At 62.8% G+C, this 54364-nt stretch carries 58 protein-coding genes, 2 tRNA genes and 1 pseudogene (1 of these 61 only partly in view); 33 read left to right on the top strand and 28 right to left on the bottom strand.

The window, feature by feature from the left end; genetic code table 11:
* Nucleotides 1-84: 84 nt before the first annotated feature.
* The 4 genes from dauA to H4I92_RS01125 all read left to right on the top strand — a co-directional run bounded on the left by dauA (nt 85) and on the right by H4I92_RS01125 (nt 4116).
* Entirely contained in the window at nt 85-1830 is a 1746-nt protein-coding gene (gene dauA, locus H4I92_RS01110; protein ID WP_077528808.1) for a C4-dicarboxylic acid transporter DauA, read from the top strand.
* A 93-nt stretch (nt 1831-1923) separates the two neighbouring features.
* The gene (locus tag H4I92_RS01115) at nt 1924-2592 is read left to right on the top strand and encodes an META domain-containing protein (protein WP_077528809.1); all 669 of its coding nucleotides are present in this window, start codon (nt 1924-1926) and stop codon (nt 2590-2592) included.
* Nucleotides 2589-3026, top strand: coding sequence for a DUF488 domain-containing protein (locus tag H4I92_RS01120; RefSeq protein ID WP_077528810.1), 438 nt, complete (start codon nt 2589-2591; stop codon nt 3024-3026). Before H4I92_RS01115 ends, H4I92_RS01120 begins: the two co-directional genes overlap by 4 nt.
* 7 nt (nt 3027-3033) lie before the next feature.
* On the top strand, nt 3034-4116 hold the full coding sequence (locus H4I92_RS01125; protein ID WP_077528811.1) for a hypothetical protein: 1083 nt from the start codon (nt 3034-3036) through the stop codon (nt 4114-4116).
* Here H4I92_RS01125 and H4I92_RS01130 read toward each other — a convergent pair.
* The 8 genes from H4I92_RS01130 to H4I92_RS01165 all read right to left on the bottom strand — a co-directional run bounded on the left by H4I92_RS01130 (nt 4113) and on the right by H4I92_RS01165 (nt 11794).
* On the bottom strand, nt 4113-4721 hold the full coding sequence (locus H4I92_RS01130; RefSeq protein WP_077528812.1) for an ABC-type transport auxiliary lipoprotein family protein: 609 nt from the start codon (nt 4719-4721) through the stop codon (nt 4113-4115). The two genes, H4I92_RS01125 and H4I92_RS01130, sit on opposite strands and share 4 nt — an antisense overlap.
* Nucleotides 4718-5659 (bottom strand): MlaD family protein, encoded by a 942-nt coding sequence (locus H4I92_RS01135; protein WP_077528813.1) that lies wholly within the window; start codon nt 5657-5659, stop codon nt 4718-4720. Before H4I92_RS01135 ends, H4I92_RS01130 begins: the two co-directional genes overlap by 4 nt.
* On the bottom strand, nt 5660-6451 hold the full coding sequence (locus H4I92_RS01140) for an ABC transporter ATP-binding protein (RefSeq protein WP_077529076.1): 792 nt from the start codon (nt 6449-6451) through the stop codon (nt 5660-5662). It lies immediately after the preceding gene.
* Entirely contained in the window at nt 6451-7572 is a 1122-nt protein-coding gene (locus H4I92_RS01145; RefSeq protein WP_077528814.1) for an ABC transporter permease, read from the bottom strand. Before H4I92_RS01145 ends, H4I92_RS01140 begins: the two co-directional genes overlap by 1 nt.
* A gap of 23 nt (nt 7573-7595) precedes the next feature.
* Complete coding sequence (locus H4I92_RS01150) at nt 7596-8396, bottom strand: dienelactone hydrolase family protein (protein ID WP_077528815.1); 801 nt, start codon at nt 8394-8396, stop codon at nt 7596-7598.
* A 135-nt stretch (nt 8397-8531) separates the two neighbouring features.
* Nucleotides 8532-10181 carry a fatty acid--CoA ligase gene (locus H4I92_RS01155; RefSeq protein WP_077528816.1) on the bottom strand — a complete coding sequence of 550 codons (1650 nt, stop codon included), beginning with the start codon at nt 10179-10181 and terminating at the stop codon, nt 8532-8534.
* A gap of 99 nt (nt 10182-10280) precedes the next feature.
* Nucleotides 10281-11078: an undecaprenyl-diphosphate phosphatase gene (locus H4I92_RS01160; RefSeq protein ID WP_077529077.1), complete on the bottom strand. Its 798-nt coding sequence runs from the start codon at nt 11076-11078 to the stop codon at nt 10281-10283.
* A 485-nt stretch (nt 11079-11563) separates the two neighbouring features.
* Complete coding sequence (locus H4I92_RS01165; RefSeq protein WP_077528818.1) at nt 11564-11794, bottom strand: hypothetical protein; 231 nt, start codon at nt 11792-11794, stop codon at nt 11564-11566.
* Between the two features lie 573 nt (nt 11795-12367).
* Between H4I92_RS01165 and H4I92_RS01170 the strand changes: the two genes are divergently transcribed.
* From H4I92_RS01170 to H4I92_RS17115, 13 genes and pseudogenes are all read left to right on the top strand, one after another.
* Nucleotides 12368-12526 (top strand): hypothetical protein, encoded by a 159-nt coding sequence (locus tag H4I92_RS01170; RefSeq protein WP_218668101.1) that lies wholly within the window; start codon nt 12368-12370, stop codon nt 12524-12526.
* On the top strand, nt 12526-12819 hold the full coding sequence (locus H4I92_RS01175; RefSeq protein WP_077528821.1) for a hypothetical protein: 294 nt from the start codon (nt 12526-12528) through the stop codon (nt 12817-12819). Before H4I92_RS01170 ends, H4I92_RS01175 begins: the two co-directional genes overlap by 1 nt.
* Nucleotides 12816-13184 carry a hypothetical protein gene (locus tag H4I92_RS01180; RefSeq protein ID WP_077528822.1) on the top strand — a complete coding sequence of 123 codons (369 nt, stop codon included), beginning with the start codon at nt 12816-12818 and terminating at the stop codon, nt 13182-13184. The genes H4I92_RS01175 and H4I92_RS01180 overlap by 4 nt, the downstream gene beginning before the upstream one ends.
* A 148-nt stretch (nt 13185-13332) precedes the next feature.
* Complete coding sequence (locus H4I92_RS01185) at nt 13333-13599, top strand: hypothetical protein (protein ID WP_077528823.1); 267 nt, start codon at nt 13333-13335, stop codon at nt 13597-13599.
* Between the two features lie 285 nt (nt 13600-13884).
* Entirely contained in the window at nt 13885-14223 is a 339-nt protein-coding gene (locus H4I92_RS01190; protein WP_077528824.1) for a hypothetical protein, read from the top strand.
* 39 nt (nt 14224-14262) lie between these two features.
* A complete protein-coding gene (locus tag H4I92_RS01195; RefSeq protein WP_143512566.1) occupies nt 14263-14559 on the top strand; it encodes a hypothetical protein in 297 nt (98 codons plus the stop codon).
* A 12-nt stretch (nt 14560-14571) separates the two neighbouring features.
* Nucleotides 14572-14796 carry a hypothetical protein gene (locus H4I92_RS01200; protein WP_077528826.1) on the top strand — a complete coding sequence of 75 codons (225 nt, stop codon included), beginning with the start codon at nt 14572-14574 and terminating at the stop codon, nt 14794-14796.
* 160 nt (nt 14797-14956) lie between these two features.
* A complete protein-coding gene (locus H4I92_RS01205) occupies nt 14957-16363 on the top strand; it encodes a hypothetical protein (protein ID WP_179105584.1) in 1407 nt (468 codons plus the stop codon).
* 7 nt (nt 16364-16370) lie between these two features.
* Complete coding sequence (locus tag H4I92_RS01210; protein WP_077528828.1) at nt 16371-16682, top strand: hypothetical protein; 312 nt, start codon at nt 16371-16373, stop codon at nt 16680-16682.
* On the top strand, nt 16682-17824 hold the full coding sequence (locus H4I92_RS01215) for a zonular occludens toxin family protein (protein ID WP_077528829.1): 1143 nt from the start codon (nt 16682-16684) through the stop codon (nt 17822-17824). Before H4I92_RS01210 ends, H4I92_RS01215 begins: the two co-directional genes overlap by 1 nt.
* Before the next feature lie 9 nt (nt 17825-17833).
* Nucleotides 17834-18382, top strand: coding sequence for an acyltransferase family protein (locus H4I92_RS01220; protein ID WP_077528830.1), 549 nt, complete (start codon nt 17834-17836; stop codon nt 18380-18382).
* 146 nt (nt 18383-18528) lie between these two features.
* Nucleotides 18529-19770 carry a hypothetical protein gene (locus H4I92_RS01225; protein ID WP_077528831.1) on the top strand — a complete coding sequence of 414 codons (1242 nt, stop codon included), beginning with the start codon at nt 18529-18531 and terminating at the stop codon, nt 19768-19770.
* Between the two features lie 23 nt (nt 19771-19793).
* Nucleotides 19794-20660, top strand: a pseudogene (locus H4I92_RS17115) (phage integrase); the annotation flags it as partial.
* Nucleotides 20661-20791: 131 nt separating this feature from the next.
* On the opposite strand, the gene H4I92_RS01235 reads toward H4I92_RS17115, so the two are convergent.
* The 11 genes from H4I92_RS01235 to H4I92_RS01285 form a co-directional block, all read right to left on the bottom strand.
* Nucleotides 20792-20868, bottom strand: a tRNA-Met gene (locus H4I92_RS01235).
* Nucleotides 20869-20970: 102 nt separating this feature from the next.
* Complete coding sequence (locus H4I92_RS01240; RefSeq protein WP_077528832.1) at nt 20971-22326, bottom strand: alanine/glycine:cation symporter family protein; 1356 nt, start codon at nt 22324-22326, stop codon at nt 20971-20973.
* Between the two features lie 41 nt (nt 22327-22367).
* On the bottom strand, nt 22368-23483 hold the full coding sequence (gene ald / locus H4I92_RS01245) for an alanine dehydrogenase (RefSeq protein WP_077528833.1): 1116 nt from the start codon (nt 23481-23483) through the stop codon (nt 22368-22370).
* Nucleotides 23484-23666: 183 nt separating this feature from the next.
* Entirely contained in the window at nt 23667-24758 is a 1092-nt protein-coding gene (ychF, locus tag H4I92_RS01250) for a redox-regulated ATPase YchF (RefSeq protein ID WP_077528834.1), read from the bottom strand.
* 38 nt (nt 24759-24796) lie between these two features.
* Nucleotides 24797-25387 carry an aminoacyl-tRNA hydrolase gene (gene pth / locus H4I92_RS01255; RefSeq protein ID WP_077528835.1) on the bottom strand — a complete coding sequence of 197 codons (591 nt, stop codon included), beginning with the start codon at nt 25385-25387 and terminating at the stop codon, nt 24797-24799.
* 21 nt (nt 25388-25408) lie between these two features.
* Nucleotides 25409-26065 (bottom strand): 50S ribosomal protein L25/general stress protein Ctc, encoded by a 657-nt coding sequence (locus H4I92_RS01260; RefSeq protein ID WP_077528836.1) that lies wholly within the window; start codon nt 26063-26065, stop codon nt 25409-25411.
* Nucleotides 26066-26179: 114 nt separating this feature from the next.
* Nucleotides 26180-27136, bottom strand: coding sequence for a ribose-phosphate pyrophosphokinase (locus tag H4I92_RS01265; protein WP_077528837.1), 957 nt, complete (start codon nt 27134-27136; stop codon nt 26180-26182).
* A gap of 55 nt (nt 27137-27191) precedes the next feature.
* Nucleotides 27192-27266 (bottom strand) — tRNA-Gln (locus H4I92_RS01270).
* A gap of 19 nt (nt 27267-27285) precedes the next feature.
* Nucleotides 27286-28134, bottom strand: coding sequence for a 4-(cytidine 5'-diphospho)-2-C-methyl-D-erythritol kinase (gene ispE / locus H4I92_RS01275; RefSeq protein WP_077528838.1), 849 nt, complete (start codon nt 28132-28134; stop codon nt 27286-27288).
* Entirely contained in the window at nt 28131-28766 is a 636-nt protein-coding gene (lolB, locus tag H4I92_RS01280; protein ID WP_077528839.1) for a lipoprotein insertase outer membrane protein LolB, read from the bottom strand. Before lolB ends, ispE begins: the two co-directional genes overlap by 4 nt.
* Nucleotides 28763-30583, bottom strand: a complete 1821-nt coding sequence (locus H4I92_RS01285; RefSeq protein WP_179105585.1) for a tetratricopeptide repeat protein — start codon at nt 30581-30583, stop codon at nt 28763-28765. The genes lolB and H4I92_RS01285 overlap by 4 nt, the downstream gene beginning before the upstream one ends.
* A 144-nt stretch (nt 30584-30727) precedes the next feature.
* On the opposite strand from H4I92_RS01285, the gene hemA reads away from it, so the two are divergent.
* From hemA to H4I92_RS01305, 4 genes are read left to right on the top strand one after another with little or no spacing between them, the layout of a single operon-like run.
* Nucleotides 30728-32077, top strand: a complete 1350-nt coding sequence (gene hemA, locus H4I92_RS01290; RefSeq protein ID WP_077528841.1) for a glutamyl-tRNA reductase — start codon at nt 30728-30730, stop codon at nt 32075-32077.
* Nucleotides 32074-33165 (top strand): peptide chain release factor 1, encoded by a 1092-nt coding sequence (gene prfA, locus H4I92_RS01295; protein ID WP_077528842.1) that lies wholly within the window; start codon nt 32074-32076, stop codon nt 33163-33165. Before hemA ends, prfA begins: the two co-directional genes overlap by 4 nt.
* A complete protein-coding gene (prmC, locus tag H4I92_RS01300; RefSeq protein WP_077528843.1) occupies nt 33162-34010 on the top strand; it encodes a peptide chain release factor N(5)-glutamine methyltransferase in 849 nt (282 codons plus the stop codon). Before prfA ends, prmC begins: the two co-directional genes overlap by 4 nt.
* 4 nt (nt 34011-34014) lie before the next feature.
* Entirely contained in the window at nt 34015-34767 is a 753-nt protein-coding gene (locus tag H4I92_RS01305; RefSeq protein WP_077528844.1) for a HesA/MoeB/ThiF family protein, read from the top strand.
* 12 nt (nt 34768-34779) lie between these two features.
* Here the strand turns inward: H4I92_RS01305 and phrB are convergent, their stop codons facing one another.
* Nucleotides 34780-36171, bottom strand: coding sequence for a deoxyribodipyrimidine photo-lyase (gene phrB / locus H4I92_RS01310; protein WP_077528845.1), 1392 nt, complete (start codon nt 36169-36171; stop codon nt 34780-34782).
* Nucleotides 36172-36267: 96 nt separating this feature from the next.
* Here phrB and H4I92_RS01315 point away from each other — a divergent pair, with 96 nt between their 5' ends.
* From H4I92_RS01315 to H4I92_RS01335, 5 genes are read left to right on the top strand one after another with little or no spacing between them, the layout of a single operon-like run.
* On the top strand, nt 36268-37098 hold the full coding sequence (locus H4I92_RS01315; protein ID WP_077528846.1) for a hypothetical protein: 831 nt from the start codon (nt 36268-36270) through the stop codon (nt 37096-37098).
* A gap of 9 nt (nt 37099-37107) precedes the next feature.
* Nucleotides 37108-37938, top strand: a complete 831-nt coding sequence (locus tag H4I92_RS01320; RefSeq protein WP_218668102.1) for a mechanosensitive ion channel family protein — start codon at nt 37108-37110, stop codon at nt 37936-37938.
* A complete protein-coding gene (locus tag H4I92_RS01325; RefSeq protein WP_077528847.1) occupies nt 37935-38393 on the top strand; it encodes an ATP-dependent zinc protease family protein in 459 nt (152 codons plus the stop codon). Before H4I92_RS01320 ends, H4I92_RS01325 begins: the two co-directional genes overlap by 4 nt.
* 3 nt (nt 38394-38396) lie before the next feature.
* Nucleotides 38397-39305 carry a 30S ribosomal protein S6--L-glutamate ligase gene (rimK, locus tag H4I92_RS01330; protein WP_077528848.1) on the top strand — a complete coding sequence of 303 codons (909 nt, stop codon included), beginning with the start codon at nt 38397-38399 and terminating at the stop codon, nt 39303-39305.
* Nucleotides 39306-39307: 2 nt separating this feature from the next.
* Nucleotides 39308-40402 carry a succinylglutamate desuccinylase/aspartoacylase family protein gene (locus H4I92_RS01335; protein ID WP_077528849.1) on the top strand — a complete coding sequence of 365 codons (1095 nt, stop codon included), beginning with the start codon at nt 39308-39310 and terminating at the stop codon, nt 40400-40402.
* Between the two features lie 15 nt (nt 40403-40417).
* Here the strand turns inward: H4I92_RS01335 and H4I92_RS01340 are convergent, their stop codons facing one another.
* The 6 genes from H4I92_RS01340 to minC form a co-directional block, all read right to left on the bottom strand.
* The gene (locus tag H4I92_RS01340; RefSeq protein ID WP_077528850.1) at nt 40418-41803 is read right to left on the bottom strand and encodes a PhoH family protein; all 1386 of its coding nucleotides are present in this window, start codon (nt 41801-41803) and stop codon (nt 40418-40420) included.
* 33 nt (nt 41804-41836) lie between these two features.
* Nucleotides 41837-42346, bottom strand: a complete 510-nt coding sequence (locus H4I92_RS01345; RefSeq protein ID WP_077528851.1) for a CBS domain-containing protein — start codon at nt 42344-42346, stop codon at nt 41837-41839.
* Between the two features lie 3 nt (nt 42347-42349).
* Complete coding sequence (locus H4I92_RS01350; protein ID WP_179105586.1) at nt 42350-43051, bottom strand: START domain-containing protein; 702 nt, start codon at nt 43049-43051, stop codon at nt 42350-42352.
* A gap of 102 nt (nt 43052-43153) precedes the next feature.
* The gene (gene minE, locus H4I92_RS01355) at nt 43154-43420 is read right to left on the bottom strand and encodes a cell division topological specificity factor MinE (RefSeq protein ID WP_077528853.1); all 267 of its coding nucleotides are present in this window, start codon (nt 43418-43420) and stop codon (nt 43154-43156) included.
* Between the two features lies 1 nt (nt 43421).
* Nucleotides 43422-44231, bottom strand: a complete 810-nt coding sequence (gene minD / locus H4I92_RS01360) for a septum site-determining protein MinD (protein WP_077528854.1) — start codon at nt 44229-44231, stop codon at nt 43422-43424.
* A gap of 33 nt (nt 44232-44264) precedes the next feature.
* Complete coding sequence (gene minC, locus H4I92_RS01365) at nt 44265-45020, bottom strand: septum site-determining protein MinC (RefSeq protein WP_077528855.1); 756 nt, start codon at nt 45018-45020, stop codon at nt 44265-44267.
* A 100-nt stretch (nt 45021-45120) separates the two neighbouring features.
* Between minC and dinB the strand changes: the two genes are divergently transcribed.
* A complete protein-coding gene (dinB, locus tag H4I92_RS01370; protein WP_143512567.1) occupies nt 45121-46320 on the top strand; it encodes a DNA polymerase IV in 1200 nt (399 codons plus the stop codon).
* Here dinB and H4I92_RS01375 read toward each other — a convergent pair.
* On the bottom strand, nt 46219-46794 hold the full coding sequence (locus H4I92_RS01375; protein WP_077528856.1) for a phosphatase PAP2 family protein: 576 nt from the start codon (nt 46792-46794) through the stop codon (nt 46219-46221). The genes dinB and H4I92_RS01375 overlap by 102 nt on opposite strands.
* A complete protein-coding gene (locus tag H4I92_RS01380) occupies nt 46754-47944 on the bottom strand; it encodes a glycosyltransferase family 4 protein (protein ID WP_077528857.1) in 1191 nt (396 codons plus the stop codon). Before H4I92_RS01380 ends, H4I92_RS01375 begins: the two co-directional genes overlap by 41 nt.
* Before the next feature lie 155 nt (nt 47945-48099).
* On the opposite strand from H4I92_RS01380, the gene H4I92_RS01385 reads away from it, so the two are divergent.
* The 6 genes from H4I92_RS01385 to glpK form a co-directional block, all read left to right on the top strand.
* Nucleotides 48100-49134, top strand: a complete 1035-nt coding sequence (locus tag H4I92_RS01385) for an NADP(H)-dependent aldo-keto reductase (protein ID WP_077528858.1) — start codon at nt 48100-48102, stop codon at nt 49132-49134.
* A 7-nt stretch (nt 49135-49141) separates the two neighbouring features.
* Complete coding sequence (locus H4I92_RS01390) at nt 49142-51334, top strand: acetyl-CoA hydrolase/transferase C-terminal domain-containing protein (RefSeq protein WP_077528859.1); 2193 nt, start codon at nt 49142-49144, stop codon at nt 51332-51334.
* 25 nt (nt 51335-51359) lie between these two features.
* A complete protein-coding gene (locus H4I92_RS01395; RefSeq protein WP_077528860.1) occupies nt 51360-51818 on the top strand; it encodes an FKBP-type peptidyl-prolyl cis-trans isomerase in 459 nt (152 codons plus the stop codon).
* Nucleotides 51819-51923: 105 nt separating this feature from the next.
* On the top strand, nt 51924-52694 hold the full coding sequence (locus H4I92_RS01400; RefSeq protein WP_179105587.1) for a response regulator: 771 nt from the start codon (nt 51924-51926) through the stop codon (nt 52692-52694).
* Nucleotides 52695-52700: 6 nt separating this feature from the next.
* Nucleotides 52701-54293 carry a HAMP domain-containing histidine kinase gene (locus H4I92_RS01405; RefSeq protein WP_077528861.1) on the top strand — a complete coding sequence of 531 codons (1593 nt, stop codon included), beginning with the start codon at nt 52701-52703 and terminating at the stop codon, nt 54291-54293.
* Nucleotides 54290-54364, top strand: partial view of a glycerol kinase GlpK gene (gene glpK, locus H4I92_RS01410; protein ID WP_077528862.1) — the 5' portion only. 1407 nt of this gene lie beyond the right edge of the window; 75 of the gene's 1482 nt are visible here — the first part of the coding sequence; its start codon is at nt 54290-54292; its stop codon lies off the right edge, out of view. The genes H4I92_RS01405 and glpK overlap by 4 nt, the downstream gene beginning before the upstream one ends.

The raw sequence follows: 54364 nt of genomic DNA on the forward strand, positions 1-54364 counted from the left end.
CCCGCCTCTCCAATGATAGTATGCGTATCATATGTTAATGGCATTAACATTCAGTGAAATCACCAGAGGCGGGTCCGTTTTCCCATGACTGTTCGATCGTTGCTGAGGCATGTTCCCGGCATCGCCACTGGCCTGCGTGCCGCCTGGGCACAGGGTTATGGCCTTGCCGATCTGCGCCACGATGTGATGGCGGGGCTGACCATTGGCACCGTGGCCGTGCCACTGTCCATGGCACTGGCGATTGCCACGGGCGTGGCGCCCCAGCATGGTCTCTATACGGCGATTGTCGCCGGCGCGCTGATCGCTTTGACCGGCGGTTCACGCTTCAATGTGTCCGGCCCTACTGCCGCCTTTGTGGTGATTCTCTTCCCCATTGTTCAGCAGCATGGGCTGGGTGGGCTTCTGATCGCAACGATGATGGCTGGCGCTATGCTGGTGGCACTGGGCATGGCGCGGCTTGGGCGGTTGATCGAGTTTGTTCCCTATCCGGTGATTCTGGGGTTTACCGCGGGTATTGCCGTGGTCATTGCGGTGCTGCAGGTGCCGGACTTTCTGGGTCTCAGCGTGGGGATGGGGGAGCATTTTCTGGCCAACCTGGGGCGGATACTGTCGGCACTGCCACGCCTTGACCCGGTTGAGCTGGGGATTGGTGTTCTGACGCTTGCGGTGCTGCTGCTGTGGCCACGCCTGAAACTGCCGGTGCCCGCGCCCCTGGTGGGGTTGGTTGTGGGGGCGGCTGCGGCCTATGCGGTTAATCACTGGTTCGCTGCTGGCACAGCGGTGGATACCATTGCCTCACGTTTCACCTGGGAGTCCGGTGGCGAGAGCGGCACCGGGATCCCTCCCATTGCGCCTGCTCTGGTGGCGCCGTGGTCCCTTCCTGGTCCTGACGGCCAGCCGCTGACGGTGGACTTCCAGCTGATCCAGGCGTTGATCGGGCCGGCGCTTGCCATTGCCATGCTTGGCGCCATTGAGTCCCTGCTGTGCTCGGTGGTGGCGGATGGCATGACCCGCACCCGGCATGACCCCAATGCGGAGCTGATCGGCCAGGGGCTGGGGAATATCGCGGCGCCGCTTTTCGGCGGTATTACCGCCACGGCGGCCATAGCCCGTACCGCCACCAATATCCGCAGTGGTGCCCGCTCGCCAATCGCGGCGTTGGTCCATGCAATGGTGGTGCTGCTTGCGGTTGTGGCACTGGCCGGCGTGCTGGGGATGGTGCCCATGGCCGCTTTGGCGGCGCTGCTGTTTGTGGTGGCCTGGAACATGAGTGAGGCGCGGCTGTTCGTGCGCACGCTGCGTTCCGCGCCGGCAGGGGATGTGACCATCCTGCTGGTGTGTTTCACCCTGACCGTGGTATTCGACATGGTGCTGGCCGTGGCTGTTGGCGTGGGCCTGGCCGCCGCGCTGTTCATCCGCCGTATGGCGCTGCTCACGGAGGTGGAGCAGGTTAGTGCCGATGACCATTCCCTGGTGGAGGGGCTGCCTCCGGAGGTGACGGTCTATGATGTGGATGGGCCCATGTTCTTCGGTGCCGCCGAGAAGGCCGTGACGTCCTTGCGTCTGGTGGATCCGAAGATCCGTATTGTGATCCTGGATATGCACGATGTGCCCAGCATGGATGGAACGGCTATCGTGGCACTGGAGACGTTGATCCGGGAAATGCACGAGGACGGTGTCTCCCTGATTCTGGCCGGGCTGCCCGCGCGCATCATCCTGAAGCTGCGCCGCGCGGGGCTGCGCAGCGTGCAGGGGCGGCTCGGCTACTGTTCCGGGGTGCCCGCTGCGCGTGCACTGGCTCTGCGCTGGCTTGACACCAATAAAAACTGATTCCCGCCTGCTGAGGCACAGGTAATCCCACAATTGGCGGCCAAGCCTTTATACTGTTTTCACATTTCGATGTGCGGTTACCGGAGTCCGTGAATGCGAGTGCGCTTAGCGACCCTTGCCCTGTTGTCCTCGGTGCTGGTTCTGCCGGCCTGTCAGTTGATGCCGGAGGGGGCTGAGCCGGCGGATCACCAGCTGCGCTGTGGGGATCGTACCCTCGGTTACAGCCTGGCCGGGGACCGGGTGCAACTGCACCTGGAGGATGGTAAGCGCGAGCTCAGGCGTGAGGAGAGTGCCACGGGGGCCCTGTATCGGAGCCGTTCTGGTGACACTGAGTTCTGGAGCAAGGGCGAGCGGGTGACAGTGACCCTGGCCGGGGAGCGCCTCCCCGAATGCCGGCACACGGACCGGGCGAGTCTGGAGCCTCCCCGCTGGCAGGTGGTTGCGGTGGAGGACAATCCAGTGCCGGAGCAGGCGCGGCCGGTCAGCCTGAATTTCATGCCGGAAGGCCGTCTTGCGGGGCGCTCGGGCTGTAACCACTTCATGGCGGCCTGGGAACGTGTCGGGAATCGCCTGATCATCGAGCGGGCGGCAATCACCCGGATGGCCTGCCCGCCTTCCGTTATGAACTTCGAGGAAGCGTTTCTTGCGTCTCTGAGCAGGGTTGAGAATGCTCGTATGGAAGAGGATGGAACCCTGGTGCTTGTCGGCCGTGAGGATAACGGGTTGATCAGGGCCAAGGCGGCCGCGGAGGAAGCCGAATGACGGATCGGATCAGGACCCGGCGTATCCATGATGCCGTGTCCGATGACGATGGTTACCGCGTGCTGGTGGACCGGGTCTGGCCCCGGGGCATCAGCAAGCAGGCGGCGGCACTGGATGAATGGTGCCGCGAGCTGGCGCCTTCCACGGAACTGCGTAAATGGTTCGCGCATGATCCGGAACGCTGGCAGGGCTTCCGGGAAGCCTACCGGGATGAGCTGGCCCATTGCCCAGAGGCGCTCTCCCGGCTTATTGAACAGATGGAGAAGGGCCGCGTGACCCTCCTGTATTCCGCCCGCGACCGCGAGCACAACCAGGCGGTGGTACTGGCGGAGGTTCTGGCACAGGAGTGGGCGGAGACCATGAGCCCCAATGAATCCAGTTCACCGGTGTGTTACGCGGACCAGGTCCGCGACACCGGTGCCAATCGAGGTTGAATCGTTGTTGACAGCAGATACGAGTCGGGCACTGGCGCTGGCGGCGCTGGTGCTGGTGAGCCTGACGGGATGCAGTCTCCGCGCACCGGATGTGGAACCGGAGATTGTGCGGGTGGATCAGGCGGCACAACAGAGCGAGCAGTCCCGTGAATCCGAGGGTAAGGCCGCCCGCGAGCCGGCCTCCGAGGAAAAGGAGGACAGCACGGAAGGCGGTGAGCAGGATGCAAAGCCTTCCTTTGCTGAGAAACGCGAGCAGTTTTCCGGCCCAGCGACGCTCGAGGAGCCGGAGGCTCTGGGTCAGGCACTGGCGGTGTTCTATCGCATGCGTTCACGGGCCTTCATGGCGCCCGTGGCCAGTCATGTTCAGGGTGCCGTGAATCTTGGGGGCTCAGGTGGTGATCGCGAGACGCGGCGTTGCCCTGCCGGGGGTGTTTTCCACCTGGAGTGGCAGGGAGCGGACGGTGAGCGCTCGGACTCCCGGGACCTGCTGTACCGGTTTGATGAGTGTCGTGGTCACTTCGGGAATGGCCCCATGCTCTCGCTCAACGGTCATTACCGGCGTGACTTCCAGCCGCTGGTGGGGCGTGAGCAGGTGACCGAGTCCTTTGATGTTCATGGCTACCAGGGAGAAGGCAGCGACCGCCAGCCGATCGCTCTGCGCGGTAAGCAGCGGATCCGGCGCCCGGCCGAGGGTGGTGTGGTGCGCAGCACTGAGCACATGGAGATGATGCGGGGCGGGACCTATACGGCTCTCGAGGGGGTGCGTGATGAGATCACCCCGGAGGAAGGTGAGGGCGACAGCGACTTTGCCTCCTTCAATACCCGCTTCGTGACCATGATCGAGGGCCGCCTGTTCAGTTCCGAGCTTGGGGGCTGGGTGGATATTGCCACCGGCATGGGCCTGGTGGAACAACAGGAACCCTGCTCTGCCAGTGGCGTTCTGGCATTCAGCGCCGGGCGTAATGGTGAAGTGCGCTTCGGGCCCCATACCGGTACCCATCACCGGGTGGCGTTGGAACTGGAAAGCGGCGAGGTGGCCCGGTATGAGCGCTGCTCCAGCTTCGGGGAGGCGTTCGGCTTCGGGCGCTAGCGTTCCTTCGCCATCCAGTCCAGAAGCTGTTCGGCCATGCGGTCGGTAGCCGTGCCCATGGCTCGGGCTGCGGCCGTAGGGCTGTTTTCAGCCAGCGGTTCGGCTACCTCGAATCGGCGAGTGGCTCTGGCACCCTCTTCCCGTCTGTCGAGTAGTTGCGCATCGAACCGGATTACGGCTTTCGGTGTTGGCCCGGTCTGATCCACGAGGAAGGCGCGCAGATGGCCGTTCAGGGTCAGATCCGCGTTCAGGTTGTCATCACGGATGCCCAGTGCGTGGAAGGCGCCGGTGTTGTGGAAGGCGTCCAACAGCTGGTCGCGCCAGAGTTCCGGAGCCGGGGCGGTCCAGCGGATGCCGGACCAGGCGCTCAGGCGCTGCCCCTCGCGGAGTACGACCACCCGGTTGCTGCTGGTCAGGTCGTCCGCCCTGGGTGCCTGGATCTCCAGTGTCGTTGCTCCTGACACCGTGCCCTGTTCGCCTAGGCTGGAGGGCGGCAGCCGGTAGAGTTCGTAGCGATTGGGTTCCGGCAGTATGCTGCAGGCCCCCACCAGGGTGAGAGCGAGCAGCGTCAGAAGCCGTGCGGGCAGGCGGGCGGTGTGCCTCATGGCTGGTATTCCTCGAGTTTGTCCCGGTTGAAGAGAGTGCCGGCCGCGTCGGATTCCAGCCGCTGGCTGAGATTACGCAGCGTGCGCAGGGTGCGGCGCATCTCTTCCAGGGTCGGACCAACCTCGGCCGAGCCCTGCATGGCTTTTTCCAGGGCGTCCCTGTTGCCGCTGACCAGTGCTTCCACCTCCGTGACCGCCCGGCGCGTGGCCCGCGCGGCTTCGGCGGTATCCGCCAGTGCCTGGGGTGCGTCCTTTTCCAGGATCTTGCGGGTATCGGTGATCAGCGCCCGTGCTTCGCGCAGGGTGGTACCGGCCTGCTCGCCGGTCCGGTTCCAGGTCTCCAGGGTACTGCTGATCCGCTCCTGCTGGTTGTTCAGGTTGTGGGTCAGTTCCGCCATCCCGTTCAGGGTCTGGTCGATGTTCTCCAGGTTCCGTCTGGAGAGCAGGGACTCCATGCGTTTCACCAGCTGGTTGATGTTGGCAAGAATGTCACCGCTCTGTTCGCGCAGCTGGGAGAAGGGTGAGGGACGGGCAGGAATCTCTGGCGTGGTTCCGGGTTTCGACAGCAGCGCCAGGCTGCCCGGTGTGCCGCCACTGAGCCGGATATGGGCGGTTCCGGAGAGCAGGCCCGTGGGCTGGATCTGGGCATGGGTATTCTGTTTGACGGGCGTGCTCGGGTCCACCGCGATGCGTGAAAGCACCCGGCGGGGGTCGCGCGGGTCGAGCTCGAGCTCAGTGACCTGACCCACCGTGATGCCGTTGTATTTGACGTTGCTGCCAACGGTCAGTCCCGAGACGGCTTCATTGAAGATGATCCGGTACTCGGCCTGTTTCTGCTGCAGGCCGCCTTCCGACAGCCACCATCCGAACAGCAGCACGCCGGCCAGCATCAGGATGGCAAAGAGCCCGACCAGGATGTGATGGGCGCGGGTCTCCATTCAGGCGTTCTCCAGGTTGGTGGATGATTGGCGCAGGGCCGCCCGGCCACGGGCACCGTGGAAGTAGGCCCGGATCCAGTCGTCGTTCGTGTCGGCAACTTCATCAAGGGTGCCGATGGTCATGACGTGGCCCTGGCCGAGCACGGCTACCCGGTCACATACGCGGTGGAGTGTGTCCAGATCATGGGTCACCAGGAACACGGTCAGGCCCAGGGCATCGCGCAGGGTCAGGATCAGTTCGTCGAAGGCGGCGGCGCTGATGGGATCAAGGCCGGCCGTGGGCTCATCGAGAAAGAGCAGGTCCGGATCCAGAGCCAGCGCCCGTGCCAGGGCGGCGCGTTTGACCATGCCGCCGGAGAGGGCTTCCGGGTAGAGTCTGGCGGTCTTGGCCTCCAGGCCGGTGAGCCGGATCCGGGTGAGTGCCAGTGCTTCGGCGTCGGCTTTTCCGAGGCCCGCCTTTTCCCGCAGGGGCAGCACGATGTTCTCGCACAGGGTAAGCGAGGAATAGAGGGCACCACGCTGGAACAGCACCCCGGTGCGCCGGGTCAGGCGTGGATCCGGAGCGCCCTGGTGATCCAGGGGGGCGCCCTCCAGGCTGATGCGGCCGGCGCTGGGCTCGTGCAGGCCGATGATGCTGCGCAGCAGCACCGACTTGCCGGAGCCGGAGCCGCCGACCACGCCCAGGATTTCGCCCCTGTTCAGGCTCAGGTCCAGGTTCTCATGGACCCTGTGCTCCCCGAAGCGGTTGCTCAGGCCGCTGACCTCGATGAGGGCGCCGTGCGATGTACCCATCACCATCCGATCTCCATGAAGTACATGGCCGCCAGGGCATCCAGAAGGATCACCACAAAAATCGACTGTACCACGCTGGAGGTGGTGTGTACCCCGACCGAGCGGGCGCTGCCGCCGGCCTTGAAGCCTTCCAGGCAGCCGATGACGGCGATCAGGAAGGCGAAGAAGGGAGCTTTGACCAGGCCGGCCAGGAAGTGGTTGAGCGGCACTTCACTGATGACGGTGATGAAGCGTGTCATCGGGATATCCACCACGGTCAGGGCAATGAGGCCACCGCCGCCAAGGCCGGCGATTACGGCAATGAAGCTGAGCATGGGCAGCACCAGCACCACGGCCAGCACCCGTGGCAGGACCTCCAGCTCTATCGGATCCAGGCCCTGGGCGCGTAGGGCGTCAAGCTCTTCGTTGGCGTTCATGGCGCCAATGTGGGCGGTGAAGGCGCTGGCGGTGCGCCCGGCCATGACGATGGCGGTGATCAGAACACCGAATTCCCGCAGAAAGGAGTAGGCGACCAGGTTGATGGTGTAGACGCTGGCGCCGAACTGGCCCAGCACCGTGGCGCCCAGGTAGGCGATGACGGCGCCCACGGCAAAGGTGAGCAGGGCGACGATCGGCACCGCGTTGAGGCCGGTGGTCTCCATGTGGTGCAGCAGTGCGGTGAACCGCCAGCGCCGGGGCGAGATCAGGCAGCGGCCGGCGCAGGCAATCACGGCCCCCATGAACCCGATCAGAAGCCGTGCCTTGCCGGCCGCATCGGTCAGCGCCTTGCCCATGCGGGCGAGAGGCTCCAGCAGGCCCCAGCGGGTTTCCGGTGGCAGCGCGCCACAGTCGGCCATGGCATCCGCCACGGTGATCAGCAGGGCCCGGCGTGCTTCCGGGAGTTGCGGGCTGTTTTCGGCGATTCGGCGCAGGCGTTCCCCGCCTACCAGTTCCGCCAGAAGGGTGGCGCCCGCTGTATCCAGGCGCTGGATGCCATCAAGGATCAGGTGGGTCGGGGCATTGGCGCGGGCCCTGGTGCTGCGGCGAAGGGCGCTGTAATGAGCCAGTGTCCAGTCGCCTGTGGCCCTGAGGGTCTGCCCGTCGTCCCCGCGCTGGAGCTGCCCCGGCTCAGCGCCCGCCATGAGCGCTCCGGGGCTGTGCCCGGTCAGTCGAAGATCTCGTCATAGAAACGCAGGGTCCCTTCCCAGGCCGTTTCCGCCGCGTGTTCGTCATAGCCCACGGGCATGTCGAATTTCCTGGCGTACTGGTCCGCTTTCGGGTTCATGAAGGAGTGCTGGACACCCGGGAAGCTGCGCAGAACGTAGTCCACATTGGCGGTGTGCATCTCCTGCACGAAACCTGAAACCTGCTCGGCGGGGACCATCTGGTCGGCACCGCCAGTGTAGGCGCGCACGGCTGCGTCCACCTCACCGGATTCCGCCTCGATGGGGCTGCCCAGGCTGCCGTGGAAGCTCACCACACCCTCCAGGTCCATGCCCAGGCGGGCCATGTTCAGCACCACGGCGCCGCCGAAGCAGTAGCCCTGGGCGGCAATCTGGTCAGGGTCGACGGTATCGTGTTCCTGCAGCTGCTGCATGGCGGTCCGGAAGCGGGCCTGCATCAGGTCCATGTTGCTGCTGGCCTGTTCCATGAATTCTTTGGCCTTTTCAGGATGGTCGGCGTGTTTGCCCTCGCCATACATATCCAGCGCCAGAGCGGTATAGCCTTCTTCCGCCAGCTTTTCCGCCTGGTTGCGGCTGAATTCACCGTGGCCCCACCACTCATGAACCACCAGAACCCCGGGGCGTTCCCCGCTGACGCTGTCATCCCAGGCCATGTAGCCTGTGTGGGTCTGACCCTGGACGCTGTACTCGATCTCCTGGGTCTGGATGGCCGCTGTTGCCGGCGTGGCGATGAAGGCGGTGAGAAGAAGCGGAATACCCGCACGGGTCAATGTGCCTGTCATGATCAACTCCCCTGTTTTGGGCTTGTTTCCGAGACCATACGTCAGATGAGGGGGGTTCGACCAGTCTGACCTCTGGGGTAGGGGCTGTCGTCCTCCTGCTGCTGCAGGAGGACGACATGCCGGGGCAGTGTCGGCTCAGCCGTTGCTGAGCTGGTCCCGGATCAGTTTCTTGTTCACCTTGCCGACGCTGGTCTTGGGGATGTCCTCAACGAAGTCGACCCCTTGTGGGATGGCCCATTTGTTGATGGTGCCGTTGTCCACGAAGCCCTGAAGATGGCTCTTGATGGTCTCGGCATCGGCGCTCTCACCGGGGTTCAGGACCACAAGGGCGTGCGGGCGCTCGCCCCACTTGTCGTCCGGAAGGCCGACGACCGCGGCGGCGGCCACGGCAGGGTGCTGGCTGATCAGGTTCTCCAGGTCCAGCGAAGAGATCCACTCGCCGCCGGTCTTGATCACGTCCTTGATGCGGTCCTTGATCACCAGGGTGTTGTCCGGCTCGATGCTGGCAACATCGCCGGTGTGCAGCCAGCCGCCGGCCCACAGTTCCTCGCCTTTTTCGGGATTCTTGAGGTAGCTGGCGGTCAGCCAGGGTGCCCGGGCCACGACTTCGCCCTGGGCCACGCCGTCCTTCGGCAGCGGGTTGCCGTCCTCGTCGTGGATCTCGATCTCCGCCATGGGGACCGGTACGCCGGTCTTGATGCGCTTGGCGGTCTGCTGTTCGGGCGGCAGCTCCAGATCCTCGGGCTTGAGGTGGGTGGCGGTGAGCAGTGGGCCGGTCTCGGACATGCCGTAGCCGGTGTACATGCTGATGCCCATCTTCGCCGCTGCATCGCACAGGCCCTTGGGCAGGGCGCTGCCGCCGATCAGCACGTGCCAGTTGCTCAGGTCCGCGCTCTTGATGCCCTCGGTGGCCATCAGCATCTGCATGATGGTGGGCACACAGTGGGAGAAGGTCACGTTGTGGGTCTTGAGCAGTTCCACCAGCAGTTCCGGCTCATAGCGGCCCGGGTAGACCTGCTTTACGCCCATCATGGTGGCGGCGTAAGGCACGCCCCAGGCATGGACGTGGAACATGGGCGTGATCGGCATGTAGACGTCGCTTGAGCGCAGCAGCGGCTGCTCGTCGAAGTGCGAGAGCGTCCCGGTGGCGACCAGCGTATGCAGCACCAGCTGCCGGTGCGTGAAGAACACGCCCTTGGGATTGCCCGTGGTGCCGGTGGTGTAGAAGGTGGTGGCAATGGCGTTCTCGTCGAAGTCCGGAAACTCGAAGCAGGGCCTGGCCTTGCTCAACAGGGCTTCGTATTCTCCGTGGGTTTCCAGCTGGGTCTTCTTCGGGGCGTCGTTGTCCGTGAGCTGGATGGTGCCCTTGACGGTTTCGAGCTGGCCGCTGACTTCCTCGACCAGCGGCAGGAAGTCATCGTGGATCAGAACCAGGTCGTCTTCGGCATGGTTCATGGTGTAGAGGATCTGCTCCGGCGACAGACGCACATTCACCGTGTGCAGTACGGCACCGATCATGGGAATGGCGAAGAAGCATTCCAGGTAGCGCGGGGTGTCCCAGTCCAGTACCGCCACCGTGTCGCCTGGTTTGACGCCGGCATCCGTGAGCACATGGGCGAGGCGGTGGATGCGCTCGACCAGGTCGGTGTAGGTGTAGCGGCTGCGGTTGGCGTAGATGATCTCCTGGTCCGGGTTGTAGCGCGGACCGGAAAGCAGGAGCTGTTTGATCAGCAGCGGGTAACTGTGTGCGTTCTCGGCGGCGGGCAGGGTTTTGGGCTGTGCCATTTGGGCGCCTCTCTAGCTTGTTGTTGGATGTGCACCCAACAAGCCTAATACAAAACGCCGTGTATTCACTCCCAATGTAGGGATTTTAATTGCAGTCCGTCACCAGAGAACGAGAACCAGAAGGGCTCCAAGGGCGAGCCGGTAGATGACGTAGGGCATGAACCCGATCCGTTCCAGGAAGCGCAGGAACAGGTGGATGCACAGCAGGGCGCTGATGAAGGAAAGCACGGTGCCCCAGGCGATGGCGTGCCAGTCCGTGGGGCCGCCTTCGGTCATGAGCTCCAGGGTCTTGAAGGCACCGGCGGCGGCGATCAGGGGCATGGACAGCCAGAAGGAGAAGCGTGCGGCGTCGTCCTGGCGCAGGCCCAGAAAGAGGGCGGCGGTAATGGTGATGCCCGAGCGGGACGTACCCGGGATCAGGGCCAGCATCTGGGCGAGGCCGATGAGCAGGGCGTCTTTCAGGCTCAATGCGCTCAGCGTGCGCTGTCGGGTGCCAGCGGCATCCGACCACCACAGGAGCAGGCCAAAGCCAATGGTGGTGGCGGCAATGACCCAGCCCGAGCGCAGGTGGTCGGCCACAATATCATTGAACAGAAGTCCCGCCAGACCGGCAGGGATGGTGCCGAGGATGACGGCCCAGGCAAGGCGGCTGTCCTCGGTGACGGTGAACTGGGCGGTGTCCCGGAACCAGGCTCTGCCCATGCGGACAACGTCCTGGCGGAAGTAGGTGAGCACAGCACAGAGTGAGCCCACGTGCACGGCCACATCGAAGGCGAGGCCCTGATCCTGCCAGTTGAGCAGAGCGGACGGGAGGATAAGATGGGCGGAGCTGCTGATCGGAAGGAATTCCGTCAGACCCTGGATAATGGCCAGTACGATGATATGCCAGAGTTCCATGGCATGATTACCCATAAAAAAGCCGCAGCGTCCACTGCGGCTTTCTGAATACTGGTAGCAAGGGGCGGATTCGAACCGCCGACCCCGGCATTATGAGTGGCCGGAACTAGCTATCAGGATTCGTAAATAACTGAATTCACGGTTTGCCGCAGCCCGTGAAGCGAGGTTGAACGATAGTGTCCGGTGTTTTGGTAGTCAAGTAGTCAACGGGGGCAAAGCGGGCTTATTGCCAGTTTCCGGATTACGTTTCCGGGCTGGTTTGACCAGCTTCCGGGATCACTTCCCCAGTCATCAGCCAGTAGGAATACTGCGGATATATCTCCTTGAGCACTTCCAGTTCTTGGGTGCTCATTCTGATTCCTTTGTATAGAACACTCTTCCATCGGGAGAACCCGATAGAGCTTGATCGAACTAGCGTGTCGATGCCTGCTGATTTAATCAGCATTTTTGCTCGATCTTCTATCGATTCCATATCGGTATACGCATTACGTTTCCGGGCTGGTTTGGCCTGCTTCTGGTATGACCTCACCTGTCATCAGCCAATAGATGTGGTTGGGATAAACCTCCTTCAGCACTTCCATTTCTTCGGTGCTTAGACGTACGTCTTTATACAGGATGTTTTTCCACCTTGAGCTGCTGATTACGCCTGATCTGACCAGGGTGTCTATTCCAGCCAGGTTGATTAGTAACTTTGCTCGGTCATGGATTGATTCCATTCTGTTGGCTCCTTTGGTTCTGAGTTCAACAAAGCAGCGTTAGCGCCGTCGATACCAGCGGTCCAATACTTCCTTAGTGATGCTTATCCCTCGGCGGGTCCCGCTAACTTTGAATCTACTGAGTCGTAGTCTGGGCTTGTCTGACCGGCTTCCGGGATGACTTCTCCTGTGATCAGCCAGTATGCGTACTGAGGGAACAACCTTTTCAGTTCGTCCAGTTCCTCTGTGCTCATTCGGACGTTTTTATAGGTCACGCTGACCCATCTGGAATACGGGATCGCCGTTTCCTTTCCAATCCTGTCCACCCCGTACTGCTTAATCAGGGTTCTAGCACGGTTCTGGGTTGATTCCATATCGATCTAAGCAGACCTTCAAAAAGTGATTTCAATAGTTGAAAGCTCGGCCTGCGCTTGCTATCTTTCAAATAGTGAAATCAAAGATGCAAAGAGCTAAGCCTCACTCAAAACCCGCAAAACGCGGAAAGTGACTGTTAATAAGGCTCCTTACGCCATGGTAGATCAAACTTTACCGGAAAGCATTTCTGACCCCGAAAACCGGGACTGGCCCCCTCTCATGGAGTGGCGCGAGTTCGCGGACTGGATCCGTGTTCGGCGCAGCATCGTGGAAGGCTGGATCCGCCTGGCTTACATCCCGACGTTCAAGATTGGCCGTCATCGCCTGGTGAACGTCGCCCGCCTCATCGAACAGATCCAGGAAGGGGAGTTCTCGTGATGACCTTTTTTGAAATGATGCTTCTGCGTGAGGCCAGGTTGCATGCCTATGAGGGGATCACCCTCAAATTTGAAGGTAATCACCTGGGGGCATCCGGTCGGTTTGATTACCTGCGGGGGATGAAGACTGCCGCATTTTACCTCGATGCCAGGGTGTATCAGGACATTGACCGGGCCATGGATCTTTATCTGGCTTACTTCGATGACGCCTACCAGTGCACGCCGGATGCCTTCCTCGCCGGTTATGCCATGCAGCCTTTCCGGGGCCTGTGCCAGCAGGAGGCGGCAGCATGAAACGGGTTCAGCCAGTCGCCAGGGAAGGGCAGAGCGTCCACGAGCGCACGGATGCGGCGGAGCAGGTGAGCCTGTCCCCGCTGCCTCAGACGCCACGTTCTGTGGCTGAACATCAGTGCTCCTGGTTTGTCGCTCCGTCTGGCGAACTCTGGCGCGTCGAGTACTACCGCACGGAATACCGCTTTTCCGGTTCGATTGCTTTCCCGCTCGTGTCCTGGTGGATCGCGACCAGGGATTGGGATGGTGGTCGAACCTTCCTTTTCCCGGCGCCGGTGGGGATCGAATACGCCTCGCATGACCTGTGGTGGCTGTTCGACCAGGCATGGCGGGCGCACGTCTTCGGTGATGTGGAGGCAGCGGCATGATGGATTGCCAGACCATGCAGCAGTTAGCCCTGCCATTGCGTTTCTCTCTTTCTGGATCACTTCCCGAGTCAGCGGAAGTGGGTCATTGCATGCCGGAACTGCTCCGGTACTGCCACGAATACCAACGGCAAAAGCAGGAGGACCCGTCATGAGCCGCATTCCTCCGCGCCAGCAGAACCTGGAAGACCCGGATAAGCGCTTCTATGTCGTCGCGCCCGCGTCTGTCCGGTTGGCGCTGCAACAGGAGGCATTCCGACGCGATACAGACCTGTGGGATCTCGGTGGTGCGGTGCTGTCCGCCTGGTTGGCGGCAGGCTGCCCGGATTTCTGTGATTTCCCCCAGGAGTCAGATGGTGATGAGAGCCCGTCCCCGTCATCGTCGCCGCTCGCGGACTCGGAAGGAGGTGAGGCGTGAGCCGCGCAAGGCCGCGAAGCGCCGTAAGGCTTGGCCTTGCGCGGCTCACGGCTCGCCTCAGAGTCCGCATAGAGAGCGGCGGCGCTGACGGGGACGGGCTCCGTCCCTTGATTCCGAGCCGTGAGCACAGGACGGCAAGCGGAGCGCGCAGGGAGCGCAGCGACCGGAGGCGGCAGGGATCGTTACCCGTAAGGGCAACGGCCTTAGCCGTTGTTGGCCAGGTCACTGGCCAATAGAGCCCGGCCCGAAGGGGCCGCAATCATTAATGAAACCGGAGTATGAACGATGAAACAGACACTTACCCTGACAGTCCTCGGTGCGCGTCGTTTCGACATCGACGGGAATAAAATCGGCCAGATTTTCACCATGGAACCGGCCGACCCGGACGATGCCGACCGCATCGGTCACGACGTCATGAAGTGGGGCTGTGATTACGACCTGGTTGAGAAGATCGAGCAGTACGCGGATCAACTCCCGTGCGAGTTCGACGCGGAAGCCCTTATGAAGGCCGGGAGCCGCCAGTCAGCGCAGTTCAAGCTGCTGAGCCTCGCCAAGCGCCAGATCAGCGGGGGTAAATCCAGTGGCGGCAGCGGCGCCAGTCAGAGCGCCCAGGCCAGCCAGTAACGGCAGTCTCAAGAAACGGTGATTCCAGTGATGCGCTTAATGCTTCTGTTCCTGGTTTGTGCCTTCTCAGCCCCGGCGATATCCGGCGGCTGCCTGGTTGAAACCACAAGCGGCGATCTGCGCATCACCACCCAACCGGTTTCCGAATGCTCCGGGTACGTCGTGCTCGACGCCCAGGAGTATTCCCAGTATCCGACCCTTAAATCGTTGTTCGCATTCCCGGATGCCAAGGATTTGGGGAAGGTGTGGAGCATCGGTGCCGGCTTACCGATGTTCTCGTACTTGATCGCCTGGGCCTTCGGGTCGGTGATCAACTTTATCAATCCAAGAGAATGAAGGAGGTGCGTTATGCGCATTCGTGCACTGTTCGCGGCGCTGTCGCTGATGCTGTTTTCAGCGGTGGCAGCAGCATCCGGCGGCGGCGGTGGTGGTGGCTCACTCGACATGTCGGGTGTGACCTCGGCGGTCGATGCTTCAACCATCGTCGCCGCGATTTCGTCCATCGCCGCCATCAAGATCCTGCCCGGCGTTGCCCGGTGGGGTTATAACAAGGTGATTGGTTGGTTCAACTGACACACACGTATGGCCGGGGCTCCCGGCCATACGTGTTTTGAGGGGCTGACATGTTATGGCTTGGGCTTTTTTTTCTGTCGGGCAGTTTGTGCGGTTTTGCGATCGTCAAAGGCTTCACAAGTCTTTGAACCTCTTTTCTAGGGGTAAAAGGTGTTTATCAATGACCCGTATTCCCTCGTTATTTGTGCTATTTGCCTTTCTCTTTTTGTTGCTACTAGTTGATGTAACTAGTCCGGTTTTTTCTGCTCAGGATTCATATACTCCTGAGGTTGTTTGTAGTCAGGCATACTATAGCTCTAGCTATAAAAATACAGATCTTTGTTCCGGCCCTAATTCTCGGCAAGATCATCATAACTCAGGCGGTGGTGATTATCCCTGGTCGGGATGGTCTATTGGGTATGCTTCTTGTAATGAGGGGTATTCTCCTGAATGGTCTGATGTAGGTGTGGCTGATCCACTTCAGGAACAAAAAATGGAATGTGTTGCTGATCAATGTCCTCCTGGTCAGACTAAGGAAATTTCTTTTGAATCGTCTGAATTAAATGATGGTCAATTTCCCGCCACTACTTGCAATTCTGGTTGTCAGTATTCTTTAGATCCTGGTCCGGGTGTTATCGGCGATTCCGGTGTAGCGTCTTATACGTCTACCGGTGAGCAGTGTGATTCCTCCGATGATGGTTCAGACGGTGGCTCCGATGGTGGTTCTGACGGCGGTTCCGATGGCGGCTCGGACGGTGGCTCCGACGACGGCTCTGATGGCGGTTCTGATGGCGGTTCTGATGGCGGTTCTGATGGCGGTTCTGATGGTGGCTCCGATGGCGGCTCCGATGGCGGCTCCGATGGCGGCTCCGATGGCGGTTCCGACGGTGGCTCTGATGGCGGTTCTGATGGGGGCTCCGATGGCGGTTCCGACGGTGGTTCCGATGGTGGCTCCGATGGCGGCTCTGATGGGGGCTCCGATGGCGGTTCCGATGGCGGTTCTGACGGCGGTTTCGATGGCGGTTCCGATGGCGGTTCCGATGGCGGCTCTGATGGGGGCTCCGATGGCGGCTCTGACGGCGGTTCTGATGGCGGTTCCGATGGCGGCTCTGATGGCGGCTCTGATGGCGGCTCTGATGGCGGCTCTGACGGCGGTTCCGATGGCGGTTCCGATGGCGGTTCCGATGGCGGTTCCGATGGTGGCTCCGATGGAGGTTCAGGCGGTAACGGTGATGGAGATGGAGATGGAGATGGAGATGGTGAAGATGAAGGTGAAGGCGTAGGTACCCCAGGGGTTGATGCGGGTGACTTTTATGAAAGTAAGAATCCCGATGGTGTTGAAAAAGTCATGTCCGATTTTAACGCCGAAATCGGGAAAACGGAGTTAATGAAATCCGTTGATGGTTTTTTTGATGTGGACATCAATGGGTATTCCTGCCCGGTATGGACCATCCCCAGTGTCATGAAGATGCCCGCGATTACGATTGATCAGCAATGTTCCAGCGCTATGAATCAAATCTGGCCCGGAATTGCGGCGATTATTATCGCGACCTGTGGGTTTTATGCGTTTCGGATAGCGGTGTTGTGAGGCTGTTATGGATTGGGTGTCGGATGTACTTGAGTGGATAAAAGAGCTGATCAAAGCGATCTTTGATGCCTTCTGGGATTTGCTTTCGGATATCGGCCTGATACTGCTTTCGGCAATACTCGATATTTTTCTTCTGATTATCTCGTTTTTGACGTTGCCGTCCTTTTTTGCGGGTGGGCTGTCCGAGTTCCTGGGCGGCATTGATCCGGCCGTGATGTATTTTCTGTCGAAATCAGGCCTGGGGGCAGGACTTGAGTTGATCGGCGCCGGGGTGATGTTTCGGCTGACGCGCAAACTGTTAACGCTGGGGCAGTGGTAATGATCATATTTCACGAGGGCTTGCCTGGGGCCGGAAAAACGTATGAAGCAATGGTCTATCAGGTGCTCCCCGCTATCGAGAAAGGCCGAAAAGTGTATGCCTACATCAATGGGATTGATCATAAAAAGATAGCGGGCGTGCTTGATGAATCCGAAGAGCGTGTCCGGTCTTTGCTCATCCCGCTTTCGGAAGACCAGGTCCCGGAAGTGCACAAGCATGTTGAAAATGACTCGTTGGTGGTCCTGGACGAACTCCAGAACTTCTTCCCGGCCGGTCGCCAGAAGCTTTCAGACGGCGTCACTCAGTTTGTCACAGAGCACCGTCACCGCGGTTTGGACATTCTCGGTATCGGCCAGGATATCCGGGACTGTCACAACCTCTGGAAGCGCCGCGTGTCTCAGAAAGTCGTGTTCACCAAGCTTGATGCGGTGGGTGCGGCCAGCCGTTACAACTGGACGGTTTACAAAGCGAAAGCCGGCGAGAAGTTCGAGAAGATCCGCAGCGGTCGCCGCAAGTATGACCCGAAGTATTTCGGGATTTACGCCAGCCACACGCAGGACACCGAAAACACGGACGACTTCAAGGACGACCGGGCGAACATTCTGAAAACGCCAGGCTTTAAGTACGGCCTTCCGGCGGCGGTATTGGTTGGGTTTATGGCGGTTAATTACCTGGTGTCGTTCCTCAATGATCCGGGTTTTGTCGAGAAGGAACAAACCGAAACGGAGCAACAGCAGGCAGGCAATAAAACCCAGTCGCAAGAAGTCGTGACAGTCAGCCGGGAATCGGATCAGTCAAACAGTGAGCGACGTGATGGCGTGAATGTGCCCAGGAAAGACAAAGAGCCGGAGCCGCTGGATTACTTCGATCGGATGGCGGACAAGTACCGGCTGCGCCTGTCCGGTGTGGTTGAAAGCGATGACAAGTTAGTCGGCCGAGTGCAGGCGCTGGATGGGTCCTACCGGGTCCAGGAGCAGTTCCGATTAACCGCGATTGAGGCGCTGGGGTGGTCCGTTGAGCGCACGGGTTACGGCCTGAAAGTCGAAAAGACGGATGATCAGCGCACGGTGTCACACGTGGTGCGGCCCTGGCCTGTTGAGCCGTTCGGATCGGTACCGGACAGCACCAGTGCGAATCTGTGAGGTGGGCTGATGCGCAACGCTACGCTTGATGCAGCCAGGGCCGCTGGGATCGCGCTGATGATCCTGGATCACGTCGCAGTGGTGTACGAGTGGCCGCCGATTGTCCGGGACATCACACGCCTGGCGATGCCGCTGTTCATGGTCACGTCCGGGTATCTGTTCACGGGCAAGCTTGGAAAGCGGTACTGGGATGTATGGACAACAGCGGCGATGACCTGGCCGATGGTCGTCATCCTGGAACTGGCGCTGGTGCATGTACTGATCGTTTATGCCCTGGTGCTGCCACTGCTCAGGGCCTCCCCCGGAGCGCTGCTTACCCTGGCCTGTGTCGGCCTGCTGCAGACCTACAACTGGCCGATTCCCTGGAACGGCTACCAGCCCGGCTATCTGCTCGCGTTCCTGGTCCTGGGCCAATTCGCACGCCAGGCCGGCATCCAGATCCAACACCGCGACTGGCCCCAGTGGCTGACCTGGCCGGGGCGGTATCCACTGACGGCGTATGGGGTTCACTTGGTGGCTCTGGTGGGCCTTACACAGATGCCCTGGAAGCCGGGTTAGGGAATCAGTGCGCCGGTCGGCATCCCCTTGCGGACCTGCCGGACCGCTAGGGGATGCCGACCGGCGCGAGACGTCCCTGTAACACGTCTTTAAGGAATCCATTAAAACGCCCAAAAGGCGTCATTAACCGATAGTGAGGTGAGAGGATGAAGAACGCACCGCAGCATTGGGTATCACTGGATAGCATGATGCAGGAGTCCGATGAAGGTCGGCTGTTTGTGGATCCAGGGAATGCAACGGTTCGGGATATGTCCGATGTTCGGATCTTGTCCTTTCGTCCGGACACGGTGCGCCAGCTCTATCGGGGCAAGTTGAAGGCGGATGTTCTGGACCTGTTCCATGAACCAGGACTGGTGACGTTCATGGGCAAGCGTTGGCATGCAGGCCGGATCAGCCGGGATTCCGGATACCAGTACAAGCTCCAGAACGCGGACCTGGGCATTCTGCTGTTGATCAAGTCGTTCCACGCGAATAAGGAAACGGAAGGGAATCACCTCAAGATCGAGCTTTCGCCCCAGTTCCTGCACTCGTATTCCGAACAGGAGGTGCAGCAGCGCATAGATGAACTGGCGCAGGGGGTTCTGGAGAACTGGTGTCATGGCGGCTGTGCGGTCCATATAGCGGCGGACGTTCAGGGCTGGGAGCCGCCGAGCGATTTTGAAGCCAGGCTTCACTGTCGCTCCAAGAAGGTGCGCACGTATAACGGCCTGGATGAATGGGACATAGACAGTCACGCGGTCCGTTACGGCCGGGGGGAATCCTTCCTTTTTGGAGCACCGAACCAGACCCAGTTGGCGGTCTACAACAAGACGGACGAGGCCAGGGCAGGGGATAAGCTGGATTACTGGCGCAACGTCTGGAATCAGTCCGGTGAGTATGACCCGGAAGAAGCGGTGTATCGGATCGAGATCCGTTATCACCATAACGTGGTGAATCAGTTCGCCAGGGCAACGGTGGACCATGAGACCGGGGAGCTGTTTGATCTGACCAGCTATGAGGGCCTGTATCCGCACCTGACGGGCCTGTGGGGCTATGGTTTCCGGTCGTTCCGGTATCTGGCGCGTCCTGGTTGGTTTGATCCGTTCTGGACGATTCTGACGCGGCTCAGGATGCCTGAGCATTCGGACACGGTGGAATATCGGCGCGGGTACAAGTCGGCGGACGGGTTCAGTGGCAAGAACATAGAATTGCTCCTGGGGAACTTCGTCAGCTGCTGTGCCCGTTGGAATCTGAGCAAGAACAAGAGCTGGCAGGCCCTCCAGGATATGCCGTTCTTCGATATGATCCGGGAGCACTACGCTAACAAGGGTAAGGGTGAGCGTGAGCTAAGGAACCATATGCGAAAGCTCCTTGAGGAGCGATGGGTACGGTACGGGCGCGCTGTATGATCAAGAAGTATGAAAACGGCTGGATGGTGGATTTCTACCCGGAAGGCAAATTCGGCCCACGGGTGAGAAAGCGGGGATTCCGGACCAGGATTGACGCGCTTAACTATGAGCGGAACTACTTCAATCAGCCCACGGCCCCAAAGCGTCGGCTCCTGGATCTCGTGCGGCTGTGGTACGACTTGCATGGTAATGGCCTCAAGGATCACCAGGACCGGTTCTCCAAGACCATGGCGATCGCGCAGCGCCTGGGGAATCCGCGGGTGAAGGATTTCAAGACGTCGGATTGGGCTGAGTACCGGACCAGGCGTCTGGAAGCAGTGAAGCCAGCGACCGTGAATCATGAGCAGCGGTACCTGTCGGCGGTGTTCTCCGAGATGCGCCGCCTTGGCTACTGTGACCATAACCCGCTGGCCGATGTCCGTCAGATCCAGGTGGACGAAACCGAATTGACCTTCCTTAGCTTGGCGCAGTGCCAGCAGCTGCTCCAGGAGTGCCAGCGTAGCAGGAACACTCATGCTTACCCGGTCGCGGTGATCTGCCTGGCGACGGGTGCCCGTTGGGGCGAAGCTGAGGCGCTGACGCATTCCAGGTGGCTACCGGGCAAGGTCGTGTTCAGCGGGACGAAGAACGGCAAGACCAGGACGGTTCCGATTGATCCGGATCTACAGGCGCAGTTGACCAGGATGGCGTTCCCTGGAACTGGGAGGATGTGGGATTCGTGCCGTGCGGCATTCCGGAAGGCTTACGAGCGGTGTGGTTTCAATACGCCAAAGCAGCTCACGCACATTCTGCGCCATACCTTCGCCAGTCACTACATGATGGCCGGGGGTGACCTGCTGTCGCTACAGCGGATCCTGGGGCATTCGAACATCCAGATGACTATGCGCTACGCGCACCTGTCGCCGGATTACCTGGAATCAGCGGTGCGGCTGTCGCCGTTGGCCCAGATGGGCGAGAGTAGTCAAAAGGTAGTCAAGGAAGGGGGCGAGGGTCAGGGCGAAGCCCGTAACCCTCTGAATACTGGTAGCAAGGGGCGGATTCGAACCGCCGACCCCGGCATTATGAGTGCCGTGCTCTAACCAACTGAGCTACCTTGCCGCAAACCCATGCAACGCCTGACCTTCGGCGTTGAGGCGCGTATTCTCTGGATTTTTCCCCGGGGTGTCAAGACACCCCGGGGACTGCGGCCGGAACGGCCGATCAGCCTGAGTGCCCCTCAGCACCCTCTTTGGCGAAGTGCTCCTTGGTAATAGCGAACACCGTGCCGGAGAGGGCGAGCAGTGCGATCAGGTTGGGGATGGCCATCAGGGCGTTGAGCACGTCCGCGATCAGCCAGATCAGTTCCAGGTTGGCGACTGCGCCCACGACAAGAAGGACAACCCACAGGTAGCGGTAGGGCATGATGACCTTCACGCCGAACAGGAACTCCGCGCTGCGCTCACCGTAGTAGCTCCAGGCGACGATGGTGGTGAAGGCGAAGAAGATCATGCCGAAGGTGACCACCCAGTTACCGCCAGGGATGCCCTGGTTGAATGCCATGGAGGTGAGGGCCGCGCCGGACTCGCCAGTCTCCCATGCCCCGGTCAGCACAATCACCAGGGCCGTCATGGTGCACACCACGATGGTGTCGATGAAGGTCCCCATCATGCCCACTGTGCCCTGGCGTACCGGGCTGTTGGTCTGTGCCGCCGCGTGCGCGATGGGCGCTGAGCCCAGGCCGGCCTCGTTGGAAAAGACGCCGCGTGCCACACCGAACCGGATCGCCGCCCATACAGCAGCTCCGGCAAAGCCGCCCGTGGCTGCCGTTCCGGTGAAAGCCCCGGTGACAATGTTCGCGAGCGCGCCGGGTACCTCGGGAAGGTTCCAGAGGATGACGGCGAGTGCGCCGAGGATGTAGATCACGGCCATCAGCGGAACCACCTTCTCGGTGAGCTGGGCGATGCGGCGGATCCCGCCGATGATCACCAAGAATACCAGCACGGCCAGTACGACACCGGTTACCCAGGCGGGCACTGAGAGGTTGGTCTCCACGACGTCCGCCACGGCGTTGGCCTGGACTGTATTACCGATCCCGAAAGCCGCCACCATGGCAAAGAATGCGAACAGGATCCCCAGCCAGTGCCAGTGGGCACCCAGGCCGTTCTTGATGTAGTACATGGGCCCGCCGACATAGCGTCCGTCCTCATCAACTTCGCGGTACTTCACGGCGAGGACGGCCTCCGCGTACTTGGTGGCCATGCCCACCAGTGCTGTCATCCACATCCAGAACACGGCGCCCGGCCCACCCAGTGCAATGGCCGTGGCCACGCCGCCGATATTGCCGGTACCGATGGTTGCGGAAAGGCTTGTGGAAAGGGCCTGGAAGGGCGTGATCTCGCCCTCATCCTTGGATTGACGGCCCAGGAGTATCTGCCGGAAGCCGTAACCGATCCGGCGTATGGGCATGCCGCGCAGCCCCAGCGTGAGGTAAAGGCCGGTGCCAAGCAGCAAAGCCAGCATCGCGGGTCCCCAGACGACGCTGCTGATGCTGCTCAGGATGTTCATTACTGTTTCCATGTAATCCTCCAGCTTCTGGTGCTTCTGTGGGAATGACGGCCTCAGCCGAGCATTTCTTCAGGGGAGGTGGCGTTCCGCCCCTGGCTTTGCGCCACCGGTACGCAGGTCAGTGCGCCATTCGCTATGTTCAGGCCATTGCGCAGGTTGGGATCCGCCCGCAAGGCTTCGCGCCACCCCAGATCCGCAAGGCGAAGGACATGCGGCAGTGTGGCGTTGGTCAGAGCAAACGCGGAGGTCCTGGGAACGGCACCTGGCATGTTGGCCACGCAGTAGTGAACGACGCCGTCCACCAGGTAGGTGGGGTCAGCATGGGTCGTGGGCTGACTGGTCTCGAAGCAGCCGCCCTGGTCGATGGCAACATCCACTAACACCGCACCGCTGTGCATACGACTCACCATATCCCTGGTAACAAGCTTGGGAGCGCCGGCTCCACTGACAAGGACAGCGCCGATCACCAGGTCACTGTCCAGAACAGCGCCCTCAAGACCGGTCCCTGTAGCATAGAGCGTTTTCAGGGCAGGGCCAAATTGATGGGACAGGCGCTCGAGAACCTCCGGACTGCGATCCAGGACCGTGACGTCCGCGCCCATACCGAGCGCGATCTGGATGGCATTCTGCCCCACCACGCCACCTCCAATAACGGTTACCCGAGCGGGCATTACACCGGGCACACCTCCCATAAGCAGGCCACGGCCACCGAATACACTCTCCAGAGCCTGTGCCCCGGCCTGGACGGACAGCCTGCCGGCTACCTGGGACATTGGGCGCAGAAGTGGCAGGCGCCCATGGTCATCCGTGACTGTTTCATAGGCGATACAGGTGGCGCCGGAATTCATGAGGGATTCGGTCAGCGCCCGGTCCGGTGCCAAATGGAGATAGGTGAACAGTATGTGCTGTGGCCCCAGCAGCTCACATTCACTGGGTTGGGGCTCTTTGACCTTAACGATGAGTTCCGCCGTGCTGAATACTGCCTCAGCATGGGGCAGGATATGAGCGCCTGCCTGCTGGTAGTGCTCGTCGCTGGCGCCAATACCCTGCCCGGCGCCGGTCTCCACGTACACGTGATGCCCGTGCGCTGCCAGTTCCCCTACGGCTTCTGGCGTCAGCCCAACCCGAAACTCCTGGCTCTTGATTTCCCTGGGAACCCCAATATACATGTTGTCGCCCTCGGTTCTCTGGCATGGGAGCCTTCATGCTAATGCGTTTGCATAAGCAATGTCTCTGCCAAAAAACAAGCTTATAGCGGAGGGGAATGCAAGGAGTGCTGAAAAAAAGGAACCGGCGGGGGTTGCCGGTACCGGGTCTGGCAACGGGGGTGATGCCAGACCCGGTGGGCAGATCTAGACGTTGAAGCGGAAGTGGATCACGTCGCCGTCCTGGACGATGTATTCCTTGCCTTCCAATCGCCACTTGCCGGCTTCCTTGGCGCCGTGCTCGCCGTTGTAGGCGATGAAGTCCTCGTAGCTGACCACCTCGGCCCGGATGAAACCGCGCTCGAAGTCCGTGTGGATCACCCCGGCCGCCTGGGGAGCGGTGGAGCCTTTGGGGAAGGTCCAGGCGCGGACTTCCTTTGGACCGGCGGTGAAGTAGGTCTCCAGCCCGAGGAGGTTGTAACCGGCGCGAATCACGCGGTCCAGGCCCGCTTCCTCCATGCCCATCTCGGCGAGGAATTCGGTTTTCTCCTCGTCCTCGAGCTCGGCGATCTCGGATTCGATTTTGTTGCAGATCGCAACCACGCCGGCGCCCTCGCGTTCGGCAATGGCATTGACGGCGTCCAGGTGCGGGTTGTTCTGGAAGCCGTCCTCGTTGACGTTGGCGATGTAGACCGTGGGCTTGGCCGTGAGCAGGTGCAGCTCGCGAATCAGGGCGTGATCGTCCTCGGACAGCTCCATGGAGCGTACCGGGTCACCCTGGTCGAGCACCGGCTTGATGCGCTCGAACAGTTCCAGTTGGGCCTTGGCGGTCTTGTCGCCACCCTTGGCGGCGCGCTCGGTCTTCTTGGTGGTGTTCTCGATGGTGGCCAGGTCCGCCAGCGCCAGCTCGGTGTTGATCACCTCGATGTCCGTGGCCGGGTCGATGCTGTTGGAGACGTGCATGATGTCCTCGTCCTCAAAGCACCGAACCACATGGGCAATGGCTTCCGTCTCGCGGATGTTGGCCAGGAACTGGTTGCCCAGGCCTTCGCCCTTGGAGGCGCCGGAGACCAGGCCTGCGATATCGACGAATTCCATGGTGGTGGGAATGGTCTTTTCCGGCTTGACGATCTCCGCGATGCGATAGAGGCGCGGGTCGGGTACGGAAACCACGCCGGCGTTGGGCTCGATGGTGCAGAACGGGAAGTTCTCCGCGTCGATGCCCGCGCTGGTGAGTGCGTTGAAAAGCGTGGACTTACCCACGTTGGGCAGTCCGACGATGCCGCATTTGAATCCCATAGCCTGTGATCCCTAACGGAGTTCGTGATGAATGATGGTTATTCGTGGCGGAACGCGTGCAGGCGGTTCATGGCCGCGCTCCAGTCCCCGCGGAGGGCGTCCGGCAGGGCGCGCACGGTCTCGTCCAGTGCCGCCTCGATCGCGTTCATTTCCCGCTTGCCGGCGTTGCTGAGCACGTAGTTGATGACCTGCTTGCTGTCGCCGGGGTGACCCACGCCCACGCGCAACCGGTGGAAGTCCGAACTGCCGAGATGGCTGATGATGTCCCGCAGCCCGTTATGGCCACCATGGCCGCCGCCTTTCTTGAACCGTGCCGTGCCCGGAGGCAGGTCCAGCTCGTCATGGGCGACCAGAATGGATTCAGGGGGGATACGGAAGAAATCACTCAGCGCCTTCAGGGAGCGGCCGCTGTGGTTCATGTAGGTCGTGGGGAAGAGCAGGTGGAGATCCTGCCCCTGCCAGATCACCTTGCTGTGGTAACCCAGGAACTTGCGCTCCTCGCGCAGGGGCTGCCCGGCTTCCCGGGCGAGCATCTCCACCAGCCAGGCCCCGGCATTGTGGCGGGTTCCGGCGTATTTGGGCCCGGGGTTGCCGAGCCCGGCAATGAGCCTGACCGCATCGGATGCCATAGCGGGGCCTGAAAGGGCGGCTTAGTTCTCGCCGCCTTCCTCTTCGTCGCTGTCGTCGGAGCTGCCGCCGCCGTTTTCCTCGGCCTTCTTGCCCTTGGGCTTGTGCACGGAGACAACCGGCTGGTCGTGGTCTTCGCCATGCTGCAGGGCAACGATCTCAACGCCCTTGGGCAGCTTGAGGTCCGACAGGTGTACGATCTGCTCGAGTTCCACCTTGGTCATGTCCACTTCGAGGTATTCGGGCAGGTCGTCCGGCAGACAGGTCACTTCGACTTCCATGGCGTCGTGGGAGACGACACCGCCCTCAAGCTTGATGGCAGGCGCACTTTCCTCGTTGAGGAAGTGGACCGGGACCGTGACGTTGATCTTGTGACCTTTTTCAACGCGCTGGAAGTCGGCGTGGGTCAGGATCGGCTTGTAGGGATGACGCTGCAGATCCTTGATGATCACGTCTTCCTTTTTGCCGTCGATGCTCAGGGAAATGATGTGCGTGAAGAAGGCTTCGTTCTCGATCGCCTTTTTCAGGTCATTGTGCCAGAGCGTGATCGGCATCGGCTCCTTGCCTTCACCGCCGTAGACGATGGCCGGGATCTTGCGCTCAACGCGACGCAGGCGGCGGCTCGCACCCTTCCCTTTGACGTCGCGCTGGAATGCTTCAAGTTCAAATGCTTGTGCCATGGTTCCTCCTGGGCATCCACGGGGCCCGCGACCAGGCTCTGGTCCGTGGACGGTTCGAATCGGCCCTTTTGGGCCTGTTAACAGTCAATAACGCCGTACGACCACGGCACCGAATCACTCGATGTTGTAGTCGAACATGGCGCTGATGGATTCCTCGTTGCAGACCCGGCGAATGGACTCCGCGAGCAGGCCCGACATATCGAGGGAGCGGATTTTACCACACTCAGCGCCTTTGTCACTCAGCGGGATGGTATCCGTGACGACGAGCTCATCCAGCTGGGAAGCCTGGATGTTGTCGATGGCGGGACCCGAGAGGACCGGGTGCACGATGTAGGAGCGCACACTGGTGGCGCCGTGCTCCTTGAGGGCGTTGGCGGCCTTGCACAGGGTGCCGGCGGTATCGACGATGTCGTCGACCAGGATGCAGGTCTTGTCCTTCACATCACCGATGATGTGCATGACCTGTGAGTCGTTGGCACGCGGGCGGCGCTTGTCGATGATCGCCAGGTCTGCATCCAGCAGCTTGGCGATGGCGCGGGCCCGGACCACGCCGCCGACGTCCGGCGAGACGATCACGTAGTCCTCGTTGATGTGCTGGCGTTCAATGTCGTCCAGCAGCACCGGCGTGGCGTAGATGTTATCCACCGGAATGTCGAAGAAGCCCTGGATCTGGTCCGCGTGCAGGTCGACGGTCAGAACGCGGTCGATACCAGCGCTGGTGACCATGTCCGCGACGAGCTTGGCGGTGATGGAGACGCGGCTGGAACGCGGGCGGCGATCCTGGCGCGCGTACCCGAAGTAGGGCACAACGGCCGTGATGCGTGCCGCCGAGGCGCGACGCAGGGCATCCACCATGACCAGCAGTTCCATCAGGTTGTCGTTGGTCGGGGCGCAGGTGGACTGCAGGATGAAGACGTCACGGCCACGTACATTCTCGTTGAGTTCGACCGTGGTTTCGCCATCACTGAACTTCGCGACGGTGGCGTCACCGAGCGGGATATTCAGGCGTTTTGAGACATTGCGGGCCAGTCGGGGATTGGCATTCCCCGCGAACACCATCAGGTTGGACACGATTGAATCCCTCTGCGGTTCGTCTGAGCGTTCGTGCGGTTCGGAAGGGGGAAGATGGCTGGGGTGGCAGGATTCGAACCTGCGAATGACGGGATCAAAACCCGCTGCCTTACCACTTGGCGACACCCCATCTGATCGTTTATACGGCATCAATCCAGTTCACCCAGTTGCGTGTACAGTGGAGACCGGTTTCTGCTCTGGGCGATGAAACCGTTGATGCCTGAGGGTTTCTCCGCGTGTGCGTCAATGGCTGCGGATTGTGTCTCGAAAGGACAGAAAACGCAACCCCCTGTGCCCGTGAGCCGGGCTTCGCCGTATTGGCCAAGCCATTCAAGGGCCTGGTCCACGGCCGGGTAGAGCTGACGCACAATGGGTTCGCAATCGTTGCGGAACCCGTCGCTACCCTCAAAAGCGGTGCGTATTCTGCGTCTCGGGGTGTCCCGTGTCAAGTCGGGATGGCTAAAGATTCGGGCGGTACTGACCTCCACCTCCGGCACCAGCACGAGATACCAGCGTTCCGGCGGCAGAACCGGGGTGAGCTGCTCGCCCACGCCTTCGCCCCAGGCGGCAACACCATGGATGAACACGGGCACGTCGGCCCCCAGCTCCAGACCCAGTGTGGCCAGTTGCGGCCGGCTCAGGCCGGTCTCCCAGAGATGGTTGAGGCCCACCAGGGCGGTGGCCGCATCGGAGCTCCCGCCACCCAGGCCGCCGCCGGTAGGCAGGATCTTGGTCAGCTCGATATCCGCACCCAGGCCGGTGCCGGCGCGTGCCCGGAGGTGTTCTGCGGCGCGCGTGATGAGGTTGTCGCCGGGTGGCAGCCACTCCGGCCCGTGGACCTGGATACGACCGTCACTGCGGGGGGTGATCCGCAGCCGGTCGCTGTGGTCCAGGAACTGGAATAGGGTCTGGAGCTCGTGATAGCCGTCATCCCGGCGTCCGGTGATGTGCAGGAAGAGGTTGAGTTTGGCCGGAGCCGGCAGGTCCAGGGTGTTCATCCGGGGGCAGGGTTCCACTGGGTGATGACCAGCCGCAGCCGCAGTTCGTCGCGGGTCGCCGTGAGGCTGTGAGGCACCTCTTCCACGCCGGCCAGGGTGGCGTAGTTGCCGTAGTGGATCTCCCAGCCCCGCTGGCGCAGGTGGCTGATCCGGCCCTGTTCATCGAAGAATATGTCGGAAGGGCTGTCCTGCAGGGGCAGGCCACGTACCCAGACGTACAGCGCTTCGACCGGCAGTGACCATCCCAGGGTCTTGCGGATCAGGGCGTCCGGATCGTCGGAAAGGTACTGCTGGCCATCGGAGTCCGTAATGGTCAGGAAGGTGGGGGAGCCTTCCAGGCGGACGCTGCCCATGCCCATGAAGGCGGAAGACATCTCGATCAGGAACTGATCGCCGTTCTGGACCCACTCGCGGATGACCGCGGAGTCGTTGCCCTGCTCATGGCGCACGGCCACCTTGCCCTGGAGGGTCCACTGGTTGAGGTCGCGCAGTTCGGCCTGGCGGGCCTGCCAGCCTTCCGGTTGTTGGCGGGTCAGGCTGTCATCAGGGGCTGGCGCCGGGGGCGCGGTCATACAGCCATGGAGCAGAAGCCCCAGGACCGCCATCCCGAGCAGGCGTGGGGCCCGTTTCATTGCAGCGCCTCCGGGTCGAGATCCAGTTCCTCAAGGATCTCGAGGAGCGGCTTCAGTGCCTCCGTGCTTTCCGTCTCCTCCAGGGTGCGGCGCCACAGGGTGCGCGCTTCTTCCCGGCGGTCCACCGCCCATAGCACCCGACCGAGGTGGGCCGCGATCTCCGGGTCCTGGAGGCGTTCATAGGCTTTGCCCAGATACTCCAGGGCTTCCTCATGCTGGCCCCGGTGGTAGTGGATCCAGCCGGCGCTGTCGAGGATGGCCGGATTGTCCGGATCCAGTTCAAGCGCCTGCATGATCAGCTTTTCCGCCTCGTCATAGCGTTTGGTGTGCACGGTCAGGGTGTAGCCCAGTGCGTTCAGGGCCACGGCATTTTCTGGCTCGGCTTCGAGCACCTGACGGAGGTCGGATTCCATGCCTTCAATGTCACCGGTGCGCTCGCGCAGCATGGCGCGAGTGTAACGGATCTCGGTGTTGTCCGGGTTCTGTTCGAGGGCATTACTGGCAACGCCCAGAGCCTTCTCCGGGCTGCCGAGATCCAGCAGGAGGTTGATCTCCATCTGCCATAGTCGGGCGCTCTGGTCCGGCAGTTGCGAGCGGAGGTTCTCCAGGTTGCTGCGCACCGCCCCCAGCTCACCCTGATCGGCCCGGATGTAGCTGGCTCGGGCCAGCGCCTGGAAGAAATGGTTGCCGCCCTCCACCTGGGCGTAGTGGTGCAGCGCCTCGTTGGGGGTGTCGCGCTGGTCCGCGAGCCGGCCCAGGTAGAAGTGCGCCTGATTGGTGTGAACCCCTTCGGTAAGGAGTTCATTGAGGAGGGTCTCGGCGGTGTCCGGGTGATCGTTCTCCAGTGCCACCAGCGCCCGAGAGAGTTTGAGGCCGGTGGCTTCAGGGAAGCGCCCCATCAGTGCCTCGAATTCATCCTCCGCGGCCTGCAGCTTACCTTCGTTGACCAGGACGCGGGCGTAGAGCGTGCCCAGGCGGCGGTTGTCCGGGAAGCGCCGGGCCTGCTCGCGCAGGTAGTCGATGGCCTCTTCGCCCCGGTCCAGGTCATAGAGGAGCTTGCCCTTGAGGGTGACGGCGGGCTGGTAGTTGCTCTCTTTCGCCAGCAGTGATTCCGTCAACTCCAGGGCGCGTTCGCTGTTGCCGGTGTTGTCGTTGAGCAGCGCCAGGCTGTAGGTGATGCCGCTGGCGTCGGGGTGACGTTCGTGCATGCGCCCGTAGAGCTCCAGCATCTGTTGCTGCTGCTCGGCCGGGAGCGCGCGTGCCTGGTTGGCGAGGGTGTCGAACTGGGCTTCGCCGCCCTGTTCATGGAGCTTCTCCAGGTAGGCCAGTGCCTGCTCCAGGTTGCCCTCGCGCAGTTCTGCCAGTGCCGCAATGCGCAGAGCCTGGGGGTGGTCGGGTTCCTTCTTGAGCCAGACTTCGGCGATCTGGCGTTGGGCATTGGTGGCATCCAGGGCCTGAGCGATCTGCATGGCACGGCGGATGACTGCAGGGTCCTGGGTGTCGGCGGCGGACTGGGCGTAGTTCATTAGCGTGACGTCGTAGCGGCCGCGCTGGGCGGCCAGCTCCGCGCTCAGTAGGGCAAAGAGTACATCCGGTGGGAAATCCCGGTACTCGATCTCCTCGGAGTCCATGACCGCGGATTCCACGGATTCCTCTGTGGTCCCATCAGTATCACCAGTACCACTGCCGGAGGAGTCGGCGGGTTGCTCTTCGCGGGAAGTGTCCCCCTCTCCGGGATCGGTGGCCAGGCCGGAGCAGCCCCCGAGGATGAGGGTCAGTGCAAGGGCGGGGACATGGAACCAGGCGAGTTTCTGCATCTCTAATCCACTGCGGTGAAAGGCTTCCAATAATGGCACAGCCCGGCCTCTACGCCCAAGTGCGTACAGGTGCATCAGTAGCACTCAGGCCCGTCGATCGTTACACTAGGCAGCGTACATTCAGAGGGGGCTGAATACCAGTCTATGGCGTTGTGGGTCCTGGGCATAAACCACCGCACGGCAAGTGTGGAAAAGCGCGAGCGCGTGTCCTTTCCGGAGAGTGAAATGGCACCGGCGCTGCAGAATGCGTTGCAGCTCCCTGGTGTTCATGAACTTGCGGTCATGTCCACCTGCAACCGCACCGAGTTCTACGTGGTCGGCGATGAGCACATCAACCGCCAGTCACTGGTGGAGTGGTGGGGCGCCTGGCTGGACGTGGAGCCGAGCAGCTTTGATGAATGCGTCTACCTCCACGAGGAACAGCACGCGGCCCAGCATGTGATGCGGGTCGCCTGTGGGCTGGATTCCATGGTGCTGGGCGAGCCCCAGGTGCTGGGCCAGCTCAAGGAGGCCTATAACCAGGCCTACGCCGCCGGCACCACGGGCACTATCCTCTCCCGCCTGTTCGAGCATGCCTTCTCCGTGGCCAAACGGGTGCGCACCGATACCGCCATTGGCGAGAACCCGGTATCCGTGGCTTACGCGGCGGTGTCCATGTCGCGCCATATTTTTTCCGACATGCGCCGCAAGTCGGCCCTGCTGATCGGCGCCGGTGAGACCATGGAGCTTGTGGCGCAGCATCTGTCCCAGGCCGGTATTCGCGATCTGACCGTGGCCAACCGGTCCATCGAGCGGGCCGAACAGCTGGCATCACGCTTTGAGGGCAGGGCGGTTTCACTGTCTGCTGTGCCGGATGAGCTTCCGGGCGCGGATATCGTGATCGCCTCCACCGGCAGCCAGCTGCCCATTCTGGGCAAGGGCGCGGTGGAGCATGCGATCCGCCGGCGCAAGCACAAGCCCATTTTCATGGTGGATCTGGCCGTACCCCGGGACATTGAACCGGAGGTGGGCGAACTGGATGACATCTTCCTCTACACCGTGGACGACCTGCACAGCGTGATCGAGGAGAACCGGCGCTCCCGCGAAGGGGCGGCGCAGGAGGCAGAGCACCTGGTACAGGAGGGCGCCTCCGAGTTCATGTATCAGCTGCGGGCCCTGGATGCCGTGGCCACGCTCAAACAGTTCCGTGGCGAGGTGGAGTCGGTGCGTGACGCGGAGCTGGATAAGGCTCTGCGCTCACTGGCCTCCGGGGGCGACCCTGAAACCCTGCTGCGCAGCATGGCGCGGACACTGACCAACAAGTTCCTGCACCATCCCACCGTCCAGGTGCGCAAGGCCACCGCCGAAGGGCGTGTCGAGGTGACCGACTGGCTGCGCGAGCTCCACGGCATGGAGCCCATCTCCGGGGAGACCGAGAACGCCGGTACTGGTGACGGCTCATCACAGAGCGCATCTGTTCCCTCAACCGAGTCCAGCACCCGGAACCCATCATGAAGGAATCCATCGCGCGGCGACTCGACCAGCTGGTGGAGCGCCACGAGGAGATCAGTGCCCTGTTGGCGGACCCCGCCACCATTAGTGACCAGAAACAGTTCCGCAACCTTTCCCGCGAATACGCGGAGATCGAGCCCGTTGTCGAGGCCTACCGGGAGTACCGGCAGGTGAAGGAGAACATGGCCGAGGCCGAGGCACTGCAGAACGACGGTGACCCGGACATGCGCGAGATGGCGGAAGACGAGCTGCGCCGTGGGCGCGAGCGGCTGGAAGAGCTTGAGACCTCCCTGCAGACCCTGATGCTCCCGCGCGACCCGAATGAGCGCAACAACGCCTACCTGGAGATCCGTGCTGGTGCCGGCGGGGACGAGGCGGCCCTGTTCGCCGGCGACCTGTTCCGCATGTATTCGCGTTACGCCGAGAACCAGGGCTGGCGGGTGAGCGTGCTCAGTCAGAGCCCGGGCGAGCACGGGGGTTACAAGGAGCTGATTGCGCTGGTGGAAGGCGAGGGCGTCTACGGCCAGCTACGCTTTGAATCCGGTGGTCACCGCGTCCAGCGCGTGCCCGAGACCGAATCCCAGGGGCGCATTCACACCTCGGCCTGTACCGTGGCCGTTCTGCCGGAGGTGGATGAACCCGAGGACGTCACCCTCGATAAGAACGACCTGCGGGTGGATACGTTCCGCAGTTCCGGTGCCGGCGGCCAGCACGTGAACACCACGGACTCCGCCATCCGCATCACGCACCTGCCCACGGGGCTGGTGGTCGAGTGCCAGGAGGAGCGGTCCCAGCACAAGAACCGTGACCGGGCCATGAGCTTTCTCCAGTCCCGCCTCCAGCAGATGGAGCAGGACAGGCGCGCCGCCGAGGAGGCGGACACCCGTCGCAACCTGGTGGGCAGCGGCGACCGCTCGGAACGCATCCGCACCTATAACTTTCCCCAGGGCCGGGTGACGGACCACCGCATCAACCTGACCCTGTACCGGCTGGACGAGGTGATCCAGGGCAACCTGAGCGAGATCATCGGGGCACTGCAGCAGGAGCACCAGGCCGACCAGCTTGCCGCCCTCGGAGCCGAATCGGCATGAACGGGGCGGATCGGGTGGACGCGCTGCTGGATGACGCGGCGTGCCGGCTTGAAGCCGCCGGGGTCATCAACGCGGCGGGAGAGGCCCGGATGCTGCTGGCGCACCAGCTTGACTGCAGCCCGAGCCGCTTCCGCATCTGGCCCGAGGCCCTGGTCGGGGACGACGACGCCGAAACCTTCCGCAGCCTGGTGGCGGCTCGCGCCGGTGGCAGGCCGCTGGCCTACATCACCGGCGAACGTGAGTTCTGGTCCCTGCCTCTGAAGGTTACCCCCGATACCCTCATCCCCAGGCCGGATACCGAAACCCTGGTGGAGGCTGCGCTGGCCTGCCCGCTGCCGGAGTCGGCGCGGGTTCTGGACGTGGGTACCGGCAGCGGTGCCGTGGCTCTGGCGCTGGCCCGGGAACGCCCGGGCTGGCATATCACGGCCAGTGAGACGTCCAGTGAGGCTCTGGCGGTGGCGGCAACGAATGCGCGTGCCCTGGGGCTGGACCTGGCGTGCGTGGAAGGGAATGGACTGGCACCTTTTGAGGGTGAACACTGGGATCTCATCGTTTCCAATCCGCCGTACATCCCCGAGGATGACCCGCATCTCTCCGAGGGGGATCTGCCCTATGAGCCCCGGGGAGCACTGGCGGCCGGCAAGGATGGGCTGGACGTGATCCGGCCGTTGATTGCTGGAGCGCCGGCCCAGCTCAACCCGGGCGGCTGGCTGCTCCTGGAACACGGTTACGACCAGTCGGCGACGGTGGCGGAACTGCTGGCAGAAGCGGGCTTCCGGGACTGTTTCATGCAGCGCGACCTGGCGGGTAATCCCAGGGTGAGCGGCGGACGCCGGGAGGAGTGACGGCATGGATTCACTGACTGACAGGGATCTGGAGCGCTACAGCCGCCAGATCCTGATGCCCGAATTCGATGTGGCCGGCCAGCAGGCGCTGGCGGACAGCCGTGTTCTGGTGGTGGGCGCCGGCGGACTGGGCTGCCCGGTGGTGCTTTATCTGGCGGCCGCCGGCGTCGGCCACATTGAAGTCGTGGACGACGATCATGTGGAACTGGCCAACCTCCAGCGCCAGATCGCTTTTACTGAGGCGGATATCGGCCGCCCCAAGGCACAGGCGCTGGCTGAGCGGGCGATGGCGCTGAACCCGGGCGTCACTGTTGAACCGGTGGAGGGGCGGGCCAGACAGCGCTGGCTTTCCCGTGCCGCGACCCGTAACCACCTGGTCCTGGACGCCACGGACAACTTCCAGACCCGGTTCGCCGTGAACCAGGTCTGTGTGGATGCCTCCGTGCCGCTGGTTTCCGGCGCCGCCATCCGCGCCGAAGGCCAGGTGGCGGTGTTCGACAGCGGTCAGAAGGGGGCACCCTGCTACCAGTGTCTGTACGCGGACGTGGGCGAAGCCACGCTGAGCTGTTCCGAGGCCGGTGTTATCGGGCCCCTGGTGGGCATGATCGGGGCCGCTCAGGCCATGGAAGCCATCAAGCTTCTGGCGGGTGTGGGCCAATCTCTCACCGGCCGTCTTCTGCTGCTGGATGCCTGGCGCATGCAGTGGCGTGAGATCCGTGTTCCCAGGGACCCTGCCTGCCCCATCTGCGGCGACTGATCCGGGAGTGGCTCAGCCCTTCCCCAGGCTCTTGAAGCGCTCGATTGCCCGCTGCCGGCTTTCCTTGAGGTCCACGATGGGGGCGGGATAACCCGCCACCGCCCCATTCGGGTTGAACAGTTTCTTTCCCTGAAGATGGGCGATTTCCGGCACCCAGTGCCGGATGAAGGTGCCTTCCGGATCAAAACGCTCGCTCTGGGTCACCGGATTGAAGATGCGGAAGTAGGGCGCCGCATCCGTGCCGGTCGAGGCGCTCCACTGCCACCCGCCATTGTTCGAGGGCAGGTAGCCGTCCACCAGCTGCTGCATGAAGTACTGCTCGCCCAGCCGCCAGTCCACGAACAGGTTCTTGGTCAGGAACATGGCGGTGACCATGCGCAGGCGGTTGTGCATCCAGCCGGTGGCGTTGAGCTGTCGCATGGCGGCGTCCACCAGCGGGATGCCGGTCCGGCCGGCCTTCCAGGCCTCCAGTTCTTCTCCCGCGGGCTCCCAGGGCAGGGCCTCGGTTTCCGGCTTGAAGGCCTGGTGACGGGAAAGGCGCGGGAACTGGTAGAGCAGCTGGATGTAGAAGTCCCGCCAGGCGATCTCGCTGAGCCAGGTACGGGCGGCGCTGGCCGGCGATTCCGTGCCCGTCCGCTGCTGCACTGCGACCAGGCACTGGCGGGGCGAGAGCACGCCCAGCGCCAGATAGGGGGAGATCTGGCTGGTGGCCGGGCTTGCGGGGTAATCCCGCTGATCCGCATAGGCGCCGAGACGCTGGTCGATGAACCGTTCCAGCATCATGTGGGCGGGTCCTTCGCCGCCGGCCAGCCAATCGGTCTGGCCGCTGCGCCATCCGGTCAATTCCGGGATCTTCGGAGGGGGCAAGGGGTTCCCTCTGGGTGCCGGCGCAGGATACAGCCGGGGTGGGTGGCTTTCCACCCAGCGCCACCACTGGCGGGAGTATGGAGTGAAGACGGTATAGGGCGTGCCGTTGCCGGTTTTCAGCTGATCCACGGGGACCACGGTCTGGTCCCGGTAGATATTGAGCGTGATGCCCTGCTGCCTGAGCTCCCGGGTCAGCCGGTGATCCCGCGCGCGTTCATTGACGGCGTACTCCTCATTGGCGTGAACCTGCGCGATCCCCCGCTCCCGGCACAGTTCCCGCAGTGCGGTGTCCGTTTCATCGAACCGGTCAATGGTGCGGATGTGCAGGGGAATACCCAGATCCGCCAGTGCCTGCCCCAGGCTCTCCAGACTGCGCAGAAGCAGGTCGGTGCGGTTGGGCGACCAGTCGTGTGACTGCCACTGGCCGGGGGCGGCCAGGAAACAGGCTTCTACCGGCGTATCGCCGGCGCAGGCGGCGGCCAGGGCAGGGTTGTCGCCGAGGCGGAGGTCGTTGCGGAACCAGACGAGTTCGGTCACGGGCGTCTCTGTGTCGTTGTGTTGGTGATGCTGGTTTGTTCGCTGAGCGCCGCGCTTTGGATTATAGTGATCCGCAATTCGCGTTCAGGAGCCTGTATGGCCCCGACCCAGACAAACCCTGACAGTACCGCTGCCGCCTGGGGCGAGGCAGTTGCACTGGCATCCGGCCAGACGCTGTGTAACGGTCTCAGTGACCTGACCCTGGCCGTGACCCTTCTGGACCATGAATGGCAGGTGCGGGTGGCGCGTCACCCCTCACCCGGGGAAGAAGCGGTCTGGCGCCAGTGGCTCGAGTCCGGTGTCCCGGACCATGATGAGGGGCTTGAGCGCTTTGCACGCGGTGGCGAAGCTGAAACCCTGACGCTTCGCCCGGCCCTGGCGGACCGCCCGCTGGTGATCCGTCCGAATCACCCCCTGCATCTTCCTCCGGGCACGGATACCACCATCTATGTGAGTACGCTGCTCTGGCTCCAACTGGTGGTGGGCAATGACCGCATGCTGATGGAAGTGCCGGTGCATCGACCATCCTGGACCTGGATGGGGGCGGATACCATGGGCGGGGAGGTCTGTTACGCCAGTCAGACCTCGGCCCGCCTTGAACATGAAACACTGCCTCGCCGGCCGTGGCGCGCGCTTTCAGCGGTGCAGTTCCGCCATGAGGGCAGTGATTACCTGACGCTGGAGCGCTTCAGTTTTCCCGCTCCCATGATGCCGCTGTTCCGCCAGACAGAGCCGGATGCGGAGGGTGTGCATTCTCTCTGGACGCCCACGCTCAGCATCCGGTGTGAGCAGGACCTGACAACCGCTTCCCTGAAAGTGGCGTCCGCGCCGCCGCGCGAGGCCGGTTCCTGTGCATCGCTGGCCCCGGCGCGTCAGCCAGTGGAGCGCAATCATCTGGTGCGCACCATGGACCGGATATTTGGATAGGATGCTGCCATGCCTGAATGGATGACACTGGAAACCCTGGGGCTCTGGTTACGGCCCCTGATATGGATTGTCCTGGGCCTGACCCTGGCGACGGTGCTGGGGCGACTGGTGGAGCGCATGGGGCAGCAGCGCCTGACCCGGCACCAGAGGGTTCTGTTCCGGCGCCTGGTGTTCTATACCATTCTGGGTGTGACCGTGGCCCTGGCCCTGCAGCAGTCCGGTTTCCAGATCGGTGTGCTGCTGGGGGCGGCGGGCATTCTCACGGTAGCCCTGGGTTTTGCCTCCCAGACCTCCGCCAGCAATGTGATCAGTGGCCTGTTCCTGCTCGCGGAGCGGCCGTTTGAGCTGGGGCATTTTATTGAGGTGGATAGTGTCCGGGGTGAAGTCGTCGGCATTGACCTGTTGAGCGTGAAGCTCCGGAGCCTGGACAACCTCTACATCCGGGTGCCGAACGAGACCCTGATCAAAACCCGGGTGACCAACTTCACCCGTTTTCCGGTGCGGCGTCTGGATCTGTCCATCGGCGTGGCCTATGGCGAGGATCTGGACCGGGTGCAGCGGGTCCTGCTCGGCCTGGTGCACGACAATCCCGACTGCATGGAAGAGCCCGAGCCTTTTGTCTATCTGCTGGAATTCGGGGCCTCGTCGGTCGATCTTCAGCTTTCATTCTGGGTGCGGGCGACCGATCTCCGCCAGGTGCGCAGTGATGTGATGTTTGGTGTGAAGAAGGCCTTTGACCGCGAGGGCATCGAAATCCCATTCCCGCACACCACGCTTTACGCCGGTCAGCATTCGGCACCGATACCGGTCTCCATTCACCACAATCAGGATAAACCATGACGGACAGGGCTGAGACGCAGGGCCTACACTGGGTTGGCTGGCGCGAGTGGGTCAGTCTGCCGGATCTTGGCATACCGCGCCTGCGGGCCAAGGTCGACACTGGAGCAAGGACCTCCTGCCTCCATACCTTTGACCTGGAGGCCTATGAACAGGGGGGCGAGCGCCGGGTGGCGTTCTCAATCCATCCGAGTCGCCGCAACCTGAACCGGGTGATCCACTGTGACGCGCCCCTGCTGGATGAGCGTGTTGTCACCGATTCCGGGGGACACCGGGAAATGCGCTATGTCATTCTGACGCAGATGCGCATGGGGCCCTGGTGCTGGCCCGCCGAGATGACGCTTACCAATCGCGATACAATGCGCTTTCGTATGCTGATCGGTCGCACTGCCATGAAGGAGCGTCTGTTGGTGGATCCATCCGCTTCGTTCCTGGCCGGTAAACCGCGTGAGGAGTAATCAATGAAAATCGCCATCATGTCGCGCAACAAGCGCCTCTATTCCACCCGTCGTCTGGTGGAGGAGGCCAAGAAACGCGATCACGAGGTACAGGTGCTGGATTTCCTGCACTGCTACATGAACATCACGCCGGCCAGCCCGACCATGCATTACCGGGGTGAGAAACTGCCCGAATTCGATGTGGTCATTCCCCGGATCGGTGCCTCGGTGACCTTCTACGGTGCCGCCGTGCTGCGCCAGTTCGAGATGATGGGTGTGTTCCCGGCGAACGAGTCGGTGGCGATCACCCGGTCCCGCGACAAACTGCGCTCGCTGCAGCTGCTGGGCCGCAAAGGCCTGGGCATGCCGATCACGGGCTTCGCCAGCAAACCGGACGATGTGCCCGACCTGATCCGGATGGTGGGCGGCACGCCGGTGGTCATCAAGCTTCTGGAAGGCACCCAGGGCATCGGTGTGGTCCTGGCCGAGACGCGCAAGGCGGCGGAAAGCGTGATCGAGGCCTTCATGGGGCTGAAGGCGGACATCCTGGTGCAGGAGTACATCAAGGAGTCAGCGGGCGCGGACATCCGCTGCTTCGTGATCGGCGACAAGGTGATCGCGGCCATGAAGCGCCAGGCCGGGGAAGGGGAGTTCCGTTCCAACCTGCACCGGGGCGGCCAGGCTTCGCTGGTGCGTATCACGCCCACGGAGCGCAAGACGGCGGTGATGGCGGCCAAGGCCATGGGCCTGAACGTGGCCGGCGTGGATCTGCTGCGTTCCAGCCGTGGGCCGCTGATCATGGAGGTGAACTCCTCGCCCGGTCTGCAGGGCATTGAAGCGGCCACCAACAAGAACGTCGCCGGTATGATCATCGACTTCATCGAGAAGCGGGCCCGCCCCTGGCGTACCGCCACCAAAGGGGCAAGGGGCTGAGCATGGTAAAACGTGCGGCCTTCCGCCTCGGCGGTGAGCGGATTCCGGCGGGTGAGCGCCTTCAGGTGGAGGTGCCCATAGGGCGCCTGTACACTCAGACGCCGCTGCACATTCCGGTGGAGGTGATCCATGGGCGCCGGCCGGGGCCCACGCTGCTGGTCTGTGGCGCTATTCATGGTGACGAGATCAACGGCGTGGAGATCGCCCGCCGGCTGCTTCGGACCTCCGGTCTCAAGCGCCTGCGGGGGACGCTTCTGGTGGTGCCCATCGTCAACGTGTTCGGGTTCCTGCACCAGTCACGCTACATGCCGGACCGCCGCGACCTGAACCGTTGCTTCCCGGGCACCGAGAAGGGCTCGCTGGCCGGGCGTATCGCCTACCTGTTCCGGACCCAGGTTCTGGAGCAGGCCACCCATGTGATTGACCTGCATACCGGGGCCAGTCACCGCTTCAACCTGCCCCAGATCCGGGCGGAACTGCGGAACCCGGTGACGGCGGACATGGCCGAGACCTTCGCCGCGCCCATTGTGATCAACGCCTCCCTGCGCGAGGGCAGCCTAAGGGCCTGTGCGGATGCGGCAGATGTCCCCGTGATCACCTATGAGGCCGGCGAGGCGTTGCGGTTCGACGAGGTGGCCATCAACACCGGGGTGCGGGGTATCCTGCGGGTCATGCGCATGCTGGAGATGCTGCCCAGCCGCCGGCGCGGCCGGCACCGGCCCGCGAAGCGCTCTGAAGTGGCTTCAAACTCCACCTGGATGCGCGCCGAAACCGACGGCATCATGCGCCCCATTGCGGGCATTGGCCACCGGGTGAAGGAAGGGCAGAGACTGGCGGTGGTCGCGGATCCCTTTGGTCGGCTGGAGTCCTCTGTGACCAGCAGCGTCAATGGCATCGTCATCGGTATGAACAACCTGCCCATGGTCAATGAGGGGGAAGCCCTTTACCACGTGGCGCTGTTCGATGAGCTGGATGAGGCCATGAAGACCATGGACGCCTTCCGCGACCGCTACAAGCCGCTCCAGGGCGAGGAGCCCATGGCGGACCATCCCTGGGACAATGACCTGGGCCAGGAGAGCAACAACAGCGACTCCTGACCCGGGGTGGCGTGGCTACAGGTGTTCCTCGGCGTATTCCGCCAGCGGCGAGCGGGGAACGCCCTGCAGGTGGATGTGGCCGCCGTGCTTGAAGCCCTTGAAGCGTTCGGTCATGTAGGTGAGGCCGGAACTCAGGGGGTTGAGGTAGGCGGTATCAATCTGCGAGAGGTTGCCCAGGCACACCACCTTGCTGCCCGTGCCCGCCCGCGTGATGATCGTCTTGAGCTGGTGCGGGGTCAGGTTCTGGCTTTCATCGATGATGATCAGGCTGTGCTGGAAGCTTCGGCCCCGGATGTAGTTCAGTGACTTGAACTGCATGGGAACCTTGCTGAGGATGTAGTCCACGCTGCTGGTCATGTTCTCGTCATCCTCGTGCAGCGCCTCGAGGTTGTCCACGATCGCGCCCAGCCAGGGTTCCATCTTTTCGGATTCGGTACCCGGCAGAAAGCCGATGTCTTCATCCAGCCCCTGGGTACTGCGGGTGGTGATGATGCGCTTGTAGGTCTTGCTCGCAACGGTCAGCTCGATCGCGGCCGCCAGAGCCAGGATGGTCTTGCCGGAGCCGGCGGAGCCGGTGAGGTTCACCAGGTGTACATTCGGATCCATCAACAGTTCCAGCGCCAGCCCCTGGTAGATGTCGCGGGGTGACAGGCCCCAGACCTGCTGGTGCATGAGGTCGTCCTGGAACAGGTCCTCCACCACCAGCCGCTCCGGTTCAGTTTCCGTGATCCGGCCGATAAACCCCTGCTGGTCCAGGATGAACTCGTTGATCTGGTAATCCGCCATGGCTTCGGTGCGCGGGATCAGGTGTTCGGTGATGCCCTCGCGCTGGACCGTTTCCACCTTCTCCACACCGTCCCAGAAGGACCCTTCGAACTCGTGGTAGCCCGTGGGCAGGTAGCGCACGTCGTCCACCAGCTGGTCGGTCTGGTAGTCCTCGGCCTCCAGGCCGCAGCCGCGCGCCTTGAGGCGCATGTTGATGTCCTTGCTCACCAGGATGATGGGCTTGTCGCGGTGCTGGCGCTGGAGCCGGGCGAGCAGGTTGATGATGCGGTTGTCGTTGAGATGGTCCGGCAGGCCGTGCTCAACGTCGTCCTGCCCGCCCATGGCAATGGAGAGGGTACCCAGTGGCTCCGATTTCTCGCCGCGGCGGATGGGCACGCCGTTGTCGATGTCATGCGGGTCCGCGTCGCCGATCAGCCGGTCGATGGTGCGTATGGCCTGGCGGCAGTCGGCGGCCACGGCCTGCTTGCCGTTCTTCAGCTGGTCCAGCTCTTCGAGCACGGTCATGGGGATGACCACGTGGTGCTCTTCGAAATTGAGGACGGCGGTGGGATCGTGGATCAGGACATTGGTGTCGACGACGTAGGTCTTGATCTGGGACTCGTCTTCCCGGGGCATGGGCTTGGTTACCTCAGGGCCGGTTGCTGGGCGTCAGGTGGGGGTGCCGGAGTCGTCGGCATCGAGACAACGCCGGGTCAGTTCCGGTTCCGCCACCAGCTTGAGCATGTCATAGGTGGTGATGATGCCGGTAATGGTCTCCTTTTCCGTCACGAAGATGCGGTGCAGGTGCTCCGCCATCATGATGTCGGCGATGGTCCGGACACTGGTGTCCGAGCTTACGGACATCACACTCGGGGTCATGATGTCACGAACTTCCACGGGCATGCGAGTCATGCCCTCGAACATCATCTGCCGGATCTGGCGGGCCTGTTGTTTCTCGTCGTCCGACAGTTCCTTTTCCGGCTCGCCGCTGACCTGGTTCCAGCGGAATTCAGCAATGTCTTTGAGGGTGACGATGCCGATGATGCGCTCGCTGTCATCGCAGACCGGGCTGCCGGTGATCTCGTTTTCCGTAAGGAATTCCGCCAGTTGCTGCATGGTCCAGTCCTGGGGCACAGCCTTCACGCTGGGGGTCATGATGTCTTGTGCGGTTACGGCCATGGGTCAGCCTTCTTCCGGGGGGATGACGTCCACGAGCCGGCCTTGTTCATCGAACGCCAGTTCGTGGCCCTGGTAGCGCTCTTTCTGGACCACGTCGTTGAGCGTGCGCAGGGATTCGTAGGGAATATCCGTAGCCAGGCGGTTGACCAGCCAGTTGGGTAGGGAACCGCCTGGCGCCGCGTGCTGGTACCAGACAAGCCGGGTTCGGTTATCATCCCGACGGAAGAGCTCGTAGACCGTGGAGGATTCCGGCATCCGGACGTAATCGTCCTTCTTTTCGACCCTGCCATCCACGGATTCCATCTCGATGATGATGTGGTCCCGGTTCCTGCCGGTGTGCGTCCGGATATGCAGCACATAGTCGCGGTCGCTGACCGGCCAGGGCATGTCGTTGATGGAGTAGGCGTAACGGTCCCTGAAGCTGCCGCCCTCAAGGTTTTCGGCGTGCGAACACTGGTGGACCCATTCCATGCAGGATTCCGGTTTGGCCATTACCGCCATGACGGCTTCCAGTGGGGCGTCCAGCACCGTCTCCGCGCGGAAGGCATCGATTCTTGAGTCCTCGAGGTTGCGGGTGTGGATCTCGATTCCGTCCGAGTTCAGGGCCTGTTCCCAGTTCTCGTCATTGGTCGGGACTTCCGCGTGGAGGCTGGTGGCGGTCAGTACAAGGACCAGTGTCTGAAGAGCGGTCAGTACGGTTCGCATGGGCGCATCCGGACAGTGAGAGAGGACCCTGATGATGGCAGGGACACCGTACCGGTTCTGCCGATTCTTCCGCAGCATGGCCAGCCGGTGCCCTGTGCCGTCCTACTGGGGATCGGTGATCTCCTCGGGCAGGGTGACGTTGAGTTCCAGCACTGAACAGCTGTCGTTGCGGTCGAGCTGCACCTGGACCTGGTCGTCGTCGATCTCCACATAGCGCCGGATCACCTCGAGCAGCTCCTGCTGGAGCGCGGGCAGGTAGTCCGGTTGGTCCCGGGTGTTGCGTTCGTGCGCGACGATGATCTGAAGTCGTTCCTTGGCGACGGACGCGGACGACTTCTTCTTGGTCTTGAAATAGTCAAAGAAACTCATCTCAGCCCCCGAACATGCGCTTGAGGAAGCCTTTCTTCTGCCCGTCGAGAAACCGCAGGGGGCGTTCCTCGCCGAGAAGCCGCGCCACGGCATCCGCGTAGGCGCCGCCGGCTTCGCTGTCGTCCTCCAGGATGACCGGGGTGCCCTGGTTGGAAGCATTGAGCACGGCCTGTGATTCCGGGATGACGCCCAGCAGGGAAATGCTGAGGATGTCGTTGACGTCTTCGAGCGAGAGCATCTCGCCGCGCTCGACCCGTTCGTTGTTGTAGCGGGTGAGCAGCAGATGCTCCTTCACCGGTTCCCTGCCTTCTTCCGCGCGGCGGGACTTGCTCTGCAGGATGCCGAGGATCCGGTCGGAGTCGCGCACGGAGGACACTTCCGGGTTGGTGACCACGATGGCCTCGTCCGCGTGGTAGAGCGCCATCAGGGCGCCGTGTTCAATGCCCGCCGGGGAGTCGCACACGAGGTAGTCGAAGGTTTCGCTCATCTCATCCAGGACCTTCTGAACCCCCTCCGCGGTGAGCGCTTCCTTGTCCCGGGTCTGGGAGGCGGGAAGGATGAAGAGGTTTTCAACCCGCTTGTCGCGGATCAGGGCCTGATTGAGGGTGGCCTCGCCCTGGATGACGTTGACGAAGTCGTAGACCACACGACGTTCGCAGTTCATGATCAGGTCCAGGTTGCGCAGGCCCACATCGAAGTCGATGACGGCTGTCTTGTAGCCGCGCTGCGCAAGGCCGGTGCTGATGGAGGCGCTGGTGGTGGTCTTGCCCACCCCGCCCTTGCCGGATGTCACTACTATGATTCGTGCCAAGGTTGTCGTCCTGTTGGTTGTGCTGTCGTTCCGTTAACGGGTCAGTGGGTCCACTGTCAGTACGTCACCCTCAAGCCGGACCCGGGCCGGGGTCCGCCAGTCATCGCCCTGCAGATCCTCGGAGATTTTATAGTGCCCGGCCACGGACACAAGCTCCGCCTCCAGTGACTGGCAGAAAATGCTCGCGCTGGTGTCGCCGTGCACGCCGGCGAGCGCCCGCCCGCGGAGCGGGCCATAGATGTGGATATGGCCGGCTGCGAGCACTTCCGCCCCGGCGCCAACCGGCGCCATGATAATGAGATCACCTTCAGGGGCATAGACCTGCTGGCCGGAGCGTACCGGCTGTGTAACCAATCGACCGGCACCGGTACTGGTGGTCTCCGGGGCGCTTTCCTCCGTGTTCTCCGCCGTTTCCTGTTCGGGGTCGGGAACGGGCCTGGGAGCGCTAGTCTGGCCGCCAGGAAGCCAGGCGAGGGCAGCGTTGCGGGCGAGGCGGCGGATATCGTCGTCGCCCCCGCGGACCCCCAATACCTGGATGGAGTGCGTACGGCAGATGCCGATCAGCTGGAAAAAGTCCAGATCGGCCGCATTGCCCTCGTAGTGATCCAGGCCGATCACCAGCGGCAGGTCGCGGAAGAAGTTCGGGGCCTGTCGGATCTTGTCGCGCAGATCCCGCTCCAGAGCATCCGGGTCGAAATGGTGCAGTTCCATTACGGTCAGCGTCTGGCTGGCACCGCGCAGTTCAAAGCAGGCGCGGTTCTCGGTCGCCGTGGCGGCGGGTTCGCTCATCGGGCTATCCTTTATAGGGTTGATCGCTGTCCTGACACGGGCTCCATGGCGCCCTAAGATACAGCCTGCACTGAATCCACGGCAACTCCGGAGACGCCCTTTGAGCCGCAAGATCATCCATTGCGACGCGGACTGCTTCTATGCCGCCGTGGAAATACGGGACAATCCGGCCCTGGCGGGCCGCCCGATCGCGGTGGGTGGGGCCACCGGACGCGGTGTTGTGGCCACCTGCAGCTACGAGGCGCGGGCCTTTGGCGTGCGCTCGGCCATGCCGGTTTCCGAGGCCCTGCGCCTGTGCCCGCACCTGGAGCTTCTGCCCACGGACATGCCCCGCTACCAGGCGGTTTCGCGCGAATTCATGGCCATCCTGCGCGAGACCTCGCCGATCCTGGAGCCGCTCTCCCTGGACGAGGCCTACCTGGATGTTACCGGCATTGACCACTTCCAGGGCAGTGCCACGCGCATGGCCGAGCACATCCGGGCCCGGGTGCGGGATGAACTGGGTATTACGGTTTCTGCAGGTGTGGCCCCGAACAAGTTCTTGGCCAAGATTGCCAGCGACTGGCACAAGCCGGATGGCCTCTGCGTGATCACGCCCGAGGATGTGGCGGCGTTCGTGCCCCGTTTGCCGGTTACCTCGTTGCATGGCGTGGGGCCACGGACCGCGGAAAAGCTGCACGGACTGGGTATCCATACCTGTGCGGACCTCCGGGAATGGTCGGAACTGGCGCTGCGCGAACGCTTCGGGCGTTACGGCGCCCGCCTGTACGGCCTGGCCCGGGGTGAGGACGACCGGCCGGTGCAGGTGACGCGGCCACGCAAGTCGATCAGCGTGGAGAACACCTACCGCCAGGATCTCGAGACGCTCGCCGAATGCCGGCGTGCCCTGGACGGACTGGTGTCGGACCTGCAGCGGCGGATGCGGCGCAAGGGCCTGGATAGTGCCGATGCGGGCCAGTTTGAGAAGCTGTTCGTGAAGCTGCGTTTTTCCGATTTCGAGACCCATACCCGCGAGATGGTCTGGCGGCGCCCTGAACAGCCGGAAGTGGCCGACTTCACGCCTCTTCTGGATACCCTCTACGGCGATGTGCCCCGCCCCGTGCGGCTGCTCGGGCTGGGCGTGCGGCTGCCCGAGGTCAGTCGCGGTGGCCGCCAGCTGGCCCTGTTCGATGCCGGCGGCCGGCCCGTTATGCCGCGTTCAGGTGGGCAGCAGCGGGAGCAGGGCGATGAGTGCGGGGGAGAAGTGCAGGGCGATGAAAGCGCACCCAGCCCCGATGAGGCTGCCGGCGAGGACATCTGAGGGGTAGTGCAGCCCAAGCACCACGCGTGAGGCCAGCACTGCCAGAGAAAACGGCAGCACCGCCCATCCCAACAGCGGCATGCCATGGAACAGAAGAACCGTGAAGCAGACCGCATGCAGGCTGTGGCCAGAGGGGAAGCTACCCCGATCCAGCGGCGGCGAGCCGCAGTGGATCGCCGGGAAGCTGATGAAGGGGCGCTCGCGCACAAGGTGGGTCTTGAGGAGCTTGTAGAGAAGGGTGCAGGCGGCGCCGGTGAGCGTCATCAGGGCTGCAAGCGCCCAGCCCTGGAGGCCATTGATGGCCGGCAGTGCCAGGATGAGGGCGTACCAGAGCCAGCCGTCTCCCAGCCGGCTTACAACCCGGAAGAAGGGCGTGACCGCCGGAAAGGCGAGACTGCGGTTCAGGCGCAGGCACCAGCGCAGTTCACTGTGATCAATACGGGTGAATACCCGCGACAGGCGTTGCGGACTCATGGCGAGCAGCCTCCTCTGTAGGGCCCAGAAGGACCTGTTCGAACCGTTCCGCGAGTACGGACCAGTCCAGTGTTTCCGCGTGGGCTCTGGCGTTGTCGCCTATCTGGCGGCGCAATCCGGGTCTGTCCGCCAGTTCGAGCGCGGCGGTGGTGAAGCCTTCGGCGTCCCCGGGCGCCACTTTCATGCCGTTGACCCTGTTCCGGATGTGTTCCCGGGCGGCCGCCTGATCAAACGCCACCACGGCCAGGCCCGAGGCCAGCGCTTCCGTTACCACATTGCCGAAAGTGTCCGACTCGCTGGGGAACAGGAAGATATCCGCGGAGGCAAAGTGGCGAGCCAGGTCCTGGCCGCGGCGGGCTCCACGGAAGATGAACTCCGGGTGGGCCTGTTCCAGGCTCTGCCGCATCGGTCCGTCACCGACCAGCACAAAGCGGGCGGAGGGGTGGCAGTCGCGCAGACGCTCAAAGGTGGTGACGGCCTGCATCAGGTTCTTCTCCGCCGCCAGCCGTCCAACGTAAAGCACCACTGGGGCGTCGTCCGCGCCCCACTGTTTCCGGAAAGTTCGGCTGCGCCGCTCCGGGCTGAACAGTTGGCTGTCGACGCCACGGCTCCAGCGGTGGGTATTGCGGATGCCCCAGTTCGCGAGCTGCTGGCAGAGGCCGGTGGTGGGAGCGAGGGTACCTCCGGTGCGGTTATGGAAGGCTACCAGGTAGCGCCGGATCAGGGGTTCCAGAAAACCGGCCCGATAGTAGCTGCTGTATTGGTGGAAGTTGGTGTGGAAGCCGGAGAGGCAGCGGATGCCCAGTTCCTTTGAGACGGCTGCGGCGCTCCAGCCCAGTGGCCCCTGGGTGGCCACGTAGACCGCGTCCGGGGGGCTGTGGCGCCAGAGCCTGCGCAGCCGGCAGCGTGCTCCCAGGCCGAAGCGCAATTCCGGGTAGCCGGGCAGGGGCAGGCCCCGTACGTGCAGGGTCCGTTCACCAAACAGTGGTGTGTGACCCCGGGGCGGTTCATTGCGCTGGCTGGGGCGGATGATGGTCAGCCGGTGGCCGCGCCGGGCGAGCTCCCGGCAGAGGTTGCCCAGGGTGCCCGCGACGCCGTTGATCTCGGGCGGGAAGGTCTCGGTGACCAGTGCAATGTGTTGTGCCGGCATGCTTGCTTCTCCGGGGCTGAACGGACAGTGCCAGTGTCACCGGTGGGCGTTACCGTTTTCTGACATTGGTGTGATGTTCTGATGACGGCCGGTGGCATTGCGGTGACCCCGGGATGGACTTAGCATGCGGGGACAACCAGCAGGAGGTGACTGTAATGGAGAAGCGCCAGCTAGGCCGGACGGGTATAGACGTGAGTGTGATCGGCCTCGGGACCATGACCTGGGGAGAGCAGAACACCGAACAGCAGGCCTTTGAACAGCTGGATTACGCGGTGGATCAGGGGATCAACCTGATTGACGCCGCCGAGATGTATCCGGTGCCGCCACAGGCCGAAACCCAGGGGCTCACCGAGACCTACCTGGGGAACTGGCTGAAGCAACGCGGCAAGCGGGATGACCTGGTGATCGCCACCAAGGTGACCGGGCGCAGCGACATGGACTACATCCGTGGCGGGCCGCGCCTGACCCGGGAGCAGATCCACCAGGCGGTGAACGACAGTCTCAAGCGGCTCCAGACCGACTACATCGACCTCTACCAGGTGCACTGGCCCGAGCGTAAGGCCAATTTCTTCGGTAAGCTCGGCTATAACCCAGTGGAGGATTCTGACGCCGTGCCCATCGAGGAGACCCTCGAGGCGCTGAATGAGCTGGTGGAAGCTGGCAAGGTCCGTCACATCGGCCTCTCGAACGAGACAGCCTGGGGTGCGATGACCTGGCTGAAGGAGGCTGAACGCCGGGGCTGGACCCGGCCGGTGAGCATCCAGAACCCCTACAGCCTGCTGAACCGCTCCTACGAAGTGGGCCTTGCCGAGGTGTCGCTGCGCGAGGACTGCGGACTTCTGGCCTATTCACCACTTGCCTTCGGGGCCCTGAGCGGCAAGTACCTTGGTGGACAGAAGCCAAGCGGGGCGCGGCTCACCGAGTTCTCGCGCTTTACCCGTTACACCTCCGAGCAGGCCCAGGAGGCCACCCAGGCGTACGTGAACCTAGCGGGTGAGCACGGGCTGTCTCCGGCACAGATGGCGCTGGCCTGGGTGAATTCGCGCCCCTTCCTGACCAGCAACCTGGTGGGGGCCACGACCATGGAGCAGCTTTCCGAGAACATCGGCAGTGCCAGCATCCAGCTTTCCGACGAGCTGCTGGATCGGATCGAGGCGCTGCACCAGCGCTACACCTACCCCTGTCCGTGAGCTGCCCATGAACGAGGAACGCGCAGGTACGCATTTCCGTCAGGCGGAGCGGTGTGCCGGGGAACTGATCCGGCGCCTGGGGGGCGATGTCCGGATTGCCCTGCCGCTGGGGCTGGGAAAGCCGGTGCATCTGATCAACGCCCTCTACCGGCGTGCCTGTGAAGACCCGAAGATCCGGCTGCACATCATGACGGCGCTGTCGCTGGAGAAGCCCGGTGGCGGGAGCTCCCTGCAGAAGCGCCTGATGGAACCCTTTGTGGAGCGGGTCTTTGAGGGTGTGCCGGAGCTTGACTACGCGAAGGCGGTAAGCCGCGGTGAGCTGCCGGAGAACGTGACCGTTACCGAGTTCTTCTTCAAGGCGGGCAGCCGCCTGGGGAATTCGGACCAGCAGCAGCGCGTGGTGCTGACCAACTACACTCATGTGGTGCGGGATCTGATGGCGCTTGGGGTCAATGCGGTGGGGCAGATGCTGGCGCCGGATGGCGAGGGGCGCCAGGTGAGCCTGAGCTGCAATCCGGACCTCACCCTCGACATCCTGCCGGAGCTGCACAAACAGCGCGAATCCGGACAGGCGGTTGTGATCGCCGGGGAGCTCAATCCGGAGCTTCCCTGGTTCGGTAATGACGCCGCCCTGGATCGCGACACCTTTGATCTCATGCTCGAGCCCCACAACCAGCCCATGCGCCTGTTCCCGGTGCCGGATCTGCCGGTGGAGCCGGCGGACTACCTGATCGGGTTCTACGCCGCCAACCTGGTCCGCGATGGCGGTACCCTGCAGGTGGGCATCGGCGCCCTGGGCTCGGCGGTGGTGTACAACATCCTCTTCCGGCACCGGGATAATGGGCTGTTCAACGAGCTTTCCCGGCGCCTGGATGCCCAGGCGCGCTTCCCGGAGCTTGCGGAGATCGGCGGTACCGGGCGTTTCGAAGAGGGGCTCTACGGCTGCAGCGAAATGATGGTGGAGGGTTTCCTGCACCTCTACCAGGCGGGCATCCTGAAACGTCAGGTGGTGGCTGACCGGGTACTGCAGCAGCTGCTGGATGACGGACTCATTCCGGATCCACTGGATATCACCGCCCTGGACCGCCTGTGCGAGGCGGGCTGTATTGATAATGTGCTGAAGGCACGCGACGTGCAGTGGCTGGTGCGCTTCGGTGTCTTCGATGAGGTGTGCGAGCTCAAGGGCGGGCGCCTGACCCTGGGCGAGGAGGCGGTGCGCCCGGATCTGGGCGACGAACAGGCGCGTGCGCTGATCGAGCAGCATGCCCTCAGGGAACGGCTGGAGGGCGGCGTGGTCATGCATGGCGGCTTCTTCCTGGGGCCGGAACGCTTCTATCAGGGGCTGCGGGAGCTGGACGACTCGCAGCGCGCCCGCTTTGACATGACCAGTGTCGGGTTCGTGAACCACCTCTACGACCACCCACTGGGCGATCAGGCGCTCAAGACCGTCCAGCGCCGCCGCAGCCGTTTCATCAACTCGATCATGATGCAGACCCTGAACGGCGCTGCCGTTTCCGATGGGCTCGAGGACGGTCGCGTGGTCAGTGGTGTGGGCGGGCAGTACAATTTTGTGGCCATGGCCCATGAGCTGCCCGAGGGGCGTTCGATACTGACGCTGCGGGCAACGCGCATCAGCGCCGGGCGGCCGGAATCCAACATTCGCTTCAGCTATGGTCACTGCACCATACCGCGCCATCTGCGGGACATTGTAGTTACTGAATACGGTATGGCCGATGTGCGTGGGCAGCCCGATGCGGAAGTCTACAGACGGTTGATCTGCATCGCGGACTCACGCTTCCAGAACGAGCTCATGCGTGAGGCGAAGAAGGCCGGCAAGATCCCGAAGGAATGGAAGGTTCCCCGGGCGCACCGCAATAACTACCCGCAGCGCATCGCAGAAGCGGTGGCGCCGCTGCGGGATCACCACCAGCTGTTTCCGGCGTTTCCCTTCGGGACGGACTTCACGGAGGTGGAGCAGGGGCTGGTCCAGGCCCTCCAGTGGCTGCGCGACGCGACCGGCTCAAGGCGTGGTCTGCTGGCGGTGCTGTGGCGCGCCCTGCGCCAGTCCGCCCCGGGAGCGGCGGAGCGGCCGGCACTGGAGCGCATGGGGCTGACGCAGCCCGGCGGATGGCGCGAACGGCTGGAACAGCGGCTTGTCATACACGCACTGCGGGTCACCGGGGTGACCCGCACACAATGATCCATACAGGGGAAAGCACGACAGCATGGCGGAACAACGGGTTTATCGACTGGGCTATCAGCTGAAGAATCGCGAGGGCGAGGTAGTGGACAGCTCCGCGGGAGCGGAACCGCTGCACTTTGTCAGCGGCTGCGGGCAGATGATCGAGGGCATCGAACGCGCCGTGGACGGGCGCGAAGTGGGCGAGTGCCTGGAAGTGACCATTCCGCCGGCCCTGGCCTACGGCGAACACCAGCCCGAGAAGGTCCGGAAGATGCCGCGCAGCATGTTCCAGGGCGTGGAAAAGCTTGAGGAGGGCATGAAGTTCCAGACGGATTCCGGCGACGAGGCCCAGGTGGTGAAAGTCGTGGGCTTCGAGGACGATCAGGTGCTGGTGGATGCCAATCATCCCCTGGCCGGGATCACCCTCTATTTTGATCTGGAAATACTGGAAGCCCGGGATGCCAGCCCGGAGGAAATCGAGGCTGGCGAGCCGCTGGCCTGAAGTCAGCGCTGACATGCAAACTCCCATTCAGTGTGTATACTTGTGTTACACAATGTTTGATGTACGACCCGGCGCCTGCGCCTCAATCCCGCGACAGGACTGACAATGGAAACAACAACGAACGAGACGGATGCCGTGGAACAGACCAGTGAAGCCTCCCGTGTTCTCATTGTTGAGGACGATGAGCGACTGGCGGAGCTGACCCGGGATTTTCTGGAGAAGAACGGTCTGGTGGTGTCGCTGGAAACCAACGGCGCCCATGCCGTGGAGCGGATACGGGATGAAACCCCGGATCTGGTGGTTCTCGACCTGATGCTCCCGGGGGAGGATGGCCTGGCCATCTGCCGCCGTGTTCGCCCGTTCTACAACGGGCCTATTCTGATGCTGACCGCCCGCACGGATGACCTGGATCAAGTGCTGGGGCTGGAGATGGGGGCGGACGACTACATGTCCAAGCCCGTGCGCCCGCGGGTGTTGCTGGCCCGGATCCGGGCCCTGCTGCGCCGCATCACTGAGCCGTCCGCCCAGGCCGGTGGTGGGTCGGCCAAGTCCGGCGGCGACAGTGCGCCGGAACGGCTGGTCTTCAACAACCTGGTTGTGGATCACTCCATGCGCGAGGCTTGGCTGGACGATGAGAGCATTGACCTGACCAGTGCCGAGTTCGACCTGCTCTGGCTGCTGGCCAGCAGCGCGGGGCGTGTGCTCAGCCGTGAGGAGATCTTTACCTCCCTGCGTGGCATTGAGTATGACGGCCAGGATCGTTCCATCGACGTACGCGTATCGCGCATCCGGCCCAAGATCGGTGACGATCCGGTGCACCCGCGCCGCATCAAGACGGTGCGCAGCAAGGGGTACCTGTTCGTTCGCGACGTCTAGGCATCAATGTCTCTTGGGCGCTACTACCTCCGCGTCTACGGTGCCCTGATCCTTGTGGCGCTCGGCGTCACTCTGGTGGGTGCCGCACTGGTGGTGACCATCAACGGTGTGCGGGAGCAGGCATTTCTCGAACACCATCCCCGGCCGGTTCTGGACTGGCTGGCCGAGCATCCCCGGGTGGTTGATCCCCTCAACGCCCGTACAGCGTCCTCCCGGCTGCGCCTGCTGCCCAGACAGGCGGTCTCCCTGAACGATGTGGCGCGGGAGCGCCTTGAATACGGCCAGGTGCTGGCCCAGCGCCGGGGGGATGCGGTCTATTTCTACCGTCTGGCGCCGGATGCCGGGGTGCTGGAGCTGCGCACCGAGGATCCCTACCGGCATGTTTCGGAACTGGCAGCCAGGACGCTGGTTTATGTGGCTGAGCGCTCACGCGGCTCGGATCCCGCCGCGATGGGGGCCGCTCTGGGGATGCATGTAACCCCGCTGGAGAGTGCTGGGCAGCTGCCGGGGACGTCGTCACTGAACCGGATTGCCAACGGCGGCATTGTCTACCATCAGCCCAGGCCCCGTGAGGCTGCTCACAGCTACGCCGCGCTGGGCGACGGGACCCTGGTCTCGATCGCCCATCCGCCGCCCTTCCATTACTGGTCCTGGCCGCTGGCACTGGTGCTGGCAGGGCTGGTGGCCGCGGTTCTGGGCGCGGTGGTCTACTACCTTCTGGCTGGCCTGCACCGGCGCCTGCGTGGCATCGAGGGGGCGGTATCGCGTATCGCCCGTGGAGAGCTGGATGCCCGCGTCAGTGAGGAGGGGGATTACCTGGGCGGGCGGCTTGCCGGCGCCTTCAACCGCATGGCGGATCATATCCAGCGGCTGGTCAGCGTCCAGAGTGAAATGATCCACGGCGTCTCCCATGAACTACGCACGCCGGTGGCCCGGATCCGTTTCGGGGTCCAGATGATCGAGGACTGTGAGGACCCGGAGATGCTGCGCTCCCAGCTTGGTGCCATTGACGGGGATATCCAGGAACTGGATGAGCTGATTGATGAGATCCTGACCTACGCCCGCCTGGAGCAGGGCGGGCCCATCATGGCGGTGCAGCGGCTCGATATCGCCGAGATCGTGGATCAGGTGGTCGAGGAACAGCAGAGTATCCGCCCGGAACTGCAAGTGGAGGCCGACATCCCGGAGGCGTCGCGGAGCCACGCGGAGGCGGATGCGGAACCCCGCTACATACACAGGGCCATACAGAACCTGGTGGGCAACGCCACCCGCTACGCCAGTGAGCGGGTTCTGGTGGCCTGCCATTTCGAGGACCAGACCATGCGCATTGACGTCCAGGATGACGGCAAGGGCATTCCCGAGGAGGACTGGGACAAGGTGTTCACCGCCTTTGCCCGGCTGGACGACAGCCGCACGCGCAGCTCCGGGGGGTATGGCCTGGGCCTGTCGATTGTCCGGCGCATCCTTTACTGGCACGGTGGCCAGGCGTTTGTGGGGCGTTCGGATGCTCTGGGCGGGGCCTGTTTCACGCTGGTCTGGCCACGCCACCAGCCCCGGGATCAGCATGAGGGCAGCGCGCGAACGGAGGATCCGTCATGACCCGAATACTCGCCATTGACCAGGGCACCACCAGCTCGCGGGCCATCCTGTTCGATGAAGGCGGTCAGCCC

It is taken from the genome of Vreelandella halophila, assembly GCF_019903425.1.
Classification (GTDB): domain Bacteria; phylum Pseudomonadota; class Gammaproteobacteria; order Pseudomonadales; family Oleiphilaceae; genus Halospina; species Halospina halophila.

What these genes read in the sequence shown, in the direction of transcription:
- dauA (WP_077528808.1), top strand. Translation starts at nt 85, where the DNA reads ATGACTGTTCGATCGTTGCTGAGGCATGTTCCCGGCATCGCCACTGGC.
- H4I92_RS01115 (WP_077528809.1), top strand. Translation starts at nt 1,924, where the DNA reads ATGCGAGTGCGCTTAGCGACCCTTGCCCTGTTGTCCTCGGTGCTGGTT.
- H4I92_RS01120 (WP_077528810.1), top strand. Translation starts at nt 2,589, where the DNA reads ATGACGGATCGGATCAGGACCCGGCGTATCCATGATGCCGTGTCCGAT.
- H4I92_RS01130 (WP_077528812.1), bottom strand. Translation starts at nt 4,721, where the DNA reads ATGAGGCACACCGCCCGCCTGCCCGCACGGCTTCTGACGCTGCTCGCT.
- H4I92_RS01135 (WP_077528813.1), bottom strand. Translation starts at nt 5,659, where the DNA reads ATGGAGACCCGCGCCCATCACATCCTGGTCGGGCTCTTTGCCATCCTG.
- H4I92_RS01140 (WP_077529076.1), bottom strand. Translation starts at nt 6,451, where the DNA reads ATGGGTACATCGCACGGCGCCCTCATCGAGGTCAGCGGCCTGAGCAAC.
- H4I92_RS01145 (WP_077528814.1), bottom strand. Translation starts at nt 7,572, where the DNA reads ATGGCGGGCGCTGAGCCGGGGCAGCTCCAGCGCGGGGACGACGGGCAG.
- H4I92_RS01150 (WP_077528815.1), bottom strand. Translation starts at nt 8,396, where the DNA reads ATGACAGGCACATTGACCCGTGCGGGTATTCCGCTTCTTCTCACCGCC.
- H4I92_RS01155 (WP_077528816.1), bottom strand. Translation starts at nt 10,181, where the DNA reads ATGGCACAGCCCAAAACCCTGCCCGCCGCCGAGAACGCACACAGTTAC.
- H4I92_RS01160 (WP_077529077.1), bottom strand. Translation starts at nt 11,078, where the DNA reads ATGGAACTCTGGCATATCATCGTACTGGCCATTATCCAGGGTCTGACG.
- H4I92_RS01165 (WP_077528818.1), bottom strand. Translation starts at nt 11,794, where the DNA reads ATGGAATCAATCCATGACCGAGCAAAGTTACTAATCAACCTGGCTGGA.
- H4I92_RS01170 (WP_218668101.1), top strand. Translation starts at nt 12,368, where the DNA reads ATGGAGTGGCGCGAGTTCGCGGACTGGATCCGTGTTCGGCGCAGCATC.
- H4I92_RS01175 (WP_077528821.1), top strand. Translation starts at nt 12,526, where the DNA reads ATGACCTTTTTTGAAATGATGCTTCTGCGTGAGGCCAGGTTGCATGCC.
- H4I92_RS01180 (WP_077528822.1), top strand. Translation starts at nt 12,816, where the DNA reads ATGAAACGGGTTCAGCCAGTCGCCAGGGAAGGGCAGAGCGTCCACGAG.
- H4I92_RS01185 (WP_077528823.1), top strand. Translation starts at nt 13,333, where the DNA reads ATGAGCCGCATTCCTCCGCGCCAGCAGAACCTGGAAGACCCGGATAAG.
- H4I92_RS01190 (WP_077528824.1), top strand. Translation starts at nt 13,885, where the DNA reads ATGAAACAGACACTTACCCTGACAGTCCTCGGTGCGCGTCGTTTCGAC.
- H4I92_RS01195 (WP_143512566.1), top strand. Translation starts at nt 14,263, where the DNA reads ATGCTTCTGTTCCTGGTTTGTGCCTTCTCAGCCCCGGCGATATCCGGC.
- H4I92_RS01200 (WP_077528826.1), top strand. Translation starts at nt 14,572, where the DNA reads ATGCGCATTCGTGCACTGTTCGCGGCGCTGTCGCTGATGCTGTTTTCA.
- H4I92_RS01205 (WP_179105584.1), top strand. Translation starts at nt 14,957, where the DNA reads ATGACCCGTATTCCCTCGTTATTTGTGCTATTTGCCTTTCTCTTTTTG.
- H4I92_RS01210 (WP_077528828.1), top strand. Translation starts at nt 16,371, where the DNA reads ATGGATTGGGTGTCGGATGTACTTGAGTGGATAAAAGAGCTGATCAAA.
- H4I92_RS01215 (WP_077528829.1), top strand. Translation starts at nt 16,682, where the DNA reads ATGATCATATTTCACGAGGGCTTGCCTGGGGCCGGAAAAACGTATGAA.
- H4I92_RS01220 (WP_077528830.1), top strand. Translation starts at nt 17,834, where the DNA reads ATGCGCAACGCTACGCTTGATGCAGCCAGGGCCGCTGGGATCGCGCTG.
- H4I92_RS01225 (WP_077528831.1), top strand. Translation starts at nt 18,529, where the DNA reads ATGAAGAACGCACCGCAGCATTGGGTATCACTGGATAGCATGATGCAG.
- H4I92_RS01240 (WP_077528832.1), bottom strand. Translation starts at nt 22,326, where the DNA reads ATGGAAACAGTAATGAACATCCTGAGCAGCATCAGCAGCGTCGTCTGG.
- ald (WP_077528833.1), bottom strand. Translation starts at nt 23,483, where the DNA reads ATGTATATTGGGGTTCCCAGGGAAATCAAGAGCCAGGAGTTTCGGGTT.
- ychF (WP_077528834.1), bottom strand. Translation starts at nt 24,758, where the DNA reads ATGGGATTCAAATGCGGCATCGTCGGACTGCCCAACGTGGGTAAGTCC.
- pth (WP_077528835.1), bottom strand. Translation starts at nt 25,387, where the DNA reads ATGGCATCCGATGCGGTCAGGCTCATTGCCGGGCTCGGCAACCCCGGG.
- H4I92_RS01260 (WP_077528836.1), bottom strand. Translation starts at nt 26,065, where the DNA reads ATGGCACAAGCATTTGAACTTGAAGCATTCCAGCGCGACGTCAAAGGG.
- ispE (WP_077528838.1), bottom strand. Translation starts at nt 28,134, where the DNA reads ATGAACACCCTGGACCTGCCGGCTCCGGCCAAACTCAACCTCTTCCTG.
- lolB (WP_077528839.1), bottom strand. Translation starts at nt 28,766, where the DNA reads ATGAAACGGGCCCCACGCCTGCTCGGGATGGCGGTCCTGGGGCTTCTG.
- H4I92_RS01285 (WP_179105585.1), bottom strand. Translation starts at nt 30,583, where the DNA reads ATGCAGAAACTCGCCTGGTTCCATGTCCCCGCCCTTGCACTGACCCTC.
- hemA (WP_077528841.1), top strand. Translation starts at nt 30,728, where the DNA reads ATGGCGTTGTGGGTCCTGGGCATAAACCACCGCACGGCAAGTGTGGAA.
- prfA (WP_077528842.1), top strand. Translation starts at nt 32,074, where the DNA reads ATGAAGGAATCCATCGCGCGGCGACTCGACCAGCTGGTGGAGCGCCAC.
- prmC (WP_077528843.1), top strand. Translation starts at nt 33,162, where the DNA reads ATGAACGGGGCGGATCGGGTGGACGCGCTGCTGGATGACGCGGCGTGC.
- H4I92_RS01305 (WP_077528844.1), top strand. Translation starts at nt 34,015, where the DNA reads ATGGATTCACTGACTGACAGGGATCTGGAGCGCTACAGCCGCCAGATC.
- H4I92_RS01315 (WP_077528846.1), top strand. Translation starts at nt 36,268, where the DNA reads ATGGCCCCGACCCAGACAAACCCTGACAGTACCGCTGCCGCCTGGGGC.
- H4I92_RS01320 (WP_218668102.1), top strand. Translation starts at nt 37,108, where the DNA reads ATGCCTGAATGGATGACACTGGAAACCCTGGGGCTCTGGTTACGGCCC.
- H4I92_RS01325 (WP_077528847.1), top strand. Translation starts at nt 37,935, where the DNA reads ATGACGGACAGGGCTGAGACGCAGGGCCTACACTGGGTTGGCTGGCGC.
- rimK (WP_077528848.1), top strand. Translation starts at nt 38,397, where the DNA reads ATGAAAATCGCCATCATGTCGCGCAACAAGCGCCTCTATTCCACCCGT.
- H4I92_RS01335 (WP_077528849.1), top strand. Translation starts at nt 39,308, where the DNA reads ATGGTAAAACGTGCGGCCTTCCGCCTCGGCGGTGAGCGGATTCCGGCG.
- H4I92_RS01340 (WP_077528850.1), bottom strand. Translation starts at nt 41,803, where the DNA reads ATGCCCCGGGAAGACGAGTCCCAGATCAAGACCTACGTCGTCGACACC.
- H4I92_RS01345 (WP_077528851.1), bottom strand. Translation starts at nt 42,346, where the DNA reads ATGGCCGTAACCGCACAAGACATCATGACCCCCAGCGTGAAGGCTGTG.
- H4I92_RS01350 (WP_179105586.1), bottom strand. Translation starts at nt 43,051, where the DNA reads ATGCGAACCGTACTGACCGCTCTTCAGACACTGGTCCTTGTACTGACC.
- minE (WP_077528853.1), bottom strand. Translation starts at nt 43,420, where the DNA reads ATGAGTTTCTTTGACTATTTCAAGACCAAGAAGAAGTCGTCCGCGTCC.
- minC (WP_077528855.1), bottom strand. Translation starts at nt 45,020, where the DNA reads ATGAGCGAACCCGCCGCCACGGCGACCGAGAACCGCGCCTGCTTTGAA.
- H4I92_RS01375 (WP_077528856.1), bottom strand. Translation starts at nt 46,794, where the DNA reads ATGAGTCCGCAACGCCTGTCGCGGGTATTCACCCGTATTGATCACAGT.
- H4I92_RS01380 (WP_077528857.1), bottom strand. Translation starts at nt 47,944, where the DNA reads ATGCCGGCACAACACATTGCACTGGTCACCGAGACCTTCCCGCCCGAG.
- H4I92_RS01385 (WP_077528858.1), top strand. Translation starts at nt 48,100, where the DNA reads ATGGAGAAGCGCCAGCTAGGCCGGACGGGTATAGACGTGAGTGTGATC.
- H4I92_RS01390 (WP_077528859.1), top strand. Translation starts at nt 49,142, where the DNA reads ATGAACGAGGAACGCGCAGGTACGCATTTCCGTCAGGCGGAGCGGTGT.
- H4I92_RS01395 (WP_077528860.1), top strand. Translation starts at nt 51,360, where the DNA reads ATGGCGGAACAACGGGTTTATCGACTGGGCTATCAGCTGAAGAATCGC.
- H4I92_RS01400 (WP_179105587.1), top strand. Translation starts at nt 51,924, where the DNA reads ATGGAAACAACAACGAACGAGACGGATGCCGTGGAACAGACCAGTGAA.
- H4I92_RS01405 (WP_077528861.1), top strand. Translation starts at nt 52,701, where the DNA reads ATGTCTCTTGGGCGCTACTACCTCCGCGTCTACGGTGCCCTGATCCTT.